The sequence below is a fragment of the Streptomyces sp. NPDC034111 genome, assembly GCF_055575375.1.
Window position 1 is genome coordinate 1 of record NZ_JBVIST010000013.1, and the last position, 57,671, is coordinate 57,671.

Below are 57,671 nucleotides of genomic sequence, written 5' to 3' on the forward strand. Positions count from 1 at the left end.
ACACCACCGGCGGCTACCTCACCCAGGTCTCGTACACCCACCACGCGGTCTTCGACCTCAAGCCCGAGACCGACGTCTACTGGTGCACCGCCGACGTCGGCTGGGTCACGGGCCACTCGTACATCACCTACGGCCCGCTCTCCAACGGCGCCACCCAGGTCCTCTACGAGGGCACGCCCGACACCCCGCACCAGGGCCGCTGGTGGGAGATCGTGCAGAAGTACGGCGTGACGATCCTCTACACCGCGCCGACCGCGATCCGCGCCTGCATGAAGTGGGGCGACGACATCCCCGCGAAGTTCGATCTGTCGTCGCTGCGCGTCCTGGGGTCGGTGGGCGAGCCGATCAACCCCGAGGCGTGGATGTGGTACCGCAAGCACATCGGGGCGGACGCCACACCGATCGTCGACACCTGGTGGCAGACCGAGACCGGCGCGATGATGCTCAGCCCGCTGCCCGGCGTCACGGAGACCAAGCCCGGCTCGGCCCAGCTGCCGCTGCCCGGCATCGCCGCGACCGTCGTGGACGACGACGCCAACGAGGTGCCGAACGGAGCGGGCGGCTACCTGGTCCTGACCGAGCCCTGGCCGGCCATGCTGCGCACCATCTGGGGCGACGACCAGCGCTATCTCGACACGTACTGGTCCCGCTTCGAGGGCAAGTACTTCGCCGGCGACGGCGCCAAGAAGGACGAGGACGGCGACATCTGGCTGCTCGGCCGGGTGGACGACGTCATGCTCGTCTCCGGCCACAACATCTCCACCACCGAGGTCGAGTCGGCCCTCGTCTCGCACCCGAAGGTGGCCGAGGCCGCGGTCGTGGGTGCCACGGATCCGCAGACCACGCAGGCGATCTGTGCCTTCGTCATCCTGCGCGGCGGTGCGGCGGCGGAGAGCTCGTCGGCTGACGCGGAGGGCGGTCTGGTCGAGGAGCTGCGTGCGCATGTCGCCAAGCAGCTCGGCCCGATCGCCAAGCCCAAGCGGATCCTGCCGGTGGCGGAGCTGCCCAAGACCCGCTCCGGCAAGATCATGCGCCGGCTGCTGCGCGATGTCGCCGAGAACCGCGCCCTCGGCGATGTCACCACCCTCACCGACTCCTCCGTCATGGACCTCATCCAGGCGAAGCTGCCGAGCGCGGCCTCCGAGGACTGACCCCTGACGGCCGAGGACTGAGGACCGGGCGGGACTGCCCGCCGAGGGGGCAGCAAGCCACGACGGCCTGCTGCCCCCTTCGTCGCACCATCCGCCCTGCCATGCCTCCGACCTGCTGCCCTTGGGCTTGGCGGTGTCATGTCCGCGACCGCCCTCCCTCTACAGGAGCACCCTGATCGCGGCCCCTCCGACGGCCGGGCGTCCGAATTGCCCGTAAAGTGAGGCCACCGGCTGCTCCGAGGCGCCCGCCCGGTAAAGTGGGGACCGCGTCAATGACGCGCTAAGAAGCTCTGGGTGCGCCGGGAAGTCTGGTCGGCAACTGCAACAGCCGTACACAGCTGCCGAAGGCCGGAGGTCACCGCGTGAGTGCGCCCACCCCACGTCGTTCCATATTCCTCGGGCGGATGCCCCTGCCGGAGCGGAACTTCATCGCGGACGCCCTACGCACCGAAACCCTCGGCGGCATCCTGCTGCTCGTCGCCGCCGTAGCGGCTCTGATCTGGGCAAACACCCTCGGCGGAAGCTACGAGTCGGTCCGCGGATTCCACCTCGGCCCGGCCGCGATCGGCCTGGACCTGTCGATCCAGCACTGGGCCGCCGACGGCCTGCTCGCCGTCTTCTTCTTCGTCGCCGGGATCGAGCTCAAGCGCGAACTGGTCGCGGGCGAGCTGCGCAACCCCAAGGCCGCCGCGCTCCCCGTGATCGCAGCGATCTGCGGAATGGCGATGCCGGCGGCCGTCTACCTGGCCGTCAACAGCGTCGGTGGCGGCTCCCTCCAGGGCTGGGCGGTCCCCACCGCCACCGATATCGCCTTCGCGCTGGCCGTACTCGCCGTCATCGGCACCTCCCTGCCCGCCGCGCTGCGCGCCTTCCTGCTCACCCTCGCGGTCGTCGACGACCTCTTCGCGATCCTGATCATCGCGGTCTTCTTCACCTCGAAGATCAACTTCCTGGCGCTGGGCCTCGCCGTCCTCGGCCTCGCGGTCTTCCATCTGCTACTGCGCAAGGGCGTCCGCGGCTGGTACGTCTATGTGCCGCTCGCCCTGGTCATCTGGGGCCTGATGTACAACAGCGGCGTACACGCCACCATCGCGGGCGTCGCCATGGGCCTGATGCTGCGCTGCACCCGCCGCGACGACGAGCAGCACTCCCCCGGCGAGCGCATCGAGCACCTGGTCCGCCCGCTCTCCGCCGGCTTCGCGGTACCGCTGTTCGCCCTCTTCTCCGCGGGTGTGTCCCTCTCGGGCGGCGCCATCCATGCGGTCTTCACCCGGCCGGAGACGCTCGGTGTCGTGCTCGGCCTGATAGTGGGCAAGGCAGTGGGCATCTTCGGCGGTACGTGGTTCACCGCCCGCTTCACCAAGGCCGAACTCAACCCCGACCTCAAATGGCCGGACGTCTTCGCGGTCGCTTCCCTGGCGGGCATCGGCTTCACCGTCTCTCTGCTGATCGGCGAACTCGCGTTCTCCGGCGACGTTCCGCTGACCGAAGAGATCAAGGCGTCGGTGCTGATCGGCTCGCTGCTCGCGGCCGTCTTCGCCGGCACCCTCCTCAAGGTCCGTAACACCAAGTACCGGAAGCTGTGCGAGGAAGAGGAGCGGGACGAGGACCAGGACGGCATCCCCGACATCTACGAACTCGACAAACCGGAGTACCACCTTCGGATGGCGGCGATCCACGAAGCAAAGGCCGCCGAACACCGGCGGCTTGCCGAAGTGGCCTCCGCCTCGCACGCCGAGGACGATGGTCCGGCATGATCTGAGAGGCTTTGCATCCGGTGATCGAGATGAGGGAGACGGCGATGAGCGCAGCCGACGCGGGCACGGACCGCAGCCTCGGACAGCTGGTGGCCGCGGCCACCGCGGAGATGTCCGCGCTGGTGCACGACGAGATCGCGCTGGCCAAGGCGGAGTTCCGGCAGGACGCCAAGCGGGCGGGCATCGGCAGCGCCGCGTTCATGGTGGCGGGCGCACTGGCGCTGTTCGCGCTGCCGGTGCTCAGCTTTGCGGCGGCGTACGGCATCCACAACCTCGGTCTCGGGCTCGCCTGGTCCTTCCTGATCGTGGGCGGTGCCTTCCTTGTCCTCGCCGGGCTGCTGGCCCTGATGGCGATGGCCAAGATGAAGAAGATCAAGAAGCCGGAGCGGTCCATCAACTCCGCCAAGCTGACCGCGGCCGTGCTGCAGAACGCCAAACCGCACCCCCGTGTGGAGGCCAAGGAGCACCCGGCGCTGGAGTCTGTGACACGCTCGTCGGTATGACAGCCCCTGACAGCACCGCCTCGGTCGTACGGCTCGGCATCCCCGGCGGGTACGAGGTGTCCCACCGCGATGTCGCGGCCAACGGCGCGCGCTTCCACATCGCCGAGATGGGCGACGGCCCGCTGGTGCTGCTGCTGCACGGCTTCCCGCAGTTCTGGTGGACCTGGCGGCACCAGCTGCCGGCGCTCGCCGAGGCGGGCTTCCGCGCGGTGGCGATGGACCTGCGGGGAGTCGGCGGCAGCGACCGCACTCCACGCGGCTACGACCCGGCGAACCTCGCGCTGGACATCACCGGCGTGATCCGGTCGCTGGGCGAGCCGGACGCGGCGCTCGTCGGGCACGACCTGGGCGGCTATCTCGCCTGGACGGCGGCGGTGATGCGGCCCAAGCTGGTGCGCCGGCTGGCGGTGGCCTCGATGCCGCATCCGCGGCGCTGGCGCTCGGCGATGCTCGCCGACGTACGGCAGAGCGCCCAGAGCTCGCACATCTGGAACTTCCAGCGGCCCTGGCTGCCGGAGCGGCGGCTGACGGCCGACGGCGCGGCGCTGGTGGGCCGGATGATCCGGGACTGGTCCGGGCCCCGGCTGCCGGAGGACGAGGCGATCGCGGTCTATCAGCGGGCGATGAGCATCCCGTCGACGGCGCACTGCTCGATCGAGCCGTACCGCTGGATGGTGCGCTCGATGGCCCGCCCCGACGGGATCCAGTTCAACCGCCGGATGAAGCTGCCCGTACGGGTCCCGACCCTGCATCTGCACGGCTCGCTGGACCCCGTGATGCGCACCCGCAGCGCGGCCGGCTCCGGTGAGTACGTCGAAGCGCCGTACCGCTGGCGGCTCTTCGACGGTCTGGGGCACTTCCCGCACGAGGAGGACCCGGCGGCCTTCTCGACCGAGCTGATCAACTGGCTGAAGGACCCGGAACCCGACCGCTGAACGGCCCCTGAACGCCACGGGGCGCACGCCCGCTGCGCCTCTCGGCGGAGCCCGATCACACCGAGGTCGAACGTTCGTATGACGAACGGCCACTTGCCCGGCGCATAGGCCAATTGGCGGTCCCCGCGGCGGTTACGGACCTTGGGCCACGGGCAGAGTCGAGGGTATGGGCTGGACGCACGACTACCGTGACGTGGCACGCAACCGCCGCAGCAGTGCCGCTGTAGTGGGCACTCAGGACAGGGGCACCCCGGATCTCAGGTCCGGCACGTCCCCCGATCCGGCGCACCCGATGGGCATTCCGCGCATCCTGCGCCGCAGAGCGCGCTGGATGAGCGCGCGCCTGCGCCATCCCCGCACCTGACCAAACGGGCGGGCGTGCGCCTGCCGGGCGCCGCCGGGCCGGACTGTGGACGAGCCCAGGTGCCTCCGGGCGCCGTTGGTCCGGGTGGTCCGGGTGGTCCGGGTGGTCCGGATGGTCCGGGTTATGGACGCGTCCAGGCGCCTCGGAGCGACGCTGAGCCGCTCGCGGGCCTGGGGACACGGCCAGGCTGCGCCTCAGAGCGCCGCAGGCCGCCTCAGATCGCGCAGCCCTGGCTGTTGACCCGCTGCTCGGCCGTACGCCCCTTGAGGACGTCCTGACGGACCTCGTCGGCGGTGAGCGCATAGCCGGTGTGCGAGTCGTCCAGCGACTTCGCGAAGACGACGCCGTAGACCTCGCCCTGGGGCGTGAGCAGCGGGCCGCCGGAGTTGCCCTGACGGACCGTGGCGTAGAGCGAGTAGACATCGCGGCCGACCGTGCCGCGGTGGTAGATGTCCGGGCCGTTGGCCTGGATACGGCCGCGGATCCGGGCCGCGCGGACGTCATAGCCGCCGTTCTCGGGGAAGCCGGCGACGATGGCGTTCTTGCCGCTGCTCGCGTCCCCGCCGGCGAAGCGCAGCGCCGGAGCGTTGAGCGACGGCACGTCCAGCACCGCGATGTCGCGCCGCCAGTCGTAGAGCACGACCTTGGCGTCGTACGTCCGGCCCTCGCCGCCGATCTGGACCGTCGGCTCGTTCACCCCGCCGACGACATGGGCGTTGGTCATCACGCGGTGCCGTCCGAAGACGAAACCGCTGCCCTCGAGGACCTTGCCGCAGCTGGGCGCCGTGCCGACGACCTTGACGATGCTGCGCTTGGCCTGCGCCGCCACCGGGCTGGTGGCCAGCTGGGGGTCGGGCGCCGGCACGTTGTTGATCGGTTCGTTGGAGAACGGCGTGAAGACCTGGGGGAAGCCGTTCTGCGCGAGCACCGAGGAGAAGTCCGCGAACCAGGTGCTGGCCTGCGGAGGCATCACCCGGGAGACCCCGAGCAGCACCTTGGAGTTACGGACCTCCTTGCCGAGCGTCGGCAGGGACGTACCGGCCAGCGCGGAGCCGATCAGCCAGGCGACCAGCAGCATCGCCACGACGTTGACCAGCGCGCCGCCGGTCGCATCCAGGGCTCTCGCCGGTGACCAGGTGATGTGGCGGCGGAGTTTGTTGCCCAGATGGGTGGTGAACGCCTGGCCCACGGATGCGCACACGATCACGATGGCGACGGCCGCGATGGCCGCGAAGGTGCCAGGGGTGGCATCGCCGGTGATCTCGTTCCAGATCACCGGCAGCACATACACCGCGATCAGGCCACCGCCGAGGAAGCCGACCACGGACAGGATGCCGACGACAAAGCCTTGCCGATAGCCGATGATCGCGAACCACACGGCCGCGACCAGCAGCAGGATGTCCAGGACGTTCACGCCGGACACCGTCTCACGAGCGCCAGTCGAGCGGGACCTGGTTGTCACGGTCCCACGGAATCTCCCACCCGGCGTAGTGCAGAATCCGGTCGATGACCCCGGCCGTAAAGCCCCAGACCAGGGCGTTCTCGACAAGGAACGCCGGCCCGATGTGACCACTCGGATGGCGCGTTGTCACACGATGGGCGGGATCCGTGAGATCCGCCACGGGAACCGTGAACACCCGGGCGGTCTCCGCCTGGTCGACCGCGCCCACCGGGCTCGGCCTGCGCCACCAGCCCAGGACGGGGGTCACCACGAAGCCGCTGACGGGGATGTAGAGCCGCGGCAGCACGCCGAAGACCTGCACACCGGACGGGTCCAGACCGGTCTCCTCCTGGGCCTCGCGCAGCGCGGCCCGCACCGGACCGGGCCCCTCGGGATCGCCGTCCTCGGGGTCGAGGGCGCCGCCGGGGAAGGAGGGTTGGCCGGCATGGGAGCGCAGGGTGCCGGCGCGCTCCATCAGGAGCAGCTCGGGGCCGCGGGGGCCGTGACCGAAGAGGATCAGCACCGCGGACTGCCGGCCGCCGCTCTCGGGCGGCAGGAAGCGGCTGAGCTGGCGCGGCTCTATCGTGCCGGCCGCGCGGACCACCGGGTCCAGCCATTCGGGCAGCCCCTCGGCCGTGACCGTGGCCTCCTGGCCGGCCGCCGGCGCGCCGAGGCCCGCCTCCTCGCCGTACCGCTGCTCCCGTGCACTCCTCATACGCGCCCCCTCAGGCCTGGCTTCGATGGTGGGCCCCCCGAGGGGGCGTCGCGGCTGCCGTCATGGCGTGGCCACCGGGGGCGCCATCGGGGGCGCGGGCTGTCCCGGATAGTCGGCCGGTGGCTTCAGCCGCTGCCCGGGCTGGCCGCCCAGCTCGTACTTGAGCAGCTTCTTGGCCTTCTCCGGGTCCGTCTCGCCCTCGCCGTACGCGGGGCACAGCGGGGCGATCGCACAGGCCCCGCAGGCGGGCTTACGGGAGTGACAGACGCGGCGGCCGTGGAAGACGACCCGGTGCGACAGCATCGTCCACTCGCTCTTGGGGAAGATCGCGGCGACATCCGCCTCGACCTTGTCCGCGTCCTGATGGGTGGTCCAGCCGAAGCGGCGCGCCAGACGGCCGAAGTGGGTGTCGACGGTGATGCCCGGGACACCGAAGGCGTTCCCCAGCACCACATTGGCGGTCTTGCGGCCCACCCCGGGGAGCGTGACCAGATCCTCCAGGCGGCCCGGCACCTCACCGCCGAAGCGGTCGCGCAGCGCCGCGGACAGGCCCAGCAGCGCCTTCGTCTTGGCACGGAAGAAGCCGGTCGGCCGGATCAGCTCCTCCAGGCGTTCCGGATCCATCGCCGCCATGTCCTCGGGCGTCGGGCAGACGGCGAAGAGGCGCGGGGTGGTCTGGTTGACCCTCAGGTCCGTGGTCTGGGCGGACAGCACCGTGGCGACCAGCAGCTCGAAGGGGTTGGTGAAGTCCAGCTCGGGGTGGGCGTACGGATACAGCTCGGCCAGCTCGCGGTTGATCCGCCGGGCCCGCCGCACCATGGCTTCCCGCGACTCGGGCTTGCGCGCGGGGGTCTTCTTCGCGGCTGCCGTCTTCACGGGGGTCTTCTTCGCGGTGGCGGCCTTGGCCGGGGTCGTCTTGGCCGCGGCCTTGGCCGTCGTCTTCTTGGCGGTCGTCTTCTTGGCCGTGGCCTTCTTGGCGACGGCCTTCTTCGCTGCCGCCTTCTTCGCTGCCGCCTTCTTCGCCACGGCCTTCTTGGCCGCCGTCGGCTGCTTGGAGGTCTCGTTCACGGCGGCCTTCTTCCCTGCCGAGCTCTTGCCTACCGGGTTCTTCGTCGTATCCGTCGCGGTCGTGTCCCTCACGGTCGTACCCCGCCGGCCGGGTACCGCGCCGCGGGTCGCGACGCGCCGGACATCCGGACGGTCAGCTTCCGCTCGACCTTCACCCCGGAGTGCGCTTTGCTGCATTTATTCGGTTTGTCCACTCCGCCGGACGCCTGTTCGCCCACAGCGGAATCACGGCCTGCACTCACCCGTCCGGCCCCCCAGTCCTCTGCTCTCACCGGCGTATTGGACACTCGGCCAGACTAAGGCCACCCACTGACATCCAGCTTGATCACCGTGATTCGTGACCCCAATCGGCCCCCTGCCTTATGGCGAAGGGCACCGGTCCGGCAAACTTGTGATTGATCGCACTGTTTTGCATTCCGGCATGATGGGGACCACAGTCCCCCGGAGCATGTCGACAAGGAGAGATCTCGTGGACGACGTTCTGCGGCGCGCACCGCTCTTCGCGGCGCTCGATGACGAGCAGGCGGCCGAGCTGCGCGCCTCTATGGGAGAGGTCACGCTCGCCCGCGGCGACGCCCTGTTCCACGAAGGGGACCCCGGCGACCGCCTCTATGTGGTCACCGAGGGCAAGGTGAAGCTGCACCGCACCTCCCCCGACGGCCGGGAGAACATGCTCGCCGTGCTCGGCCCCGGAGAGCTGATCGGTGAGCTCTCCCTGTTCGACCCGGGCCCCCGTACGGCCACCGCCTCCGCCCTCACCGAGGTCAAGCTGCTCGGTCTGGGCCACGGCGACCTTCAGCCGTGGCTGAATGCCCGCCCCGAGGTCGCCACCGCGCTGCTGCGGGCGGTCGCCCGCCGGCTGCGCAAGACCAACGACCAGATGTCCGACCTGGTCTTCTCGGATGTGCCGGGCCGTGTGGCGCGTGCCCTGCTGGACCTGTCGCGCCGCTTCGGCGTGCAGTCCGAGGAAGGCATCCACGTCGTCCACGACCTCACGCAGGAAGAGCTGGCCCAGCTGGTCGGCGCCTCCCGCGAGACGGTCAACAAGGCGCTCGCGGACTTCGCGGGCCGCGGCTGGCTGCGCCTGGAGGCGCGCGCCGTGATCCTGCTGGACGTCGAGCGGCTGGCCAAGCGCTCGCGCTGACGCCCACCCCAGACAGCCTTGCGAAGGGCCCTGCTCCGGCGGGGCCCTTCGCAATTGGCTCGCGCCACCGGCCGCCGGCTCGCCATAGTGGCGCCCATGACGCACGGCACGGGGCTGGACCGCGACGGCTACTTCGTACGGGAAGGGTCCCTCGGCCGCGTCGCCGCCCCCTTCGCGCCGGTCGTGGCGGAGCTCGGCGCCCGGCTCGCCGGCCACTTCGGCCCCGGCCGTCTGCACAGCAGCTACCTCTTCGGCAGCATCCCGCGCGGCACCGCGGTCCCCGGCGTCTCCGACCTCGACGCGCTGCTCGCCCTACGGGACGAGCCGACCGACGCCGACCACGCCGCCGCCCGCGCCATCGGGGAGGGGCTGGATGCCGGCTTCCCGCAGATCGACGGGGCGGGGCTGCTCGTGTTCGGCGTGGACCGGCTGATGAGCGAGCTGGAGCGCCACGACCTGGCGTGGTTCGTGGCCTGTCTGTGCACCCCTCTCAGCGGCCCGGACCTCGCCGCGCGGCTGCCCCGCTACCGGCCCACCTCGCTGCTGGCCCGCGAGACCAACGGCGATCTCTTCCGCAGCTTGCCCGGTCTGCGTGAGCGGGCCGCGGCGGCCACTACGGAGGCCGAACGCACCCGGCTGACCCGGGGCGTGGCGCGTCGGCTCGTACGCACCGGGTTCACGCTGGTGATGCCGCGCTGGGGCGGCTGGACCAGCGATCTCGACCGGTCCGCGGAGGTGTTCGGCCGCTACTACCCGGCGCACGCCGAGCAGATGCGCGCCGCGGCGCGCGCCGCCCGGACGCCCGCCGCGTACCCGGAGCTGCTGGACGAGCTGCTGGCCGGCCTCGCCCCCTGGCTGGCCGAGGAGTACCTCGCCGTCCACGGGGCGAAGGTCCTCCGCCCGTAGACCCGCTGACGGAGCCTCGCGGCGCCGGGCGCCGAGCGCCCGGTAAACGATCAGCACCTGGGGGCGTGCCTCACTCAGCCGGAGGGGAGGACCTCCGGCGACCGACCGGGAGCGCCCCGGCCGTTCCGGTGGCGGACCTGGACCGGCCGGGCCAGTGCCCGCCCCACTCGGGGCGGTCCTCGATCAGTCGTCGGTCAGTCGTCGATCAGTCCGTGCTCGCCCAGGTAATCCAGCTGCGCCCGTACCGACAGCTCGGCGGCCGGCCACAAGGACCGGTCGACGTCGGCGTAGACGTTCGCGACGACCTCGGCGGGCGAGCGGTGGCCGGCCTCGACCGCGGTCTCCACCTGGGCGAGCCGGTTGGCGCGGTGCGCCAGATAGAACTCCACCGCCCCCTGGGCGTCGTTCAGCACCGGCCCGTGGCCCGGCAGGACCGTAGACACCCCGTCGTCCACCGTGAGGGAGCGCAGCCGGCGCAGCGAGTCCAGGTAGTCGCCCAGCCGGCCGTCGGGGTGCGCGACCACGGTCGTACCGCGTCCCAGGATCGTGTCGCCGGTCAGCACCGCGCGGTCGGCCGGGAGGTGGAAGGAGAGCGAATCGGCGGTGTGCCCCGGTGTGGGTACCACGCGCAGTTCGAGCCCCCCGGTGGTGATGACGTCGCCCGCCTCCAGACCCTCGTCACCGAGGCGCAGCGCCGGGTCGAGCGCCCGTACGGCCGAACGGGTCAGCTCGGCGAAGCGGGCGGCCCCGTCGGCGTGGTCCGGGTGACCGTGGGTCAGCAGGGTCAGCGCGATGCGCTTGCCGGCCCGCTCGGCGGTGTCGATGACGGCCTGGAGGTGCCTCTCGTCGAGCGGCCCCGGGTCGATGACGACGGCGAGATCGGAGTCCGGCTCGGCGACGATCCAGGTGTTGGTGCCGTCCAGCGTCATCGCCGACGGGTTCGGGGCCAGCACACAGTGGGCCCGCGCGGTGGCCGGTCCGGAGATCGCTCCGCCGCGGGGCTGGCCGGGGAGGGCGGCTGCATCGGTCATGTGGGGGTCCCTCCCGAGGCGCCGGGGGCGTCTGAGGGGCCGTCGGATGTGCGGCTCTCCCCAGGGGCCCCGTCGCCGGCGTCCGTCTGCGCGATGTGCTTGGTGAATTCTTCGTGCCCCGGCCAGCTCAGCTCGATCTCGCCGCCCACCAGACGGGCGCGGGCCAGCACCGGCGTCAGGTCCTGGGCCGGTGCGGCGGCCAGCGCGTCCGCGGCGGTGGCGTACGGCTGGAGCCCGCGCAGCGTCGCGATCGTCGGCGGCATCATCAGCAGCTCGCCGCGGTCGTAGCCGGCGGCCGCCTCCTCGGGCCGGATCCACACCGTACGGTCGGCCTCTGTGGACGCATTGCGGGTGCGCTGGCCCTCGGGCAGTGCGGCGACGAAGAACCAGGTGTCGTAGCGCCGTGGCTCGAACTCCGGGGTGATCCAGCGGGCCCAGGTGCCCAACAGGTCGGAGCGCAGGACCAGACCGCGGCGGCCCAGGAAGTCGGCGAAGGACAGCTCATGGGCCACCAGGGCGGCGCGGTCCGCCTCCCAGTCCTCGCCCGTGGTGTCCGCGACGACGGTGTCGGCCGAGGCGCCCGCGAGCAGCACCCCCGCCTCCTCGAACGTCTCGCGTACCGCCGCGCAGACGATGGCCTGTGCGGTGGCCGGGTCGACTCCCATACGGACCGCCCACTGGGTGCGCGAGGGGCCCGCCCAGGCCACCGGCCGTTCGTCCCGGGGATCGACGGAGCCGCCCGGATAGGCGTACGCACCTCCGGCGAAGGCCATGGAGGCGCGTCTGCGCAGCATGTGGACGGCGGGGCCGCCGGCCGGCGTGTCCCGCAGCAGCAGGACGGTCGCGGCCCGCCGGGGCTCGGCAGGGGTCAGCTCGCCGTTCGCGAGCGCCCGGATGAGGCCCGGCCACTCCGGCGGATACCACTGGCCATTGGTCGTGGACGACATGGCCGGATGCTATGCGTTCGCGCGTGGATGTTCGAGGGCCACTTTCGCGCCGGTTTCCCGTCGGTTTCCCGCCGGGTGACGTACGAGGACGCCCGGCCGGCTCGCCACGCGCGGCACGGGCCTGCGCGGGATGCCGTGCGGCGACGGCCCCGGGTGTCCTTACGCCACGTGTGGGGGCTCGTCCGCTGCCCGCTTCCGGCCGGGCTGCCCACCTGCCCACTTCCGGCCAGGCTGCCCACCTGCCCGTTTCGGGCCAGGCTGCTCCCCCCCACCCCCGAACCCACCCCCCGCCCCCTCCCCCGAAGGGGGAGAGGGGGAGGGGGCGGGGGAAGCGCTCGGGCTCCGGCGGCGTGGACTCGTCGAGGCTCCGGCCGCGCGGGCTCGACGAGGTTCCGGCCGCGTGGGTCGAAGCTCCGGCCCCGCGGCCCGTCGCGACTCCCGCCGCGTGGGCTCAACAAGACTCCCGCCCCGCGGGCTCGACGAGACCCCGGCGGCGCGGCCTCGACGAAGCTCCCGCCGCACAGGCTCGACGGACCCACCGTCAGGCCTTACACGGGCTCTACGGGCACGCCGTCAGGCCTTGTACAGGCTCGACAGGCGCGCCCCCAGGCCCTATTCGGCGACCTCGACCTGGATCTCGACCTCGACCGGCGCGTCGAGCGGCAGCACCGCCACACCGACCGCGGACCGGGCGTGCACGCCCTTGTCGCCCAGGATCTCGCCCAGCAGCTCGCTGGCGCCGTTGAGGACGCCCGGCTGGCCGGTGAAGTCCGGGGCGGAGGCCACGAAGCCGACGACCTTCACGACCCGCTGGATCTTGTCGAGGTCGCCGATGACGGACTTCACGGCGGCCAGTGCGTTGAGCGCACAGGTCGCGGCGAGCTCCTTGGCCTGCTCCGGGCTCACCTCGGCGCCGACCTTGCCGGTCGCCGGCAGCGCGCCGTCCACCATCGGCAGCTGGCCGGAGGTGTACACGTACGAGCCGGAGCGCACCGCGGGCTGGTACGTCGCCAGCGGCGGCACCACCTGCGGCAGCTTCAGGCCGAGCGCTGCGATCTTGTCCTCTGCCGCGCTCACGCCTTCTCCCGCTTCAGGTAGGCCACCAACTGCTCGGGGTTGTTCGGGCCCGGCACGACCTGGACCAGCTCCCAGCCGTCCTCGCCCCAGGTGTCCAGAATCTGCTTCGTCGCGTGCACGAGCAGCGGCACGGTCGCGTATTCCCACTTGGTCATGGGGCGAGCGTAATGCCTGTCCACGGCGGCGGTGGACCCCGTCCGGCGTGACCCGCCCGGACCCACCCGCAGCGGTGCAACGGCAGGCGGCCGCGGGACCCCTACGGCACATCCCTGACCCGTCCCGGACGGAACGGCGGGCGGATCTCAGGGTCCTGTCAGGCGTATCCCGTGCGTAGCCGCGACGCGGACTGGTTAGGCTCCTTGGCGTGAGCAGGCTCCATGTCGTCAGCGGCAAGGGCGGCACCGGCAAGACCACGGTCGCCGCTGCCCTCGCCCTTGCCCTGGCCACCGAGGGGCGCCGCACCCTCCTGGTCGAGGTCGAGGGCCGGCAGGGCATTGCCCAGTTGTTCGAGACCGAAGCGCTTCCGTACGAGGAGCGCAAGATTGCGGTGGGCCCCGGTGGCGGTGAGGTCCATGCGCTGGCCATCGATGCCGAACGCGCCTTGCTGGACTACCTCCAGATGTTCTACAAGCTCGGCAGCGCGGGCCGGGCGCTGAAGAAGCTCGGCGCGATCGACTTCGCCACGACCATCGCGCCGGGCCTGCGGGACGTCCTGCTGACCGGCAAGGCGTGCGAGGCGGTCCGCCGTAAGGACAAATCCGGCAGATTCGTTTACGACGCGGTCGTGATGGACGCCCCGCCGACGGGCCGCATCACCCGCTTTCTGAACGTCAACGACGAGGTCGCCGGCCTCGCGAAGATCGGGCCGATCCACAATCAGGCACAGGCCGTGATGCGGGTCATCAAGTCGCCCGAGACCGCGGTGCATCTGGTGACGCTCCTGGAGGAGATGCCGGTCCAGGAGACCGCGGACGGCGTCGAGGAGCTGCGGGCCGCCGGCATCCCCGTCGGCGGCATCGTCATCAACATGACCCGCCCGGCGCTGCTGGACAACGGCGATCTCGACGTGATCGCCGCCCGCGGGGCCCGCACGGGCGTCGCCAAGGCGCTCTCCCAGGCCGGTCTGGGCGGCGCCCGCCGCGGCGGACTGGCGGACCGGCTGATCGACCCCCTGCTGGAGCAGGCGCGCGAACACGCCGAGCGGGTCGAGCTGGAGCGCGCCGAGCACGCGGAGCTGACCGCAATCGGCCTGCCCACCTACCAGTTGGAGCTGCTCCCCGAAGGAGTGGATCTCGCCGGGCTCTACCAACTGGCGAGAGACCTGCGGAAACAGGGGCCCATATGACCTCGGACGACACGACGCTGGACGCCTCGGCCCCGTGGCTCGAGGTCGATGCGCTGATCGACGACCCGGGCACCCGCATCGTGGTGTGCTGCGGCTCGGGTGGCGTCGGCAAGACCACCACCGCCGCCGCGCTGGGCGTACGGGCCGCCGAGCGCGGCCGCAAGGTCGTGGTGCTGACCATCGACCCGGCCAGACGGCTGGCGCAGTCGATGGGCATCTCCGAGCTCGACAACGTCCCGCGCAGGGTCAAGGGCGTCGACGAGACCGCGGGCGGCGAACTGCACGCGATGATGCTGGACATGAAGCGCACCTTCGACGAGATCGTCGAGGGTCATGCGGACGCGGCCCGGGCCCGCGCCATCCTGGAGAACCCCTTCTACCAGTCCCTGTCGGCCGGTTTCGCTGGCACGCAGGAGTACATGGCCATGGAGAAGCTGGGCCAGCTGCGCGCGAGCGACGAGTGGGATCTGATCGTCGTCGACACACCGCCCAGCCGCTCCGCGCTGGACTTCCTGGATGCGCCCAAGCGCCTCGGCTCCTTCCTGGACGGCAAGTTCATCCGGGTGCTGATGGCGCCGGCGAAGGTCGGCGGCCGGGCCGGCATGAAGTTCCTCAATGTCGGTATGTCGATGATGACCGGCACCCTGAGCAAGCTCATGGGCGGCCAACTGCTGCGCGATGTGCAGACGTTCGTGGCAGCCATGGACACCATGTTCGGCGGCTTCCGTACCCGCGCGGACGCCACCTACCGCCTGTTGCAGGCACCCGGTACGGCGTTCCTCGTGGTGGCCGCGCCGGAGCGGGACGCGCTGCGCGAGGCGGCGTACTTCGTGGAGCGGCTGGCCGCCGAGCAGATGCCACTGGCCGGGCTGGTGCTGAACCGGGTGCACGGCAGCGGCGCGGCCCAACTGAGCGCCGAGCGCGCGCTGGCCGCCGCCGAGGCGCTGACGGACGGGCTGGCCGAGGACGCCGACGCCGAGGCGGACCACGCCGAAAATAATCTTGAAACAACCGGCATTGTGGATCTCGACGGCGGGAAGAATGGATCAGGTACCGCCGGCGGCCTCTCCCCCGCTGCCGCGGCGGAGCAGACGGCACCCACTACGGCCTCTGCGGCGCAACTGGCCGCTGGGCTGCTACGACTGCACGCGGAGCGCATGCAGGTCCTCGCGCGCGAACGGCGCACGCGGGACCGCTTCACCGCGCTGCACCCCGAGGTTCCGGTGACAGAGGTCGGCGCGCTGCCCGGCGATGTCCATGACCTCGCAGGGCTGCGCGCGATCGGCGACCGTCTGGCGCTGAACGGAACGGACTCCGAGGACACCGGCAACAAGGGCAACGCCGGCGATACGGATCCCGCGAACACCGCGGCGAGCAGCGGCAACACCGGCGGCTGACCCGCAACATCGCCGACTGACCCGCGGCATCGGCCGGCCGGCCGATGGGACGGGCCCCGCCGCGGCACGCACCCTGTCCTGCTCCCTACTGCCACGGACGCGCGGCGCCGTACGGGCGGTATGACCGGCCCTTTCCGCCCGCCGGACGCACCGGACCTCCGCCCGCCGTACGCGCCGGGCCCCGGCCGCTGTACGCCCCGACCCGGGGGATATCGGCCTCCAGGTGCCCGTCGGCGGCAACTCCGCAGCAGGACGGCGCAACGCGCAGCGCACAAAGGCCACTTCGCCCCTTCACCGGAGGCACGCCAAGTGCACCTGAGGGCCTGACAGTCGGACCCACCGCACGCGACAGCCACGACGGTCGTGTGACGACCCCGAGGGCACGCTGCCCTTGATGGCGGCGCACCACCCGTGACGTCGGCGCGGCAAGCAAGCGACCGGCCGGCCCTCGTTGCCCTCGGAGCCGTCGTTTCCCAGGTCGTCCGGCCCTCCGGCCGTCGGCCCGGCCCGCTACCCGACCGCGGCGTACTCGTCGAAGGTCTCGTCCTCGCAGTCCATGTCCATCGGCAGGATGCCGGTGCTGCGCTCGTACTCCGTACGTGCGGTCTCCAACAGGCGGCGCCATGACGTCACCGTCGGGCGGCGGCGCAGCAGCGCCCTCCGCTCGCGCTCGGTCATTCCGCCCCACACGCCGAACTCCACCCGGTTGTCCAGGGCATCGGCCAGGCATTCCGTGCGCACCGGGCATCCGGTACACACCGCCTTGGCGCGGTTCTGCGCCGCCCCTTGAACGAACAGTTCATCCGGATCGGTAGTGCGGCAGGCTGCCTGTGCACTCCAGTCGGTTACCCAGCTCATGCTGGCGCCGTCCTCTCCCGAATCGAGGCTCCCCCACGGCGGCAATCGGCATATTCACCGTTGCCAGTTGAGGACGTTACGGAAGGCAGGCAGGGCGCAACACCCCCTTCGGGCCCAATCTTGAATGGCCCGAACGGACTATGCGTACGCGGCAGATCACCCAACGGAGTGACCGCGCGACATACGTCACTTACCTCACAAGGCAGCACATTTTGCGGCCCTGACACGGGGGTTTCTGTCGGCTCACGGACACGTGGGGGCGCGGTCCGCGCGGGAGTAGGGGTTGACGAACCGAGGCGTAACCATTCGGCTGTGCAGCTGAGGACAGGCTAAACGAACAGGTGCGCCCCTGTCCGGCGAATGAGAACGTAGGCTGCCCTCATGCCTAAGAAGCGCGATGGCGGGGGTCTGTCCAAGACCCAGCAGGCCGCCAAGTTCCTCGGTGTCAGCGTCCTGGCCGGAGCGGTGCTGGCCGGTCTCGCGCTCCCCGCGGCCGGGGCGCTCGGCCTGGCCGCCAAGGGGTCGGTCGAGGGCTTCGACGACATTCCGGCGAACCTCAAGACGCCACCGCTCAGCCAGCGGACCACGATTCTGGACGCCGACGGCGGCGAGATCGCCAAGGTCTACTCCCGCGACCGCACGGTCGTCGGACTGAAGGACATGTCGCCGTACATCCAGCAGGCGATCGTCGCGATCGAGGATGCGCGCTTCTATCAGCACGGCGCGATCGACCTGAAGGGCATCCTGCGGGCGGTCAACAAGAACGCCCAGTCGGGCGGGGTCTCCCAGGGCGCCTCGACGCTGACCCAGCAGTATGTGAAGAACGTCTTCGTCGAGGAGGCGGGCGACGATCCGACCAAGGTCGCGCAGGCCACCCAGCAGACGATCGGCCGCAAGGTCAAAGAGCTCAAGTACGCGATCCAGGTCGAGAAGGAGCTCGGCAAGCGCAAGATCTTGCAGAACTACCTCAACATCACGTTCTTCGGGCAGCAGGCCTACGGCATCGAGGCGGCCGCCCAGCGGTACTTCAGCAAGCGCGCCAAGGACCTCAGCCTGGAGGAGTCGGCGCTGCTGGCCGGCATCGTCCAGTCGCCAACCCGTTACGACCCGCTCAACAACCGCCAGGAGGCCACCAAGCGGCGCAACACCGTGCTGCAACGTATGGCCGATCTGAGGGACATCACCCAGGAGCAGGCGGACGCGGCCGCCCAGAAGCCGATCAAGCTGGCGGTCAGCCGTCCCAAGAACGGCTGCATCACCGCCACCCACGGCGCCGGCTTCTTCTGCGACTACATCCGCAAGGTCTTCCTCGGTGACCGGTCTTTCGGAAAGACCCGCAAGGACCGTGTGAAGCGCTGGAACGAGGGCGGCATGACCATCCGCACCACCCTCGATCCGCAGACCCAGAAGTCGATCCAGGCGTCGATAGGCGAGCACGTCTATGAGGACGATCCGGTCGCCACCGCCGCCACCATCGTCGAACCGGGCACCGGCAAGATCCTCGGCATGGGCCAGTCCCGCCCGTACGGCTTCCGCGGGAACCAGACCATGATCAACCTCTCGGTGGACCACAACATGGGCGGCGGCGCCGGCTACCAGCCCGGGTCGACCTTCAAGCCGGTGATCGCGGCGGCCGCGCTGGAGCAGGGGACCAGCCCCGAGCAGGAGTACTCCTCGCCGTACCGGATGCCGTATCCGAGCCCGGTGCAGACCTGCGACGGCGAGTGGCGCGGCTCACCGGCCGACACCACCCAGAACGAGAACCGTAAAGAGGTCGGCCCGTACGCCATGAAGGAGGCGACCGCGAAGTCGGTCAACACCTACTTCGTGCAGCTGATCAGCGATATGGGCATCTGCCCGGCGGTCAAGATGGCGCAGAAGATGGGCATCGAGCGGGCGGACGGCAAGCCCTTGCAGCAGGTGCCGTCGATGACGCTGGGCGTGCAGGAGATGTCGCCGCTGACGATGGCCGCCGGTTACGCCACCTTCGCCAACGGCGGCGAGTACTGCTCGCCGGTCGCCATCGAGTCGATCACCGATGCGCGGGGCCGGGCGATGAAGGTCCCGCGGACCAGCTGCCGCACGGCGATGTCCAAGAAGACCGCGGACACGGTCAACACCCTCCTCAAGGGCGTGGTCGAGGACGGCACCGGCAAGGAGGCCGGCCTCCAGGGCCGCGACAGTGCCGGTAAGACCGGCACCACCGACAGCCGCTACGCCGCCTGGTTCGTCGGCTACACACCGAACGCGGCCGGCGCGGTCTGGGTCGGCGACCCCCAGCACAAGCGCCAGATGTACGACATCACCATCGGCGGCGTCCCGCACGAGAAGGTCTACGGCGCCGACACCCCCGGCCCCATCTGGCGCGATGCGATGACCGGCGCCCTGGCCGGCCGGCCCGCCCCCGCGCTGCCGACCGTCCCGATCGACGACCCCGTCAAGGAGAAGAACCCGGGCGACGACGGCGGCAAGGGCGGCAAGCACAAGCCAGGCCGCGGCCACGGCGGCGACAACAAACCGGGCGGCGGATGGGACATTCCGGACTGGCCCGACCTTCTGGGCGGCGGCAACGGCGGCTGGTAGCGGGGCGGTTGGTACGCCGGCCCTGCGCCACCGGTGGTGCGAAGAGGCCGTAGCGGACCGGTAAGGGAGCAGTTGCCGGGTTCGCTGTCCGGTTCCGGTAAGCGATGAGGGGCGCCCCCACCACGGGGGCGCCCCTCACCTTTCCTTCAGGATGTCGTCCGGCGCCTCAGCCGGCCAGCAGCTTCTTGACCATCGCGGCCACCCGGCCGCCCTCGGCACGCCCCGCCACCTGAGGGTTGACGATCTTCATGACGGCGCCCATCGCCTTCGGGCCCTCGGCGCCGGCGCCCTTGGCCTCCGCCACCGCCGCCGCGACCAGCGACTCCAGCTCGTCGTCGGTCAGCTGCTTGGGCAGATAGTCCGCAAGCAGCTCGCCCTCGGCGCGCTCGCGCTCCGCCTGGTCGCTCCGGCCGCCCTGCTCGAAGGCGTCCGCGGCCTCCCGGCGCTTCTTCGCCTCCCGCGCGATGATCTTCTCGACCTCGCTGTCGGACAGCTCACGCGCCTCCTTGCCCGCGACCTCCTCCTTCTGGATCGCGGTCAGCGTGAGACGGAGGGTGGAGGAGCGCAGCTCGTCGCGCGCCTTGATCGCGACGGTGAGGTCGTCCTGCAACTTGGACTTGAGCGTGGTCATGCCGTTGAGTATGCCCCGCCCCACCGACAACCGCCGCGCGTTTTCCTCCCGCCCCGCCCGAGCCGTCCGGGAGAGCCGCGCGCCGCCCTCCCGCTGCACCCACCCCCGCCACTCTGCGACGATGGGAACCATGCGCGCGCGATACGGAGTACCCCTGACCCTGACCGCAGTCGGCGCGGCCGGCCTGGCCTACGCTGCCGGCTTCGAAGTCCGCTCCTTCCGCCTGCGGCGCGTCACCGTTCCCGTACTGCCCCCGGGCATGCGTCCGTTGCGCGTCCTACAGGTCTCGGACATCCACATGGTCAGCGGACAGCACAAGAAGCAGCGCTGGTTGCAGTCGCTCGCCGGTCTGCGCCCCGACTTCGTCATCAACACGGGCGACAACCTCTCCGACCCCGAGGGTGTCCCCGAGACGCTGGACGCGCTCGGTCCGCTGATGGAGTTCCCCGGCGCGTATGTCTTCGGCTCGAACGACTATTACGGACCGAAGCTGCGCAACCCCGCCCGCTATCTGCTCGAACGGGTCCAGGGCCGGCACGGGCTCAACGGCAACGCACCCGTAGTGGGCGCCGTCCACAACCCGTGGGAAGACCTGCGCGACGCCTTCGACGCGGCCGGCTGGGTCGGCCTGTCCAACTGCCGCGGCCGGCTGAAGCTGGAGGGCATCGAGATCGCCCTGACCGGCCTGGACGACCCGCACATCAAGCGCGACCGCTACGCCGAGGTGGCCGGCGGCCCGGAATCCGGCGCCGACCTCTCCCTCGCCGTCGTCCACGCCCCCTACCTGCGCTCCCTGGACGCCTTCGCCGCCGACGGCTACCCGCTGATCCTGGCCGGGCACACCCATGGCGGCCAGCTGTGCATCCCCTTCTACGGGGCACTCGTCACCAACTGCGACCTCGACACCGACCGCGTCAAGGGCCTCTCCACCCACACCGCCGCCGGCCGCACCTCCTACCTCCACGTCTCCGCCGGCTGCGGCACCAACCGCTACACCCCAGTCCGCTTCGCCTGCCCCCCGGAGGCCACGCTGCTGACCCTGACGGCCCGCCCCTGAGGACGGCCGTACGGCGAGGCCGGGCCCGATCCGCGGTGTGGCCCGGCCAGGGCTCGGTAGCGGCGCGCCTACGGGACCCAGGCGCGGGTGCGCCGTCGCGCCCCGGGGTGCCAGTACGGGAGCCCCGATGCCCCCGGCTCCGCCGCATGGGCACCGGCACGCCGGGATCCCCGCCCGGGCCTCCCTCGCCCCCCGCCCCTCCCCCTAACGTGGAGGAATGTCCGACCCCACCCGGACCTCGCAGTCCACGCGCCATGCCACCGGCCCGGCGGGGGCCGCCGCCCGCACCCCGGCCGCAGCCGTCGCCCCCGCGGTCCGCCGCCCCCTGGCGGCCGCCTTCCGGCTCCTCCTCGCCGCGGCCGCCCTGACCGGCCTCCTCCTCGAAGCCGTCAGCACCGCCTCCCCCGCGCGCCTCGCCGCCTCCTTCACCGCGCAGACCGCCCTCGCCATGGCCCTGGTCGCCGCCTGCTCCGCCCACCGCGCCTGGACCGGCCGCCGCCCCGTAAGCCCCCGCCTCACCGGCGCCCTCCTCTGCTACGTCTCCCTGGCGGCCGTCCTCCACCACCTCCTCCCGGCCGCCGCCCCCACCGCCTTCGCCCTCCCCACCCCCGCCACAGCCGGCCAAGCCCTCCCCGACGTCCTCCTCTTCACCGTCCTCCCGCTCGCCGCCCTCGCCGACTGGCTCCTGCTCACCGCCCCGCGCGGCTTCCGCCTCCACCACGCCTGGCAGTGGCCGGCCTACCCCCTCCTCCACCTCTGCTTCACCCTCGCCCTCCCCACCGCCGCCGGCGCCCCTTCCCCCACCTCGGGCACCACCCTCCTCATCGCCCTCGCCGGCTGCCTCCTCCCCCTGGCCGCCCTCGCGATCGACCAGGTCAGGCCCGCTCCCCGGCTCCACAACAACCGGATTTCGCCTACGGGGATCGGTCCGCTAAAGTAGAGCTCGTTGCTTCGGGGTGTAGCGCAGCTTGGCAGCGCGCTTCGTTCGGGACGAAGAGGTCGTGGGTTCAAATCCCGCCACCCCGACTGAAGAAACAACAGGTCAGGGCCTGATCCGCGAGAGTGGATCAGGCCCTGACTCGTTTCCGGGGCGCTCTTGGGAGCCATTCGGGAGCCGATCTGGAATTCCGGCCCCGGGGTGCCTTCTCCTAACGGGCCATCAGCCGCGCTGGAGGAGCTCGTTCGGTACGCGCACGGGTGATGTGGGACACATGGGGCACGTGCGGCCAGGGGCCTTGGTGTGGGTGAGGCCGTGAGAGGGGGTGCCTCTCACGGTCCCATCGCAGTCCCTCTGGCCGGCGTCAGCGGATGCCGCGGATCCGGCACCCGGCCAGCAGTGCGGTGATGCTCAGGATGGAGACCGCCAGCAGGTAGTAGCTCGGTGAGATCTGCGAGCCGGTTGCCGTGACCAGGGTCGTGGCGATGGCGGGGGTGAAGCCGCCGAAGATGGCGACCGTTGTGTTGTAGCTGAACGCCAGGCCGGTCGCGCGGGCTTCCGTCGGGAAGGCGTCGGACATCACCGACGGCAGTGCGCCGAAGTAGGTGGCTTTCAGCAGGCCGAGGACGGTCATGCACAGCGCGAGGGTCAGGAAGGACGGCGCCTCGGTGAGCCAGATGAACAGCGGGACGGCGCTGAGGCCGATCAGGGCCGCGGCGGGGATCATGATCCTCAACCGTCCGAACCGGTCGGCGAGAAGGCCCACCACCGGGGTTCCGAGGGTCAGGATGGCGCCCGTGATGAGCAGCGCGGTGAAGGACAGCGACTCGTCCAGGCCGAGTTCCTTGATCCCGAAGGTGGGCAGGTACTGGAGGGAGTAGTTGAGCGCGGTGGAGACGATCAGCGCGCCACCGGCGATCAGCAGGCCGCTCCAGTGGTGGCGGAAGACCAGGCGGACCGGGGAGGACTTCTCGCCGTGCCCGTCTGCCGCCGGCTGCTGGGCCATCGCCGGTGACTCCTCGACGTAGCGGCGTATGAGGTACCCGACGGGGCCGACGAGCAGGCCGAAGGCGAAGGGGACCCGCCAGCCCCAGGCTGTCATCTGGGAGTCGGACAGCGTCGCGGTCAAGGCCGTGGCGAACGCGGAGGCCGTCAGGGTGGCGAGTCCCTGGCTGGCGAACTGGAAACTGCCGTAGAAGCCCTTGCGCCGGTTGTTCTGCTCGACCAGGAAGGAGGTCGCGGCGCCGAACTCGCCGCCGGCCGCGAAGCCCTGGATCAGCCGCGCGAGCACGATCCCCACCGGTGCGACGGCGCCGAGCGTCGCGTAGCCGGGCATGGCCGCCATCAGCAGGGTGCCGACCACCATCAGCCGGATCGACAGCATCAGCGCTTTCTTGCGTCCCTTCCGGTCGGCGTACGAGCCGAGCAGAAGCCCGCCGATCGGACGCACCAGATAAGTGATCCCGAACACCGCGAAGGTCTGGATCAGTTGGACGCCCGGGTCGTCGTCGGGAAAGAACGTTTTGCCGATGTACGCCGCCATCAGCGCGTACAGGGCGAGGTCGAAGAATTCGAGGGCGTTGCCGATGGTGGCCGCCGCGATCGCGCGGGTGGCGGAGGCCCGTCCGGGGGGCGTCGTCGGGGAGTCTTCCGGCTGGGTCGGCTGAGCGGAGACGTCGGTCATCGGGGTCCTTCCGGCAGGTGCTGGGCCGACGTGCGTCAGGCCGAGCGGGGGGCGGGGAGCGGGGGGTGGACCGAAGTGCGTGCGGGGAGCGGGTGGTCGGCCGAGGGGTGGCCGAGGGCGTGGAAGAGCGCGGCCGCCAGCACGATGCCCTGGCGGGCGATCGCGCCGAGCAGGTGCTCGTCGGGCGCGTGCTGGAGGCAGCCGGGGTACGAGTGCGGCAGCCACAAGGTGGGCAGGCCGAGGATGTCGGTGAAGACGTGGTTGGGCAGTGAGCCGCCGATGTTGGGCAGGACGGCGACGGGCCCGTCGGTGACCTGTTCCAGCGTCGACGTGGCCCAGCGCACCCACGGGTCGCTGGGCGGCGTGCGGCTGGCGGGGAAACTGCGCAGGGCGGTGACGTCGACCATCGGGTAACCGTGGGCGGCGAGGTGCTCGGCGACGGCCTCCGGTACCCGGTCCACGTCGGTGCCGGCGACGTACCGCAGTTGCAGGACGGCGCGCGCCCGGCCGGGGATCGCGTTGACCGGGTGGTCGATGTCGGCCGACCCGAGCGCCAGGACCTCAAGGGTGTTCCAGCCGTAGAGCCGCTCGGCGGCGGTCAGGTCAGGGTCCCCCCACCCCTCGTCGGGGGCGGGATCGCCGGGGCTGCCGGCGACCGTGACGCCGGCCAGCGCCGCACGCACCGGTTCGGGGAGCTTGGGCGGCAGCAGCGCGGGGACCTGGATGCGACCGTGCCCGTCGACCAGGCTGGCGACGGCGCCGGCCAGGGTGGTGGCGGGATTGCGCAGGACGCCGCCCCAGTTGCCGGAGTGGTACGAGTCCGGGCGCAGATCGACATCGAGCTGGAGCCTGACGCCCCCGCGCGCGCCGAGGAACAGCGTCGGTGTGGCCGCGTCCAGGCGCGGACCGTCCGAGGCGATCAGGACATCGGCCCGCAGCCGGTCACGGTGGGCGGCGGCGAAGGCGGCCAGCCCCGGCGAGCCGATCTCCTCACCGGTCTCGAGCAGAAAGGTCAGGTTGAAGCCGAGCGAGCCCTGCTCGGCCAGCAGCAGCCGCAACGCCGTGAGGTTGACCAGGTGCTGCCCCTTGTTGTCGGCCGCCCCGCGGCCGTACCACCGGTCGCCGTCGGCGGTCAGGGTCCATGGGTCGCGGTCGGCGCTCCACTGCCCGGCGTGGCCGTCGACCACGTCGGCGTGGCCGTAGCAGAGCAACGTGGGGAGTTCCGGGGACTCCACGCGGGTGCCGACCAGGAACGGGTGCCCGGGGGATTCCGGGTTGGCGTACTCGGCGACGGAGCACCCGAGCCGGGTCAGCGCGGGCACCAGAACCTCATCCAGGTATGCCTTGACGGCAACGTGACGTTCAGGGCGGGTGCTCTCGGTGGGGTAGGCGACCATGGTGCTCAGGTCGGCGAAGAAGGCGCCGGAGTCGACGTACTCCTCGGCCCGCCGGACAAGGTTTTCGGGGATCACTAGGGGTACTCCCGGGAATGGCGCTGAGAGGAATTCACGTGCAAGTGCCGTGATGGCTCAGCAGCGTAAGGGGCACTTCCCGGGCCTGACTATTGCCGTTTATGCCGCTCCGCGTTCACTTATCGGCAAGCCCGCGCAGGTGGATGGACAGGCCCGAATCCGGTATCGCGGTCGCCCTGTTCGTCCGGTGTCCGCCGCGGGATGCCCCTGACCGACGTCGTTTTCCGGCTGTTGGCCTCTACAGAATCCGGGCCCGCCGGCCCGCCCTGGGTACCGGCCCGCGCGCTCCCTACGCCGCGCCGTCCGGTGCCGGTCCCTCCCCTCGCGGGGACCGGTGCCGAACGGCGCGGCCAGCGCCGATCCGCGCCCCCCGTACCGGCGCGGATCGTGGAAAGACGGGACCCGTGGTCAATGCGGCAGCGGTCCGGAACGGGACCGGGTCCAAGGTCCCTCGCGCTCCTGAGCCGAGACTGTTACCACCGGCACTTGCCTCCGGCGGAGGCGACCGAGAACATGCGTCAGGAGTTGTCTCTCCGGGCGCTGAGCCGGTCCGGCCGGGGCGACGCCCGGTTGATGCGCTGCTGCGTCGCGATCCTGCCAGCTGCGCCTTCCGCCGAGGAGGTTCCGGCCTCGGGCCGACGGCTTAACCGCAGGTCAGCCAGATAAGGTGAGTTTTCCGGTCCGGATGTCCAGGTGCGGGGGAAGTAAGGGGTGGAGACCTTGAGTTCCGACTCAGGGGCACGCACAGCCTTCGCAGAACGTCTCGCGCTGCTGTACAGGGAGGCCGGCAACCCTCCCCTCAAGAGCGTGGCAGAAGCGGTCGTCCGACTTCAGCGATTCGACGAACGCGGGCGGCCCGTGCGGGTGTCCGTACAGCGGATCAGCGACTGGCGACGGGCCAAGAACGTGCCTGCGCAGTTCGCCGCCCTCGCGGCGGTGCTGCACGTCCTGATCCCCCAGGCGCGGCGCTTGCGGCCCGCGCCGGTGTCCGCGGGCCTGTACGACCTGGCCCAGTGGCAGCGGCTGTGGGAGCGCGCGGTCGCCGACCCGGTCGGCGACCGCGCCGCGCCCTCGCAAGTGGAGGAACGCCCCCCGGTCGAGGCCGTGGCCTTCCCCGGTGTGTGCCCGTACCGAGGGCTGGCTTCGTATCGTCAGCAGGACGCCCGGTGGTTCTTCGGCCGGGAGCGGAGCACCGACGCCCTCGTCGCCCAGCTCCGCGCCGCGGAGAGGACGGGTGGCCTGGTCATGCTGGTGGGCGCCTCGGGGGCGGGAAAGTCCTCGCTGCTGCACGCCGGTCTGGTGCCCGCGGTGCGGAACGGCGCACTGGGCGGGGAGAACAGCCAGGAGCGGGCGGTGCTTCAGCTCGTGCCGGGGAGCGATCCTCTCGCGGAGCTGACCCGACGGATCACTGGGCTTGCCCCCGTCGTCTCCGGCGCACTGGAACCGGCGGCGACGGAGGCCGGTGCCCCGCCCTTCGCGCAGGCGGTGCGGGAGGCCGTGACGGCCTGGGCGCAGCGCGGGACGTCCTCCGCCGCCCGTCCGGTCGTGATCGTGGATCAGTTCGAGGAGGCCTTCACCCTCTGCTCCGACGAGACGGCCCGGCGCACGTTCATCCAGATTCTCCACGCCGCCTGCACGCCGCCCGACCAGGGTGGCCCGGCCCCCGTACTCGTCATCCTCGGCATACGCGCCGACTTCTACGAGCAGTGCCTCGGGCACCCCGAACTGGCCGACGCGCTGCAACACCGGCACATGGTGCTCGGGCCGCTGACCACCGCGGAGCTGCGCGAAGCGGTGACCGGTCCGGCCAAGGCCGTGGGTCTGGAGCTCGAACCGGGGCTCGCGGAACTGATCGTCCGGGAAGTGAGCGCCGACGGACCCGGCGCACATGACGCGGGGGTGCTGCCGCTGCTCTCCCACGCCCTGCTCGCCACCTGGCAGCGGCGGAAGGCCGGAAGGCTGACGCTGTCCGGCTACCGCGCGGCGGGTGGAATCCAGGGAGCGGTGGCGGCGACCGCCGAGCGGGCCTGGTCCGGCCTCGACCCGAGCGCACGCACGGCCGCGAGACTGCTCCTGCTCAGGCTGGTCCGGCTGGGCGAGGACACCCAGGCCACCCGTAGGCGGGGGACGCGGCGCCAACTGGCGGACGAGTCGACGGATCCGAACAAAACGGAGGAATCGCTCGAAGCGCTGGTGCACGCCCGGTTGGTGACGCTCGACGCGGAGGCCGTGGAGATCACCCATGAGGCGCTGCTGCACGCCTGGCCCCGCCTGCGCGAGTGGATCGACGAGGACAGGAACGGCAATCTGCTGCGCCAGCGGCTGGAGGAGGACGGCAGGGCCTGGGAGGGCTCGAACCGCGACGCCGCACTGCTCTACCGGGGTTCCCGTCTGGAGCAGGCCCGCACCTGGGCGCAGTCCGCCGGTGACACCTTTCTGACCCGCAGCGCGGTGGAGTTCCTGGCCGCTTCGGTCAGGCTGCGCAAGCGCACGGTCTGGCTCAGCCGTGGTGCGGTGGCGGCTCTGGTCGTCATGGCGATGCTGGCTGTCGGTTCAGCGGTGATCGCGTGGCAGCAGCGGGACGACACCGTCTTCGAGCAGGTGCTCGCCGAAGCCGATCGCGCCCAGTACACGGACCCCTCCCTGTCGGCCCAACTCGATCTGGTGGCACACGACTTGCGCCCCGGCGACCAGGGCACGAAGAACCGGTTGATCTCGATCGTGAACGCGCCGCTGGCCACACCGCTTCTGGGCCACACCGGCGCCGTCTACCTCACCTCGTTCAGCCCGAACGGGCGGATCCTGGCCACCGCCAGCTACGACCGGACCGTTCGACTGTGGGACGTGGCGGACCCGACGCGCCCCGAGCCCCTGGGCAAGCCCCTCACCGGCCACACGAGCTGGGTGAGCACCGCTGTCTTCAGCCCGGACGGACACACCCTCGCCAGCGCTTCGGACGACGGCACCATCCGACTGTGGGACGTACGGGATCCCCGCCACCCGCACCTGCTCGGGGCGCCCTTGACCGGCCATGACGGCACGATCTTCCTGCTCGCCTTCAGCCCCGACGGACGCACTCTGGCCGCTGCCGACGAAGAGCACACCGTTCGCCTGTGGGACGTCCGCGACCCGCACCGGCCGAAGGCGCGCGGTGCCTTGACCGGCCACACCGCCGCCGTGCGCTCGGTGGCGTTCAGCCCGGACGGACGGACGCTGGCCGCCGGTGGCGACGACAACACGATCAGGCTGTGGGACCTGGCCGGCCGGCGCCGTCCGAAGCCGGTCGACAGGGTGCTGACCGGCCACACGGGCACGGTGCACTCGGTGGCGTTCAGCCCGGACGGCCGCACTCTCGCCAGCGGCAGCTCGGACAACACCATCCGGCTCTGGAAGGTGGCCGACCCACGTCACGCGGCACCGCTCGGCGCGCCGCTCACCGGCCACACCGGTCCCCTGTGGTCGGTGGCCTTCAGCCCCGACGGAAACATGCTCGCCGCCGGCAGCGCGGACAGCACGGCGAGCCTGTGGAACGTCAGCGATCCGGCATACCCGTCGCAGGTCGGCGAACCCCTCGCGGGCAGCAGCGGTGAGATGTACGCCGTGGGCTTCAGCCCCGATGGGCGGACCCTCGCCACGGGAAGCGGCGACAGCAAGGTCCGTCTGTGGTCGATCCCGACGTCGCACATGGTCGGCCGGATGGGAGCGTTCCGCCCGGATGGGCGGGTGCTTGCCACGGCCGCGCGCGACGGACGGATCCGGCTGTGGAATGTGGACAATCCCGGCCGGCCCGTATCGCTGAGCGAGCCGTTCATGCCCGGGGACGGCGGCGATCGTGCGCTGGCGTTCTCCCCCGACGGCCACACCCTCGCGGTGCTGACGGCGAACCGGGCGGTGTACCTGTGGAACGTCACCGACCCGGCCCGGCCGGTCTCCTACGGGCCGCCCGCCACCCTGCGGACACGGTTCATGGGTCCCAATGCGCTGGCCTTCAGCCCTGACGGGCGCACGCTCGCCACCGCTTACAACGACCACACCATTCAGTTGTGGTCCGTCGACAACCCGTCCCACGTCGTTCCGTTCGGCGCTCCGCTCACCGGCCACAAGGGCTACGTCAACGCGCTCGCCTTCAGCCCGGACGGACGCACTCTCGCCAGCGGCAGCGCGGACGCCACCATCCGGCTCTGGAACACGGCCGACCCACGTCGTCCCGCCCCGCTCGGCGCGCCTCTCGCGGGGCACCTGGGACCCGTCAACGCGCTCGCCTTCAGCCCGGACGGACGCACTCTCGCCAGCGGCAGCGACGATGACACCGTCCGGCTCTGGAACACGGCCGCCCCCCGCAAGGCCACCCGGCTGGGCGCCCCGCTCACGGGCCACACCGAAGCGGTCGTGTCGCTGACGTTCAGCAAGGACGGCCATACCCTGGCGAGCGGCGGCACCGACAACACGCTCCGGTTCTGGAACGTCACGCTCCCCTCCAGGGCCGCTCCCCTCGGTCAATCGACCAGCCCCAATGCCAAGACGGGCAATTTCCTGTCGTTCAGCCCCACCAGCCACATGCTCGGGGTGTCGAGCGGCGCCGGTACCGTCCGGCTGTGGAACCTGGACGCCGACAAGGCCATTCGTCACATCTGCTCGACCACTCGGGGCGTGCTGACGCCGGAAAAATGGCACGAGTATCTGCCGCATCTCTCGTACGCGCCACCGTGCGGCGAATGACGGGGCCGGGGCCCAACGAACCGACCACCGGGTCGTATCCGGGCCTCGGCCAGGGCGCCGGCCGTCGGCACCACCGCGCCGTGATGCTCCGTTTCCGCCCCTCGACGGGACCACGCCACGTGACTCCGGACACAACTCCACGTTTCGATTAAGCAGTTGACTCCCGCCAGGCAGTCAGCCTTGCTAGGCTTGGCCATAGCCCGATCGCTGGTGCATCCCCCGTCGCCAGCGATCGGGCGCTTTTGTGCCCTCGGCACCTCCACGGAAACGCTGTTCACCACTCCCCTGGAAAGGTGGTGAGTGCCGTGCGCCGGCGCATCATCATCGTCACCGCCGTCCATGCGCCGTCGGCGCACTTTCTGCCGGAGGCGTACGCGTCGCTGTGCCGGCAGGAACTCCCCGACGGATGGGAATGGCAGTGGGTCGTCCAGGAGGACGGAATGAGCGATGCGGTCGCTCCCCATGTCCCCGATGACGCGCGGGTGACGTTCCGGCAGGGACGGGCCGGAGGCCCCGGCGTCGCCCGCACCATCGCCCTGTCGCAGGCGGACGGCGCATACATCAAGGTCCTGGACGCCGATGACCAGTTGCAGCCCGGCGCGCTGGCCCGCGACCTGGCCGCCCTCGAAGGTGACAGCAGCATCGGCTGGGCGACATCCCGCGTCCTCGATCTCCTGCCCGACGGCTCCACCGCGGGTTTCCCCGGCGACCCCGCGCCGGGACCGATCGAGCGCGGAGCCGTACTCGACTTCTGGAAGGCGAACGATTTCCGCGCCCAGGTCCATCCGGCGACCCTCTTCATGCGCCGCGACCTGGTCCTCGCCCTCGGCGGCTGGATGGCGCTGCCCGCCTCGGAGGACACCGGACTGCTTCTCGCGCTCAACGCCACGAGCCGCGGCTGGTTCTCCTCGGAGGTCGGACTCCACTACCGCAAGTGGCCCGGCCAGGCGACCGGCCAGGCCTCCCACACCGACGCCGCCGAGCGCGCGGCCCGTATGGCGGTCGTGGAGGCCAGGGCGCGCCGGCTCGCGCACTTCAAGTGGTGCTACCCCGCTACCGATTGAGCTGGCGAGCCGGTGGCTTCAGCGTGATGACGGTCGCCGTGCCGAGCGGGCCGTCCGTGGGGAGGGTGCGGCGGGTGTCCACCTGGCAGGCGGGAGCATCCGGATCAGGGCAGAAGGTCGTCGTGGCCCGAGCGGACGAGGATCAAGGTGACCTTCGTCCGCTCGTCGGAATCGGCGGCAGGCACGGTCAGTCCCGGTCGAAGGGAAGATCCAGCATCCGGATGGCATTGCCGCGCAGGATCTTGTACGTCACGTCCTCGGGGAGGCCCGCCACATGCTCGGCCGCCACCTGCTTCGTATGCGGCCAGGTCGAGTCGACGTGCGGATAGTCGGTCTCGAAGGTGGCGTTGTCGACGCCCACGGCCTCGATCGAGTCGATGCCGTGCTTGTCGCGGAAGAAGCAGCAGAAGATCTGCCGGTAGTAGTACGAGGACGGCGGCTCGGGGATCAGGTCCTTGACCCCGCCCCACGCCCGGTGCTCCTCCCAGACGTCGTCGGCGCGCTCCAGGGCGTACGGGATCCACCCCATCTGACCCTCGCTGTAGGCCAGCTTCAGCCGTGGGAACTTCACGAGGACGCCGCTGAACAGGAAGTCCATCATCGAGGCCATCGCGTTGTTGAAGCTCAGGGAGGCCTGGACCGCGGGCGGTGCGTCCGGCGACGCGGCCGGCATCTGCGACGACGACCCGATGTGCATGTTCACGACGGTCCCGGTCTCCTCGCACGCCGCGAAGAACGGGTCCCAGTAGCCGGAGTGGATGGACGGCAGCCCCAGGTATGTAGGGATCTCGCTGAAGGTCACCGCCCGCACCCCGCGAGCGGCGTTACGCCGGATCTCGGCGACCGCCAAGTCGATGTCCCACAGCGGGATCAGGCACAGCGGAATCAGCCGGCCGCCGCTGTCCCCGCACCACTCCTCCACCATCCAGTCGTTGTACGCCCTGACGCAGGCGAGTCCGACCTCCTTGTCCTCGGCCTCGGCGAAGGTCTGCCCGCAGAAGCGCGGGAACGTGGGGAAGCAGAGCGACGCCTCCACGTGGTTGAGGTCCATGTCCTTGAGGCGTTCGGCCGGGTCCCAGCAGCCGGGCCGCATCTGCTCCCGGGTGATCCCGTCCAGCGTCATCTCGTCGCGGGAGAAGCCGACGGCCGCGATGATGCGCTTGTACGGGAAGATCAGCCCCTCGTACTCCCACCAGTCCGTGATCTGGCCCTCCGGGTCCGTGGTGAACCGGTACTTGCCACCGACGTACTCCAGCTCACCGATGCCGGCGGTGAAGGGCTTGGGCCCTTTGTCCTGGTATTTCTTCGGAAGCCAGGTCGCGAAGAGGTGCGCGGGCTCGATCACGTGATCGTCCACGCTGATGACCTTGGGAAGCTCCGCCGTGCCGCGCCCGTTGCTGCTCACGTTGTACCCCCACTGCCCGCCGGTGAGTCCCCACCGGAAACTCGTTTCTGACGACCCATCAGTTTTGAGGTTATGGGCTCCCCCTTGCGACGACAAGGCGGGACCGCGAACTCCGCCCTTGCGGGATCGCCCAACCTCCGCTGAACTGACACATCGTCAGCTCGCATGGATGAGCTGGACGAGTCGGATGAGTGGACGAGTCGAGGAGGCAGCATGCAAACGGTCTGGCTCAGCGGTGCCGAATGGTTCGCCGTCCTCCGCATCGGCCTCGGGCTGTGGTGGCTGGAGAGCTGGCGCCACAAGGACAAGAAGACCTGGTTCGCCGGCGGCGGCATCACCTGGGCGGCCGGCATCGCGGCGGACCATCGCTGGCCCGCGGTCCGCAAGAGCTTCGACCGCTTCGTGAAGCCCCACCCCCGGCCCATGGCGTACCTCGTCGCCTACGCGGAGCTGGCTCTCGGCCTCGGGCTCATCCTGGGCCTCCTGACCCCGATAGCCCTGGTCGCCGGGGCGCTGCTCAACCTGATCTACCTGGTGCTGATGATCCACGACTGGGCCGAGCAGGGGCAGAACCTGATGATGGCGCTGATCTCGGTGACGGCACTGCTTGCCGTGAGCTGGCAGAGCTGGTCGCTGGACGGCGCCATGAAACTCTTTCTCTAGGCGGCGGTTCAGCAGCCGCCAGGCGTCGGTTCTGCCCGGCAGCACCGTCCGGCGGATCGAGGCGTCGCGGGTCCCGCGGATCGCCCCGGAGCGTGGCGTGATTGCTGGCGATGCGTCAGTTGTGGGTGCCGTAGGGCGCCTCCTGTGTCTGGGCCGGGCGGGAGGCGCGGATGAGGGTGGCTCGCATGCGGATGCAGGTGGGCCGGTGGCTTCGTAAGCTCGTAGAGGGGAGCGATGCCTCTCATGGGAGCCGGTCATGACCACACCGCGGGACCTGTTGATCACCGCCATGGGCATGGCGCCCAGCCCGGTGGAGCAGGGCGATCTGTCGCTTGCGCTCGCGGGGGCCGAGGTGATCGACCTCTTGGGGGCCGAGGCCGTCGGGCTGGAGGGCGACCGGCTGGTGCCGGGGTACCGGCCGACGATCGCTGATCGTCTGTTGGACGAGGCCGCTTCGTCGCTCGTACGGGAGGCGCCCTACGAGCCGGTCGGCGACTGGCTGTGGCGCAGGGGCCGGGGGCTGTTCGACGCCTATGTGGGGGCGCTGGAGGCGGAGGGGCAGCTCACTCGGCAGCGCCGGCGTGGGATGCCCTTCGGGACCGGCCGGACGGTACTGGTCGATTCGCCCGACCGGCGCCAGGCGGCGGACCGCTGGACGTCGGAGGAGCCGGTCCTCACCGCCCTGGGGGCGGCCCTCGGGATCCGCGACGAGCCGGCCGGGGACTCCGGTGTCGTGACGGACGACGCGGTGGTGACGGTGCTGGCCGCCGTCAATGACGCACTGATGGAACTGGGGGCGGTACGGCAGCGGCGGGCCGTCGAGAAGGCCGCGTTCGACAACATCTGGCGGGCGGATGACGGCTCTTGAGGCGTGCGGCTCCTCCCTCCGGCGTAGGGGGCATCGGTCGATCGGCGGACCCTGACGGCGGGAGGCCGGGACGATCGTCCGGGGAGGGTCTGACCGTGTGGGCGTCCCGCGGGCGGCGGCCGGGTTCCTACCGTGAGCGGGCATCTGGAAACCGTCTGAGCTGCGCGGGAAGGGGCATGCCCATGGGGGCAGGCACGTTGGAGGCCCAGGGGCTGACCAAGAATTACGGTGGGAGAACGGCCGTGCACGATCTGTCGTTCACGGTCCGTCCCGGCCGGGTGACCGGGTTCCTGGGGCCCAACGGGTCCGGCAAGTCCACGACGATGCGGATGTTCCTCGGGCTGGACCACCCCGCGTCGGGCCGGGCACTGGTCGGCGGCCGGCCCTTCGGCGAGCTGCGGCACCCGCTGCGCGAGGTCGGTGCCGTACTCGATGCCACGGCGGTGCATCCGGGCCGCACCGCGTCCGGCCACCTCCTGGGTCTGGCGTACAGCAACCGGATCGGGCGCGCGAGGGTGGCGGAGGTGCTGGAGTTCGTGGGCCTGACGGCCGTGGCGGACAAGCGGGTCGGCAGCTTCTCCCTGGGGATGACACAGCGGCTGGGCCTGGCCGCCGCGCTGCTGGGTGATCCGCAGGTGCTGCTCCTGGACGAACCGCTCAACGGTCTCGACCCGGAGGGCGTCCGCTGGATGCGTGACGTGATGAAGGGGCTTGCCGCCGAGGGCCGCACGGTGTTCGTGTCCAGCCATCTGCTGAGCGAGATGGAGGTGACGGCGGACCATCTGGTCGTGATCGGGCGCGGCAGGCTGATCGCCGAGACGGGGGTGCGCGAGCTCATCGCGGCGGGTTCGCGCGGTGCGGTCAAGGTCCGCTCCCCACAAGCCGTCCGGCTCGCCGCGCAGCTGCGGAACGCCGGCGCGCAGATCACCGCGGACGACCAGGGGGCGCTGCTCGTCACCGGCCTCGACTCGGCGCGGATCGCCACGATCGCCTCCGATTGCGGGGCGCTGCTGCACGAACTGGCGGTGCAGCAGGCCTCGTTGGAGACCGCGTTCATGGAGCTCACGGCCGGCAGCACCGAGTTCCGGAGCGAGGCGGCCGGACCGGGAGCGGTGGTCTGATCCGCCGGCCGGCGGCCGTTCGACGCTCCGGCCTTCGTAGGCGGCCTCCCGTTCCCGCCCCCTTGCCCACGCCCCGTCCCACCTCACACCCGGCAGGTATCTCCATGTCCCTCACCCTTTACCCCGACGCGCACCGGAGCGCCACGGCCGCCGGCGCGCCACGGTTCGCCGATCTGGTCCGGTCCGAATGGGCCAAGCTGCGCACCGTCCGGACGACGGTGTGGTGCCTGGTGGCCACCGTGTTCCTGTTCGCCGGGACGGCCGTCCTGGTGGCGATGAAGGCCCGCTCACAGGGTCCCGGGACCATCGGGGTGACCGTGAACCTCAGCCACGTCGGGCTGACCGTCGGGCAGCTCGCCGTGATCGTCCTCGCCGTGACGGCCATCGGCGGTGAGTACGGCACCGGGATGATCCGGGTATCGCTGAGCGCGGTGCCGTGGCGTACCCGGTGGCTCGCGGCGAAGGCCGTCACGGTGGGGGCGCTCACGCTCGTCACCGGGACCGTGCTGAGCATCGTGTGCTTCGGGCTGGTGTACCTGTGCACACCGGCCGTCTCCGGGTCCGTCATGGCGCCGGGCGTGGTCCGGGCGGTCCTCGGGGTGGGGCTCTATCTGAGTGTGCTGTCCGTGCTCTCGCTGGCGGTCGGTGCCGTGCTGCGCAGCACCGTCGGCGGCGTCATCGCGATGTTCGTGCTGGTCTACGTCGTGCCGGTCGTGGTGGCCGGCTCGCCGCTGCACGGCCTGGAGCGCTTTCTGCCCGCCGGGATGGTGCCGCCCAACGCCGGGTGGACGGTCATGCAGGTCGATCCGGGGTGGCTGGGCGGTCTTGCGCCCTGGACCGGGTTCGCGGTGCTGTGCGCGTGGGCGGCCGTGGCGCTGGCGGGGGCGGCCTGTCTGCTGCGTACGCGCGACGCATGACGCCTGGTGCCTGGGATGGCGTGGGGAGGGTGGTGACGCGCGCCGTTACGGCGTGAGGAGGCCCGCGTCATGGGCGAGGATCGCCGCCTGGACGCGATTGGCGCACTGGAGCTTGGCGAGCAGCCGGCTCACATGGGTCTTCACGGTCGACTCGCTCATGTGCAGGGCCGTTCCGGTCTCGCTGTTGGACCGGCCCTCGGCGACCAGGATCAGCACCTCCCGTTCCCGTTCGGTCAGCGTCATGAGGCGGCTGCGTGCCTCCTCGGCCCGGGAGGTGTCGCGGGCGGAGAAGGTGGAGATCAGCCGTCGGGTCACGGACGGGGCGAGCATGGCCTCGCCTTCGTGGACGGTGCGGACGGCCCGGGCGAGGTCGCGGGGCGGGGAGTTCTTGAGGAGGAAGCCCATCGCTCCGGCCTGGAGCGCGGCGTGCACATACTCGTCCAGGTCGAAGGTGGTGAGCACGACCACCTTCGGGGGGTCGGGCAGCCGGGTGAGCTCGACCGTGGCGGCCAGTCCGTCCATGACGGGCATACGGATGTCCATCAGCACCAGGTCGGGGCGGTGCGCACGGGTCAGCTCCACGGCCTTGGCGCCGTTGTCCGCCTCGGCCACCACGGTGATGTCGGGGGCGGCCTGGAGGATCATGCTCAGGCCGGAGCGGACCAGGGCTTCGTCGTCGGCGAGGAGGACGCGGATGGTCATGGGGCCTCTTCTTTCATGGGCAGCTCTGCCGCGACCCGGAATCCGCCGTCCGGCCGCGGACCGGCCTCGAAGGCGCCGCCCTGAAGGGTGATGCGCTCCCGGAGCCCGACCAGGCCGTTTCCGCCACTGGGCAGCCCGACGGTCACGGGTCCTGCGGGCTCCTCATTCTCCACGGTGAGGTGCAGGGCCTCGGGCCCGTACCGCAGGACGATACGGGTTGCGGCGTTGCCTGCGTGCTTGTGGACGTTGGTCAGGGCCTCCTGGACCAGCCGGTACACGGTGTGCCCGGTGGCCCTGGCCAGCGGCCGGCGGGGGCCGGAGCAGGCCAGCTCGATCCGCATGCCCGTGGAGCGGGACTGTTCGACGAGCGTCGCCAGGTCGTCCACGGTCGGCTGCGGGGCGCGCGGGGCGGCGTCCTCGTCCTCGTCGTCGTCCAGCCGCAGCACCCCGAGCACCTCACGCAGTTCGTCGAGCGCCTGCCGGCCGATGTCACCGATGAGCCGGCCGGCCTCGGCCGCCCGTTCCCCGTCCGCCGCACCGACCTCCAGGGCCCCGGAGTGGATGACCATGAGGCTGACGCGGTGGGCGACCACATCGTGCATCTCCCGGGCGATCCGCGTCCGTTCTTCCATACGGGTCTGGCGGCGGAGCAGCTTCTGCTCGCGTTCCAGGCGCTCGGCCCGCTCCCGCAGGTTCTCCACCACCGCCCGCCGCGCCCCGGCGTACAGACCGAGCAGCACCGGCCCGGCCACGAAGAAGAGGAACAGGGTGTAGGGCGGCAGCAGCCCCGTGCGGCCGGGGAAGACCGTGAGGGCGGCCAGCGCGAGCACCGCGGCCGTGGACAGGACGGCCAGGCTGCGGCGGCGTCCGTAAACGGCCAGGGCGTACAGGCAGAACGGGAGCGGCGAGGCCATGAGCAGCACGGGAGTGGTCAGGACCGCGGCGGCGCACAGCGCCCCCGGCCACCGTCGGCGGCAGACCAGCGCCAGCCCCAGCAGGGCCGCCACCGCGAAGAAGACCGGCTCCGGCACCCCGAAGGGGTGGTCCTCGACGACGGCGGACAGCCCCACCACCGCCGTGTAGCCGAAGGCGACCAGGACGTCGAACAGCATGCTGCGGCGGCTCTGCCACCACAGGGGGCGCGCCGGGAGCAGCGTCGGCCACGGCCGACGCTTCGAGGACGCGGGTGGTTGGGGCCCCATGCTGACGCGATCCTCCCGAGGCTATTCGCGGAGGCGGATGCCCTTGACCGCGTTGTCGAAGACCGGGCGGTACTGGTTCCATTGTGCGCTCGGCGCGGAGAGGTAGACCACGTACTGGGTGCCGTCGGTGCCGCTGAAGGCCAACTCCACCGCACGGAACTGCCGCACCTGGCCTTGGAAGGTGAACTCCCAGTACGCCGCGGTCCGTCCCCGGAACGTCGTGGGGGCCATCCTGACCCGCTCATAGCCCGGGTTGTCGCGCCGTGTCTGGGCCTCTTCGGTGTCCCGCCAGTGCTGGAGGGGGTCGGACCCCGCGAACGCGACGACCGCGACCCGCAGGCCCACCAGCCCGGTGGGGTCGATGTAGGCGATATCGCCGTTGGGCACGTTCCTGGGGTTCCAGCCGTCCCGTACGGGGACGGAGAAGCCCTGGCCGGCCGTCTTGAGGTGGTATCCGGCGGGCACCGGTGGCGTCGGGTAGGCGCTGGGGCTCGGCGAGCCGCTGGAGGGGGCCTTGGCCCCGGACGGGTGGGCGCTCGTCGACGCGGCACCGCCCTTGGGGCTCGCCTCGGCGGCTTCGTCCTTGGGCCACAGCAGCACACCGCCGGTCGCGGTGGCGGCGACCACCGCCGCGGAGACCAGCACCAGTGCCGTACGGCGGCCACGCCGCCCCCCGCGCGCGGGGGTACCGGTGCCGTCGGCACGCTGTGGACGCGGGGCCGGGGCGACGGGGACGGTGCTGGTGCCGGTGCTGGTGCCGGTGCTGGTGCCGGTGCTGGTGCCGGTGCTGGTGCCGGTCACATGGCTCAGCAGGCGTTCGGCCTCGTGCGCGTCCATGCGCCGGCCGGGCTCCTTGACCAGCAGCCCCTCGATCACCGGCGTGAGGTCCCCGGCGCTGCGCGGGGGTTCATGCGCCTCGGCGGCGATGGCGTACGCCGTCTCGATCGCGGTGTCCCGGCGGAACGGGGGCCGTCCCTCGACCGCCTGGTACAGCGTCGCCCCGAGGGACCACAGATCGCTGGCGGGGCCGGGTTCGGCGATGTTGGTGCGGAGACGTTCCGGGGCGAGGTACTGGATCGAGCCGACCAGCTCACCGGTCTTGGTCAGGGACGGGGTGCCGGACTCCACGGCGATGCCGAAGTCGGTGAGGACGATGCGCCCGTCGTGGCCGAGCAGGACGTTGCCGGGCTTGATGTCCCGGTGCAGCACTCCGGCGGCGTGTGCGGCGCGCAGCGCGGCGGCCATGATGCGGCCGATCCGCGCCACCTCGTCCGGGGGCAGGGTGCCCTGCTGCTTCAGGACATCGCTCAGGGTCACCGAGGGGATGTACTCCATGACGATGCACGGCAGGCCCTCGTCGTCGACGACGTCGTGCACCACGATCACGTTGGGGTGGGTGATCCGGGCGGCGCTGCGGGCCTCGCGGCGGGTGCGCTCGTAGAGGCGCTGGATCTCGTCGTCGTGCAGGTGCGGCTGCACATGCAGTTTCTTCACGGCGACATGCCGGCCGAGCAGTTCGTCCTCGGCCCGCCACACGGTGCCCATGCCGCCGCGGCCCACACGCTCCACCAGCCGGTAACGGTTGGCTATGAGCCGTCCAAGATCGGACACCGTGAGACCTACTTTTCCCCGTACGCATGAGCACTGAACAGATTGCGGAAGCACCATAGCGCGTGTGGATTGCATGGCCATGGCAGGGGATTTTCCGGGCCTGGCCCCGGCGTTCCGGGCCGGCGGGCGAAGGCGCGGGGCGCGCCGGGCAACTTCCGCAGGGGATCGCCCGGTTCACCGAGGGAGGGGCGATTTTCGGCCTCAGCGGCGGGGCAGGACAACAATCTCCTCCCACACCTCGCTCAGCGCCGTCGCCACCTCCTCGACCTCACCCGGGGTGTGTACGGCCGAGGGCGCCAGACGCAGGATCTCCGCACCGTGGGGGACGCTCGGAGCGTTGATGGCCTGGGCGTGGACGCCGTGCCGCGCCAGGAGCCGGGCGGCGACGGCCTTACATGTGGCGTCGTCGCCGACAAGGACGGACACGATATGGGAAGCGTCCGAAATATAGGGAATGCCATGTTTCCTGAGGAGCTGCTGGAGCAGCCGGGCGCGGTCGTGGAGCCGTTCACGTTCGCGGTCGGAGCGGCGCAGATAGCGGACGGCGGCGAGGGCGCCGGCGGCGACGGCCGGCGGCAGTGATGTGGTGAAGATGAAGGGACGCGCAAAACTGCGGACGGCTTCGACGAGCGGTTGTGGGCCCGCGATATAGCCGCCGGCGGTGCCGAATCCCTTGCCGAGGGTTCCCATGACGACGGTGAAATCGTCCGCCAGCCCCTCGCGGGCGGCGATACCGGCCCCTTCCGGCCCGTACAGACCGACCGCATGGACTTCGTCGAGGAACGTCGTGGCCCGGTGACGGCGGGCGAGTTCCGCGATCGCGGCGAGCGGAGCGATATCACCGGACATGGAGTAGACCGACTCCACCACGATCAGCTTGGGGCGGTCCGGGTCGGACCCGGCGAGCAGTTCTTCCAAGTGTCCGATGTCGTTGTGCCGGAAGACATGCTTTTCGGCGCCGCTGTGCCGGATTCCGTCGATGAGGGAGGCGTGGTTGAGCTCGTCGGAGTAGACGATGCAGTCGCCCATGCGTCCGGCGAGTACCGTCAGCGCGCCGTCGTTCGCGGCATATCCGGAGCCGAACAGCAGCGCGGTGTCCTTTCCGTGGAGGCCGGCCAACTCCTTTTCGAGCAGGACGTGGTAGTGATTGGTACCGCTGATGTTCCGCGAGCCACCGGAACCTGCGCCGTATTCGTCGACGGCGCGTTTCATCGCCTCCAGGACAACGGGATTCTCGCCCATCCCGAGATAATCGTTGCTGCACCAGACGCTGATCTCGGACACGGCGCTGCCCGGCTTGCCGCTGCGGACGAGCGCACGGGGGAAGCGGCCGGCGTGCCGCCCCACTTCCATGAAGTCCCTTCTGCCGTCTCCCAGTTCCGCCAGTTCCCGCGAAAAGAAGTCCACGTGCTGTGACATGAGATCGCCTCGCTCCGGTGATGGTGGTGCCCATGGTGGGCTCGCGACCCCCACGCCAGCGAGGCGGTTAACGCACGAGGACAGTTGGTGGACAGCCCCTCGTGGCCCGGTGTAGCCAATGTGGCGGCGGCCGCCTCGGGCACCAACGGCGGGGAGGTTTCGTCGACGCTGACTTCCGGTCGAAAACCCCCAAGGACGGAGACCGTCATGTCTCTTTCGGCAGCAGCCATACTCGCGGAGTCCGCGGCCCGACCATCCGGCGCTCTTATACGGCTCGGAAAGTATTTCCTACCGCGCGGTCTGGTACCGCGCCCGGCAGTACGCGGCGGTGCTGCGCGCCCGCGGAATCGGTGCCGGGGACAGAGTGGCCCTGTTGCTGCCCAACACTCCGGAATTCCCGATGGCGTATTTCGGCGTACTGGCGCTCGGCGCGGTCGTGGTACCGGTCAATACCCTGCTGAAATCCGGCGAGATCACCCACGTCCTGCGGGACTCCGGCGCGAAGCTGCTGATCTGTGCCGGGCCGCTGCTCGGGGACGGCGCCCGGAGCGCCGAGGCAGCCGCGGTGCCGGTCCTCGCGGTGCTGCCGGGGGGCGAGGCGGACATTCCGCGCCTCGACGAACTCGCCGCGCGTGCCGTGCCGGTCGGCCGTCATGTGGCGCGCGACCCCGCCGATCTCGCGCTGATCCTCTATACCTCCGGCACCACCGGCCAGGCCAAGGGTGCCATGCTCACCCAGCTCAACGTCGTGATGAACGTCGACACGACGATGCTCTCCCCCTTCGACTTCCGGCCGGACGACCTTCTGCTCGGGTGTCTGCCGCTGCACCACTCCTTCGGCCAGATGTGCGCGATGAACGCGTGCTTCCGCGCCGGAGCGTCCTTGGTGCTGATGGAGCGCTTCGATGCGGAGGAGGTCCTGGAGACCATGGAGCGGCATCGCTGCACGGTCTTCATGGGCGTCCCCACCATGTATGCCGCTCTCCTCACCGCGTCGGCACTGGACGGACGCCGGCCCCGGCTGGACCGGGCGTTCTCCGGCGGTGCCGCGCTGCCGGTGCCGACACTCCAGGAATTCCAGGAGACCTTCGGCTGCCGGATCTACGAAGGCTACGGGCTCACCGAGACCTCTCCCGTGGTCGCGTACAACCAGAAGGCGTGGCCCTGCCGGCCGGGCACCGTGGGGCGGCCGATCTGGGGCGTGGAGGTGGAGATCGCCCGAGCCGACGTGGAGGGCAGGATCGCCCTGCTGCCCGCCGGCGAACCGGGCGAGGTCGTCGTACGGGGCCACAATGTGATGGCCGGATACCTCAACCGGCCCGAGGCGACGGCCGAGGTGATGGTGGACGGCTGGTTCCGCTCGGGCGACCTCGGCGTCAAGGACTCCGACGGCTATCTGACCCTCCTCGACCGCAAGAAGGACCTGGTGCTGCACGGCGGGTTCAACGTCTACCCGCGCGAAGTGGAAGACGTGCTGACCGCTCACCCGGACGTTGCCCAGGTCGCGGTGATCGGCCTCCCGCACCCGCTCTACGGCGAAGTGGTGTGCGCCGTCGTCCTGCCCGGACCGGACAGCACACCGGGGCCCGCACTCGCCCGGGACCTCATCACCTGGAGCAAGGAACGCCTGGCCGCCTTCAAATGCCCCCGCACGGTGGAATTCGTCGACGCCTTCCCTCTCGGCCCCAGCGGAAAAATCCTCAAGCGCGAACTGACGGCCAGGTACGGCGCGGTGACTCAGCGCTCCTGAAAGGGGCTTGGCGCACCGGGACCTCGCCCGGCCAGGTTGACTTCTCCGTAAAACATGATGAGTTCCGGTTTCTCCTGGGCTCTTGTGGCAGATGTGGTGACAGTTGCTGACCCCCCAGGAGGAGCCATGGCATCCGCGCCGGCTGTGTCGTTGATCGTGCCGACGTTCAACGAGGCAGGAAACATCGATGAGTTGCTGGATGGTGTGTGCGCGGCGATTCCGGTGGGGTGGGAGGTGGAGGTGTTGTTCGTCGACGATTCGACGGATGACACGCCGGAGATGATCGAGAAGGCGGCCGCGCGGTGCCCGATGCCGGTGTCGGTGCTGCACCGGGAGGTTCCCGAAGGGGGGCTGGGCGGGGCGGTGGTGGCGGGGATCGCGCGGACCAGCGGCGCGTGGATCGTGGTGATGGATGCGGATCTCCAGCATCCGCCGCGGCTGCTGCCGGAGTTGGTGGAGACGGGCGAGCGGGCCGGGGCCGAGCTGGTGGTGGCCAGCAGGTATGCGGACGGCGGCAGCCGGGGCGGGCTCGACGGCGGGTACCGGATGGCGGTGTCGGGGGTGTCGACGGCGGTCACCAAGGCGCTGTTCCCGCGGGTGCTGAAGGGGGTCTCCGACCCGATGAGCGGCTTCTTCGCCATCCGGCGGGAGGCGGTGGAGCGCGCGGTGCGGGAGGGCGAGACCCGCGAGGAGGGCGGGCTGCGGCCGCTGGGGTACAAGATCCTGCTGGAACTCGCGGTGCGCTGCCGGCCGCGCTCGGTGGCGGAGGTGCCGTACGAGTTCGGTGAGCGGTTCGCCGGGGAGTCGAAGTCGACGGTGCGGGAGGGGCTGCGGTTCCTCCGGCACCTCGCGGAGCTGCGCAGCAGCGACCAGCGGGCACGGATGGTCATCTTCGGACTGATCGGGGTCTCGGGGTTCGTCCCGAATCTGCTGGCGCTGTGGGCGCTGACCGGGACGACGTCGCTGCATTACGCGGTGGCGGAGGTGCTGGCCAATCAGCTGGGGGTGGCCTGGAACTTCGCGTTGCTGGACTTCCTGGTCTACCGCAGCGGTAAGCGCGGCCACTGGGCCGGCCGGCTGCTGGGGTTCGCGGCGCTGAGCAACGCCGATCTGCTGGCGCGGATCCCGTTGATGATGCTGCTCGTGGAGCAGGCGGGCATGGGGCCGGTGCCGGCGACCGTGGTCAGTCTCGTGGTGGTGTTCCTGGTGCGGTTCCTGCTGGTGGACAGGTTGATCTACCGGCGCAAGGGGGACGCGGCGGCACGCGCCGCACAGGCTGGGCGCGCTGCTTAGCTGACAACGCAAACTCGTGGCGGCCCGCCCCGGGCGGCGCGCACACTCCGAGCGGTGATCCGGAACGGACGGCGACGGGGGGCGGGGAGACACATGGTGGCGGTCCCTGTGGAGGCGCGGGAGGCGGACGCGGGCACTGCCGTGCGGCCGTACTGGCGGGCGGCGGGCGGCGTCGCGGCCGGGGTCGTCGTCCTGCTGCTCGCGCTGTCCGGCAGGTACGGCTACAACGTGGACGAGCTGTACTTCCGGCTGCTGGGGGAGCACGGCTGGGCCTGGGGGTACACCGACCAGCCACCGCTGGTGCCGGCCGTGGTGCACGCCACCGCCCAGGTCCTCGGTGACTCGGTGTGGGCGATCCGGGTGCCGGCGGCGCTGTGCGCCGGGGCCGTGGTGGTGTGCGGCACGCTGATCACCGCCGAACTGGGCGGCACCCGCCGGGCCCAGACGCTGGCCGCACTGGGGCTGGGCAGCTCCTTCCTGGTGCTCAGCGTCGGCCACATCATGGTGACCACCACCCTGGACCTGCTCGCCTGGTCGGCGCTGCTGCTGTTCGTGGTGCGGGCGCTGCTGCGCACCGAGGGAAAGTGGTGGCTGTGGGCCGGGGTGGTGCTGGGCCTGGCGCTGTACGCGAAGTACATCGTGGCGCTGCTGGCGGTGGCGCTGCTGGCGGGGCTGGCGCTGGCCGGGCCGCGGCGGGTGTTCCGTGAACGGTCGCTGTACGGCGGGATGGCGCTCGCCCTGGTCATCGGGGCGCCCAACCTCGTCTACCAGGCCACCCACGGCTTCCCCCAGCTCCAGATGGCCGAGGCACTGGGGGCCACCGACGGCCCCATGAACCGGATCATCTTCCTGCCGAGCCTGGTCATTCTGCTCGGCCCGGTGCTGACGGTGGTGTGGGTGGCCGGACTGGTGAAGCTGCTGCGCGATCCGGCCTGGCGACCGGTGCGGGCGCTGGCACCGGCCTTCGTCGCCGGGGTGGCGCTGACGCTCTACGGCGGGGGGCGGCCCGACTACGTCGGCGGCTTCCTGATCGGGCTGTTCGCGGCGGGGGCGGTGGCCGCCGACCGCTGGACGGGGCGGCGCAGGTTCCGGCGGGTACTGCTGGGGGCCGCACTGGCCGCCAGTGCGGTCCTCCAGGTGCTGATGGCGCTGCCGGTGCTGCCGCAGAACTCCCCGTTCGTGCCGCTGAACAACATCTCCCTGGAGAGCGTCGGCTGGCCCCGGCTGGCCGCGCAGGTGCGTACGGCCTACGAGGCGCTGCCGCCGCAGCAGCGGGCGCGGGCCGTGGTGCTGGCCGGCAACCTCGGGGAGAGCGGTGCGCTGGACCGCTACGGGCACGGGCTGCCCACGGTCTACAGCGGCCACAACGAACTGCATGCATGGGGCCCGCCGCCGGAGCGGGCCGATGTGGTGGTCGCGGTGGGCATCGAACGGGCCCGGCTCGACGCGGGTTTCCGCTCGTGCACCGTCGTCGGACGCATCGACAACGGCGTCGGCGTCGAGAACGCCGAGCAGGGCAAGCCGGTCACGGTGTGCCACGGCCGCAAGGACTCCTGGGCCCGGCTGTGGCCCGCTTACCACTACTTGAGCGGCTGAGGTGCCCCGGCCGGGCCGGGTGCGAATCGACAACTCAGCGGGAAGTGAGGCGTGATGACGACGTCCCTCGACAGGGATACCAGAGCGGCCGGGACCGGAGCGGAGGTGCTCCGCCCGTCGCCGGTGGCCTGGCGCCCGGTGGCCGTGGTGGTGGCCGCACTGGCCGTGCTGCTGTTCGCGTTCGCGGGCGAATACGGCTACCACGCCGACGAGTTGTACTTCCGCCTGCTGGGGAAGCACGGCTTCGCCTGGGGGTATGTGGACCAGCCGCCGCTGCTGCCGATGGCCGTACGGGCCGCGATGGCGGTCTTCGGCGACAGCATGTGGGCGATCCGGGTGCCGGCGGTGCTGTGCGCCATGGCGGTGACGCTGCTCGGCGCGATGATCGCCGCCGAACTGGGCGGTTCCCGGCGGGCGCAGACGCTGACCGCGTTCGGGGTGGCCACCTCGACGATGGTGCTGAGCTTCGGCCACTGGATCCTCACCACCAGCTTCGACACCGTGGCCTGGGCCGCGGTGCTGCTCTTCGCGCTGCGGGTGCTGCTGCGCGGGGAGGGCAAGTGGTGGCTGTGGGCCGGAGTGGTGGTCGGGGTCGCCCTGTACGCCAAGTACATCGTGCTGCTGCTGCCGGTGGCGCTGCTGGTGGGGATCGCGGTGATCGGGCCGCGCAAGGTCTTCGCGGACCGGCGGCTGTACGCGGGGACGGCGCTGGCGCTGGTCATCGGCGCGCCCAACCTCGTCTACCAGATCACCCACGACTTCCCGCAGCTCCAGATGGCGGAGGGGCTGGCGGGCACCGACGGCGAGGCCAACCGGGCCATGTTCGCCACCAACCTCGTCCTGCTGTTCGGCCCGGCGCTGTTCGTGCTGTGCATGATCGGGCTGGTCAAACTGTTCCGGGTGCCCGAGTGGAAGCCCGTACGGGCGCTCGGCATCGGCTATCTCGCGGCCACCGCGGCGTCGTACCTCATCGAGGGCGGCCGCCCGGACTACACCGGCGGTCTGCTGATCGCGCTGCTGGCCGCCGGGTGTGTGAGGGCCGACCGCTGGGCGGGCCCCCGCAAGCTGCGGCTGTCGCTGCTCGCCGTATCGCTGGTGCTCAGCGCGGCGGCACAGATGCTGCTGTCGCTGCCGGTGATCCCCAAGAGCGCCCTGCGCGACTTCCAGGTCGCCAGCATGCCGCTGGAGACCGTCGGCTGGCCCCGTATGGTCCAGCAGACCGAGGCCGCCTACCGGGCGCTGCCGGCCGGTGAGCGCTCCCGCGCGGTGGTGCTCACCGAGAACTTCGGTGAGGCCGGGGCGCTGGACCGCTACGGCCACGGGCTGCCCGGGGTGTACAGCGGCCACAACGAGCTCCACAAGTGGGGCCCGCCGCCGCAGGGCGCCGACGTGGTGATCGCGGTGGGCATCGAACGGGCCCGGCTCGACGCGGACTTCGGCTCGTGCAAGGTCGTCGACCGCCTCGACAACGGGATGGGCATCGACAACCCCGAACAGGGCGTGCCGATCACGGTGTGCCACGGGCCCAAGAAGCCCTGGTCCGCGCTGTGGCCGGCGTACCGGCACTACAACGCCTATCTGTAGCGGAGGCCGGCCCTGCCCTGACCCGGGCCACCCCTGCGCGTCCCGTCGGCCCGGTCCGGAGAATCCTCTCCGGACCGGGCCGTCTGCCGACCTGCTTCGCTGCACGGTAAAAGTCGTGGATCAGCCGGGGAGTTCACCCGAGACTGGAAATCGCTGGACTGCGTACGCCCAATCGATTTGCGGACGACCCCTTCGAGGGGTGGAGGCGTGATATGAGTACCGAGGTTTCCGAGGCGCAGGCGCGACGCGCCGTGGCAGACATCTTCAACTCGACGCTGGCTTCATCGGCCATCGGCGCCGCGTGGGAGCTCGGAGCTCTTGACGAGCTGCGGGAGAACGGCAAGCTGGACGTTTCCGATTTCGCCGAGCGGCATGATCTGCACCGGCCCGCGGTGACCGGAATGTTCACCGCACTGGCCAGTGTGGATATCGTGCGGCGCGAGGGCGAAACCGTCCTCCCCGGGCCGTACTTCGACGAGGCCGAGCACCATCGTTCACTGTTCCACTGGCTCAATCAGGGAAGCGGCGAACTGTTCCGCCGTATGCCCCAGGTACTGCCGAACGAAAACCGTGTCGGCGCGTTCTACCAGCGGGATGCGGCGGCCATCAGCTACGCCTGCCGGGAGATCAGCGAGCGCTACTTCGACCCGGCGTTCTGGGCCGCGGTCGACGGTCTGGGCTACACCCCCACCACCGTCGCCGACCTGGGCTCGGGCAGCGGCGAGCGGCTGATCCAGATCGCCCGGCGGTTCCCCGGGGTGCGCGGTATCGGCGTGGACATCGCGGACGGCGCGATCGGTATGGCCGAGAAGGAGGTGGCCGCCAAGGGATTCGGCGACCAGATCTCCTTCGTACGCGGTGATGCCCGCACCATCGACCAGGTCGTGGCGCCCGAAGAGTTCGCCGAGGTGGATCTGCTCACCTGCTTCATGATGGGGCACGACTTCTGGCCCCGCGAGAATTGCGTGCAGACGCTGCGGAAGCTGCGCGAGGCCTTCCCGAATGTGCGCCGCTTCCTGCTCGGCGACGCGACCCGCACCGTCGGCATCCCCGACCGTGAACTCCCCATATTCACCCTGGGATTCGAGTTCGGGCACGACATGATGGGCGTTTACCTGCCGACCCTCGACGAGTGGGACGGGGTATTCGAAGAGGGCGGCTGGCGCTGTGTGAAGAAGCACGCCATCGACTCGCTGTCGGTCTCGGTGGTCTTCGAACTCGAGTAACCGCACACGCGCATATCGACCACGTCGGCTGAGGGGGTTTTCCATGGGTGAGTGGCGCGATCGCCGCCTGGATGAATTGTTTGCCGAGCAGGCCTTGAGGACACCGGACCGTACCGCGGTGGTCTTCGAGGGCCGGGCGGTGAGTTACCGCGAGCTCGACGCCCGCGCAGACCGCCTCGCCGCCGTGCTGACCGAGCGCGGCGCGGGCCCGGAGCGGTTCATCGCACTGCTGCTGCCCCGCTCCGCCGACCTGGTCGTGGCCATCCTCGCGGTACTGAAGTCCGGTGCGGGGTACGTCCCGATCGACCCGGAGTACCCGGCCGACCGGATCGGCTACATCCTCGGCGACGCGCGCCCGGTGACAACCGTCACCACCGCCGGCATCCGCGACGGCCTGGCCGGGTCGGGCACCGCGCCCGGCACGGACTGGCTGGCCATGGACGACTGGGAGCGGGCGGCGGCCGCGGCGCAGCCGACGTCCGCCCCGTCCGCCGGGCCCGTCCCGCGGTCCCCGGAGAACCCCGCGTACGTCATCTACACCTCCGGCTCGACCGGCCGGCCCAAGGGCGTGGTCGTCCCGCACAGCAATGTGGCGCGGCTGCTGTCCTCCACCGCCCACTGGTACGGCTTCGACGAGCGGGACGTCTGGCCGCTGTTCCACTCCTTCGCCTTCGACGTCTCGGTCTGGGAGATCTGGGGCGCGCTGCTGCACGGCGGAAAGCTGGTGGTCGTCCCGCACGCCACCACCCGCGCCCCCGCCGACTTCCTGCGGCTGCTGGTCGACGAGCGGGTCACCGTCCTCAACCAGACGCCGTCGGCGTTCTACCAGCTGATGGCCGCCGACCGGGAGAACCCCGAGCTCGGCGCCCAACTCGCGCTGCGCTACGTCGTGTTCGCGGGCGAGGCGCTGGACCTCGGCAAGCTCGCCGACTGGTACGAGCGGCATGCGGACGACGCGCCGACGCTGGTCAACATGTACGGCATCACCGAGACGACCGTGCACTCCTCCTTCCTCGCACTGGACCGGGAGGGCGCGGCGAGCGCCGCCGGCAGCGCCATCGGCGTGGCCATCCCCGATCTGACCTTCCACGTCCTCGACGAGGAGCTGCGGCCGGTCCCCGTGGGCGCCGAGGGCGAGCTGTACGTGGCCGGGCCGGGGCTCGCCCGTAACTACGCAGGCCGTCCGGGCCTGACCGCGGAGCGCTTCGTGGCCTGCCCGTTCGGCCCGCCCGGGGCCCGGATGTACCGCTCGGGCGACCTGGTGCGGCCGCTGTCCGACGGCGGCCTGGAGTACCTGCGGCGCAGCGACGACCAGGTCAAGATCCGGGGCTTCCGGATCGAACTGGGCGAGATCTCCCATGCGCTGGCCCAGGACCCGTCGGTCGACCAGGCCGCCGTCGTGGTCCGCGACGAGGAGTCGGGGGAACGCCGGCTGGTGGCGTACGTCGTGCCGTCCGGCACCGGCCGCCCCACCCCGTCCCGGCTGCGCGCCGCGCTGGCCACCCGGCTGCCCGGCTATATGATCCCGACCGCCTTCCACACCATGGCGGCCTTCCCGCTGACCGCCAACGGCAAGCTGGACCGCCGGGCGCTGCCCGCGCCGACCCGCCAGGACAGCGTCGATGCCGCGTACACGGCACCGGAGGGCGCCACCGAGGAGGCGCTGGCCGCCATCTGGCGCGAGGTGCTGGGCGCCGAACAGGTCGGCGCCCAGGACGACTTCTTCGAGCTCGGCGGCGACTCGCTGTCCGTGGTGCGGGTGCTGTCCCGGATGCGGGCCGCGCTGGGGCTGCGGCTGTCGGCCGCGGAGTTCTTCGCCGCCCCCACCGTCCGCGCACTGGCCCGGCACCGCGGGGATACCGCCACCGGCGGGGACGCGCACATACCGGCCGCACCGCGCACCGGCCCGCTGCCGCTGTCCTTCACCCAGCAGCGGTTCTGGCTCTTCCATGAACTCCACCCGGGCGAGGCCGAGTACAACGTGCACGCGGCGCTGCGGCTGCGCGGCCCCCTCGACACCGCGGCGCTGCGCACCGCGCTGGCCGGGCTGATCGCCCGCCATGAGCCGCTGCGCACGACCGTGGTGTCCGAGGACGGCCGCCCCCACGCGGTGATCGCGCCGCCCGAGGGCGGGCCGCTGCCGCTGACCGTCGAGGACCTGTCCGCGCTGGCCGGCGAGGAGCAGGAGGCCGCCCAGCGGCGGCTGCTGGCCGAGGAGACCGCCCGGCCCTTCGACCTGGCCGCCGGGCCGGTGCTGCGGGTGCTGCTGATCCGCCGCAGCGTGCGCGACCACGTCCTGGTGATCGGGGTGCACCACCTCGCCACCGACGGCTGGTCGATGGGCCTGATCGCCGACGAGCTGAGCCTGCGCTACGACGCGGCCCACCGCGGCGTGCCCGTCCAACTGGAGCCACTGCCGGTCCGCTACGGCGACTACGCCGCCTGGCAGCGCACCACCGCGGACGACGGCCGGACGGTGCCGCAGCTCGCCTACTGGCGCGACCGGCTGGCGGGGGTGGCACCGCTGCAACTGCCCACCGACCGGCCCCGGCCCGCGGTGAAGACCTCGGCCGGTGCGGCACACCGCTTCACCCTCGACCGCCGCCTCGTCGCCGGTCTGAAGGAGATCAGCGCCGCGCACGGCGCCACCCTCTTCATGACGCTGACCGCCGCGGTGCAGATCCTGCTGGCGCGCTACTCCGGGCAGCGGGACATCGCCCTGGGCACCGCCGTCTCCGGCCGCGACCACCCCCAGGTCGAGCGGCTGGTCGGCTCGTTCATCAACACCGTGGTGCTGCGCTCCGACGTGCGCGGCGAGCTGCCGTTCGCCGCGTTCCTCGGCGAGGTGCGGGAGACGGTGCTGGGCGCCTTCGCGCACCAGGACGTGCCGTTCGACCATGTCGTGGACGCCCTGGGTGCCGAGCGCGACCCGAGCCGCACCCCGGTGATCCAGGCGATGCTGCTGCTCCAGAACGCCCCCGCGGGCGCCGAGGAGTTCGCCGGGCTGCGCACCGAAACCGTCGCGCTGCCGCGGCCGGCCGCGATCTTCGACCTCACGGTGGAGTTCACCGAGCGGGCCGGTGCGCTGGACGTGATGGTCGAGTACAACACCGACCTGTTCGACGCCACCACCGTCGAACGGCTCTCCGGCCATCTGCGGGTGCTGCTGGACGCCGTCCGTACGGCACCGCAGGCGCAGCTGCACGATCTGCCGCTGCTGCCGGCCGACGAACGCGACACCCTGCTGACGGGCTGGAACGACACCACCACCGCGCTGCCCACGACGCTCGGTGTGCACCGGCAGTTCGCCGAGCAGGCCCGCCGGGCCCCGGACGCACTCGCCGTCACCCACTCCGAAGAGACCCTCACCTACGCCCAGCTCGACACCCGCGCCAATCAGTTGGCGCACTACCTGGCCGCGCTGGGCGTCGGCCGGGGCACGCCCGTCGTGCTGCACCTGGACCGCCGGCCACAGCTGGTGGTGGCGATGCTCGCGGTGCTCAAGGCCGGCGGCGCCTATGTGCCGACCGCGGCGGACACCCCGGCGGCGCGGCTCGGTCAGCTGCTGGAGGAGACCGGCACCCCGGTGGTGCTGAGCTGCGCCCGGCTGGCCGGCCGGCTCCCGGCGACCCGGGCGGCGGTCATCGACCTCGACGCGGCCGCCCCGGACCTCGCCGCCCTGCCCGGGCACGACCCCCAGGTGGCGACCGGTCCCGACGACCTCGCGTACCTCGTCTACACCTCGGGCTCCACCGGCCGGCCCAAGGGCGTTGCGGTGCCGCACAGCGCGCTGACCGACTACTGCGCCTGGCACAACGACGCACTGGACATCGGCCCCGGTGACCGGGCGTCCTCGGTCGTCGGGCTGGCCTTCGATGTGGCGGTCGGCGAGGTGTGGCCGTATCTGTGCGTGGGCGCACGGGTGGACCAGCCCGACCAGGAGACGCTGGACGATCCGACGGCGCTGGTCGAGTGGTTCGCCGCGACCGGCACCACGGTCGCCTATCTGCCGACCCCGCGCATCGAGTCCCTGCTGGACGTACCGGCGATCGCCACCACCCGGCTGCGGACCGTGCTGGTCATCGGCGACTCGCTGCGCCGCCGGCCGCAGCCCGGGCTGCCCTTCACGCTGGTGAACGCCTATGGGCCGGCCGAGGCGACGGTGGCCGCCACCACGGCGGTGGTCGAACCCCTCGGCCCCTCCGCGCCCGCCGGGCTGCCGTCCATCGGCGCTCCGCTGTACAACACCGCCGCCTATGTCCTCGACGACCGGCTGTCCCCGGTCCCCGTCGGGGTGCCCGGTGAGCTGTACCTCGCCGGTGAAGGTCTGGCGCGCGGCTATCACGGCCGCCCCGATCTGACCGCCGAGCGGTTCGTCGGCTGCCCCTTCGGGCCGCCCGGAGCACGGATGTACCGCACCGGTGACATCGTGCGCTGGCTGCCGGACGGCACCCTGGACTTCCTCGGCCGGGCCGACAACCAGGTCAAACTGCGCGGCTACCGCATCGAACTCGGCGAGATCGAGAGTGTGCTGGCCCGCCACCCGGGCATCGCCCAGGTCTTCGTCACGGTCCGCGAGCCCTCCCCGGGACGCCGGTCGCTGGTGGCCTACGTGGTCGCCGACCGGGGTGCCGCGCCGGACCCGCGGGAGCTCGCCGGGCATCTGGCGGCCGCGCTGCCGGAGTACATGGTTCCGTCGGCCTTCGTGCTGCTCGACGCGCTGCCGCTGACCGCGAACGGCAAGATCGACCGGCGGGCGCTGCCCGACCCGGCGCCGGCCGCGGGGGGCGACGCCGCCTATGTCGCGCCCGGCAACGAGGTCGAGGAGGCGCTGGCCGCCATCTGGGCCGAGGTGCTCGACGTCGAACGGGTCGGTATCCACGACAACTTCTTCACCCTGGGCGGCGACTCGATCGCCGGACTCCAGGCCGTCGTACGGGCCCGCCAGGCCGGGCTGCGGATGGCCTCCAGGGACCTCTTCCAGCGGCAGACCATCGCGGCGCTGAGCCCGGTGGTGACGGTGGAGCGGGACGCCGCGGGCGCGGGCCGCGAGGAGGCCGGCCGGGCGTTCGCCCTGAGCGGCCTGGCTGCGGACGGGGTGCAGCGGCTGAACGCGGCCGGCGGCCCGGCCGAGGACGCCTACCCGCTGACGCCGATGCAGAGCGGGCTGCTCTTCCACAACCTGATGGACACCGAACGCGGCCTGTACGTCGAGCACTTCCACTTCGCCCTGGAGGGCATCCGCGAGCCGAAGCTGCTCGCCGAGGCCTGGCAGCGGGTGGCCGACCGCACCCCGGTGCTCCGTACCGACCTGTTCTGGGAGGGGTCGGCCGAACCCCTCCAGGTCGTCCGCTCCGGCGTACGGATCCCGGTGACCTGGCTGGACTGGTCGGAGCTGGACGAGGCCGGGCAGCGCGCGGCGCTGGACCGCTTCGTCGCCGAGGACCGTGCGCGGGGCCTCGATCTGCACACCGCACCGCTGATGCGGCTCGCCCTGGCCCGCCTGGGCGGCGACCGGATCCGGCTGGTGTGGACGTTCCACCATCTGCTGCTGGACGGCTGGAGCGCCATGCAGGTGCTCGCCGAGGTACTGGGTGAGTACGCCGGGCTCGCCGACGGCGTTCCGTACGAGGCGCCGCAGCGGCACGGTTACGCCGAGTTCGTCGCCTGGCTCGCCGCGCAGGACGACGCCGCCGCCGAGACGTACTGGCGCGCGGCGCTCACCGGCCGGGAGTCGCCCACCCCGCTGCCGTACGACCGGCCGCGCAGCGACGCCCACCAGGCCGCCCCGGACGCCGAGCTGGAGGTGCGGCTGCCGGCCGCGGAGACCGCCCGGCTGGGCGACGTGGCCAAGCAGGCCGGCGTCACCCTGAACACCGTGGTGCAGGGCCTGTGGGCGCTGCTGCTCGCCCGGCACAGCGGCGAGCGGGATGTGCTCTTCGGCGCCACGGTCGCCGGCCGGCCCGACGAACTGGCCGGTGCCGCCTGGGTGATCGGACTGTTCATCAACACCCTGCCGGTGCGGGTCGAGGTCGACCCGGACGCCGGTCTGCTGGCCTGGCTGCGCCGCGTCCAGGACGAACAGGCCGAGGCCCGTACCCATGAGCAGGTCTCCCTCGCCCAGGTACAGGGGTGGGCGCCGGAGCGGGCGCACGGCGGACTCTTCGACAGCGTGCTGGCCTTCGAGAACTACCCCGTCGACTTCGGCATCGCCCAGAAGTACGGGCTGCGGCTCGACGCGATCGAGGCCAGCAACACCTCCAACTACCCGCTGAACGCCATCGTCTACGCCCGTGACGAGCTGACCGTGCAGCTGCGCTACGACACCGCGCTCTTCGACACCGGAACGGTGGAGCGGCTGGCCGGGCATCTGCGCACGCTGCTGGCGGAGACCGCCGCGGACCCCGGCCGCCGGGTCGGCGAGCTGCCGATGCTCACCGCGGACGAGCGGCACACCCTCGTGGAGAGCTGGACCGACACCGCCTCGGCGTACCCGGTCGACCGCCGGCTGGACGAAGTCATCGCGGACCGGGCCGCGGCCCGGCCGGACGCCGTGGCCGTGGTCGACGGCGAACGCCGGGTGACATACGGCGAGCTGGACCGGCGGGCCAACCAGCTGGCGCACCATCTGCGGGCCGCGGGGGTGGGCCGGGAGGCGCTGGTGGGCATCGCCGTGGAGCGCGGTGCGGAGGTCGTGGTGGCCATCCTCGGCACGCTCAAGGCGGGCGCCGCGTATGTGCCGCTCGACCCGGAGTTCCCCGCGGAGCGGCTGGCCGCCATGCTGGCCGAGTCCCGGCCCGCGGTCCTGCTCACCCAGGAGCACCTGCTGGCCGCCCTGCCGCCGGCGGACGCCACGGTGGTGTGCCTGGACCGCGATCTGGCGGCCGTCGAGGCGCACCCCGCCACCGCACCGGAGCCCGTCGGCGAGGCGGGTGACCTGGCCTACGTCACCTACACCTCGGGCTCGACAGGGCGTCCCAAGGGCGTGATGGTGGAGCACCGTTCGCTGTTCAACATCGTCACCGAGGCCGTGCGGCTGTACGGTCTCGGCCCGGACAGCCGGATGCTCCAGTTCTACACAATGAGCTTCGACGGCGGCGTCTGGGAGGTCTTCCTGACGCTGGCCTCCGGCGCCACCCTCGTCATCGCCGATCCCGAGGCCCGGCAGAGCCCGGCCCGGCTCACCGAACAGCTGCGCGCCGAGTCGGTCACCGCGCTGACCCTGCCGCCCGCGGTGGCGTCGGTGCTGGATGCGGCGGCGCTGCCCGGCGTACGCAGCCTGGGCCTCGCAGGGGACGTGCTCGCGCCCGAACTCGCCCGTGAATGGGCCCGGGGGCGGCGGCTGTTCAACATCTACGGGCCCAGCGAGGCGACCCTGTCCGTGGCGCTGCACCGCGTCGATCCGCAGGCCACCGAGCGGCGGGTGCCGCTCGGACCGCCGGTGCCCAACACCCGCTTCTATGTGCTCGACGAGCGGCTGGCGGTGGTCCCGGTGGGGGTCACCGGTGAGCTCTACATCGGCGGCGCGGGCCTGGCCCGCGGCTACCTGGACCGCCCCGACCTGACCGCGCAGCGCTTTGTCGCCGACCCGTTCGGCCCGCCCGGAGGCCGGCTCTACCGCACCGGTGACCTGGTGCGCTGGACCCCGCAGGGGCGGCTGGAGTTCGCCGGGCGGGTGGACAACCAGGTCAAGATCCGCGGCTACCGGGTCGAGCCCGCCGAGGTGGAGAGCGCCCTGCTGCAACAGGACGGTGTCGCGGAGGCGGTGGTGATCGCTCGGGACGACGAGACCGGACACAAGCGGCTGGTCGGCTATGTCGTGGCCGAGGAGGGCACCGCCCCGGACACCGCCGCCCTGCTGCGCGCCCTCGCGGACCAACTGCCGGGCTACATGGTGCCCTCGGCGCTGGTCACGCTCCCGGCGCTGCCGCTGGGCCCGACCGGCAAGGTCGACGTACGGGCCCTGCCGGCGCCGGACCCGGCGGGCAGCGGCACCGCAGGACCGGTCGCGCCCCGCACCCCCACCGAGGAGGCCCTGGCCGCCCTCTGGGCGGAACTGCTGGGCCTTGCGCAGGTCGGCGTCGAGGACAACTTCTTCGACCTCGGCGGTGACTCCGTCACCAGCCTGCGTCTGATGTCGCGGATGAGCGGTGCGTTCGGCGTGGAGGTCTCGCCCCGCGACTTCTTCGACGCCCCCACCGTCGCCGCCCTAGCCGAGCGCCTGGAGGACATGATCCTGGCGCAGTTGGAAGAAGCCGTCGGAGGCGGCGCCCTATGACCAGCTCTGAAGCGGACCAGCCCGAGAACCCGACCACCGCCCCGGCGTCGCGCGCCGCGCGCACCGCGGCCCTGCCCGCGCACGTACAGGAGCTGCTGCGCGCCCGGCTCGCCGGCCGGGCCCCGGCGGCGGGCGGCGCGGAGAGCATTCCGCGCCTCGGGCACGAGGGCCCGGTCCCGCTCTCGCCCGCCCAGGAACGCCTCTGGTACCTGTACGAACTCGAACCGGACAGCAACGAGTACAACACCCTGCGCGTGCTGCGGCTGCGCGGCGGCCTCGACCTCGAGGCGCTGGGCGGGGCGCTGGCCGGGGTCGTCGCCCGGCACGGCGCGCTGCGCACCACCTTCGACTCCCGCGACGGGCGGGCGGAGCAGACCGTGCACCCGCCCGTACGGCCCGCGCTGCCGCTCGTCGACCTGTCGGCGGCGGACGAGGACGAGCGGGACGCCGCACTGCGCACCCTGCTGCTGGCGGAGGCCCGGCGCCCCTTCGATCTGCGCCACGGTCCTGTGCTGCGGGCGCAGTTGATCCGGCTGGCCGCCGACGACCACGTCCTGGCGCTGGGCCTGCACCACATCGTCACCGACGGCTGGTCGATGGGTGTACTGCTCGACGAGCTGACCGCCCACTACGCCGCGGCGCTGCGCGGTGAACCGGCCGCGCTGCCCGAACTCCCGGTGCGCTACACCGATGTCGCGGTGTGGCAGCGCGACCGGCTGACCTCGGCACGCCTGGGCGAGGGGCTGGAGTACTGGCGCAGGGAGCTGGCCGGGCTGGCCCCGCTCGACCTGCCGACGACCTGGCAGCGGCCGCCGGTGCGCACCAGCGCCGGCGCACTGCACTCGTTCGAGGTCCCCGCGCAGCTCACCGCCCGCCTCAAGGAGCTGGGCCGGGAGAGCGGCGGCACGCTGTTCATGACGCTGGTCGCCGCGGTCCAGCTGCTGCTGGCGCGCCGGTCGGGGCAGCGGGACCTCGCGGTGGGCACCGCGGCGGCCGGCCGCGGCCGGCCGGAGACCGAGCCGCTGATCGGCTTCTTCGTCAACAATCTGGTGCTGCGGTCCCGGATCGACGAGGACCAGTCCTTCACCGAGCTGCTGCGGGCCGTACGCACCACGGTCCTGGACGCCTTCGCGCACGAGGACGTGCCGTTCCAGCGGGTCGTCGAGGCGCTGCGCCCGGAGCGCGACCCCAGCCGGCCGCCGCTGGCCGAGGTCGCGGTGAATCTGCACAACACCCCGGCCGGGGCGAGC

General features: G+C 71.5%; 39 protein-coding genes, 1 tRNA gene and 2 pseudogenes (1 of these 42 running past the window's edge). 26 read left to right on the forward strand and 16 right to left on the reverse strand.

All coding sequences use genetic code 11. From position 1 onward, the window contains the following. The 5 genes from ACZ55A_RS25295 to ACZ55A_RS25315 all read left to right on the forward strand — a co-directional run. Positions 1–1,151 (forward strand): AMP-binding protein (locus ACZ55A_RS25295; protein ID WP_468844243.1); only part of this gene is annotated, 1,151 nt, incomplete at its 5' end. Positions 1,152–1,513: 362 nt separating this feature from the next. After that, positions 1,514–2,908: a Na+/H+ antiporter NhaA gene (nhaA, locus tag ACZ55A_RS25300; RefSeq protein WP_468844245.1), complete on the forward strand. Its 1,395-nt coding sequence runs from the start codon at positions 1,514–1,516 to the stop codon at positions 2,906–2,908. A 44-nt stretch (positions 2,909–2,952) separates the two neighbouring features. Further along, positions 2,953–3,411, forward strand: a complete 459-nt coding sequence (locus ACZ55A_RS25305) for a phage holin family protein (RefSeq protein ID WP_468844247.1) — start codon at positions 2,953–2,955, stop codon at positions 3,409–3,411. After that, entirely contained in the window at positions 3,408–4,346 is a 939-nt protein-coding gene (locus ACZ55A_RS25310; protein WP_468844249.1) for an alpha/beta fold hydrolase, read from the forward strand. Before ACZ55A_RS25305 ends, ACZ55A_RS25310 begins: the two co-directional genes overlap by 4 nt. 166 nt (positions 4,347–4,512) lie before the next feature. Then, positions 4,513–4,710, forward strand: a complete 198-nt coding sequence (locus ACZ55A_RS25315; RefSeq protein WP_468844251.1) for a hypothetical protein — start codon at positions 4,513–4,515, stop codon at positions 4,708–4,710. 214 nt (positions 4,711–4,924) lie between these two features. On the opposite strand, the gene ACZ55A_RS25320 is transcribed toward ACZ55A_RS25315, so the two are convergent. The 3 genes from ACZ55A_RS25320 to nth are packed head-to-tail and all read right to left on the reverse strand — an operon-like array spanning position 4,925 to position 8,111. Beyond that, positions 4,925–6,124 (reverse strand): MarP family serine protease, encoded by a 1,200-nt coding sequence (locus tag ACZ55A_RS25320; protein WP_468844253.1) that lies wholly within the window; start codon positions 6,122–6,124, stop codon positions 4,925–4,927. A gap of 13 nt (positions 6,125–6,137) precedes the next feature. After that, positions 6,138–6,866: an NUDIX hydrolase gene (locus ACZ55A_RS25325; RefSeq protein ID WP_468844255.1), complete on the reverse strand. Its 729-nt coding sequence runs from the start codon at positions 6,864–6,866 to the stop codon at positions 6,138–6,140. Positions 6,867–6,926: 60 nt separating this feature from the next. After that, complete coding sequence (gene nth, locus ACZ55A_RS25330; RefSeq protein WP_468844257.1) at positions 6,927–8,111, reverse strand: endonuclease III; 1,185 nt, start codon at positions 8,109–8,111, stop codon at positions 6,927–6,929. A 292-nt stretch (positions 8,112–8,403) separates the two neighbouring features. Between nth and ACZ55A_RS25335 the strand changes: the two genes are divergently transcribed. Both ACZ55A_RS25335 and ACZ55A_RS25340 read left to right on the forward strand, forming a co-directional pair. Continuing rightward, entirely contained in the window at positions 8,404–9,078 is a 675-nt protein-coding gene (locus ACZ55A_RS25335; protein ID WP_006604164.1) for a Crp/Fnr family transcriptional regulator, read from the forward strand. Between the two features lie 96 nt (positions 9,079–9,174). Next, positions 9,175–9,984, forward strand: coding sequence for a nucleotidyltransferase family protein (locus ACZ55A_RS25340; protein ID WP_468844259.1), 810 nt, complete (start codon positions 9,175–9,177; stop codon positions 9,982–9,984). A gap of 194 nt (positions 9,985–10,178) precedes the next feature. Here ACZ55A_RS25340 and ACZ55A_RS25345 read toward each other — a convergent pair whose 3' ends face one another. The 4 genes from ACZ55A_RS25345 to ACZ55A_RS25360 all read right to left on the reverse strand — a co-directional run bounded on the left by ACZ55A_RS25345 (position 10,179) and on the right by ACZ55A_RS25360 (position 13,194). Continuing rightward, the gene (locus tag ACZ55A_RS25345; protein WP_468844261.1) at positions 10,179–11,015 is read right to left on the reverse strand and encodes an MBL fold metallo-hydrolase; all 837 of its coding nucleotides are present in this window, start codon (positions 11,013–11,015) and stop codon (positions 10,179–10,181) included. Then, on the reverse strand, positions 11,012–11,962 hold the full coding sequence (locus ACZ55A_RS25350) for an NUDIX hydrolase (protein ID WP_468844263.1): 951 nt from the start codon (positions 11,960–11,962) through the stop codon (positions 11,012–11,014). Before ACZ55A_RS25350 ends, ACZ55A_RS25345 begins: the two co-directional genes overlap by 4 nt. A gap of 612 nt (positions 11,963–12,574) precedes the next feature. Next, positions 12,575–13,039: a RidA family protein gene (locus ACZ55A_RS25355; protein WP_468844265.1), complete on the reverse strand. Its 465-nt coding sequence runs from the start codon at positions 13,037–13,039 to the stop codon at positions 12,575–12,577. Then, on the reverse strand, positions 13,036–13,194 hold the full coding sequence (locus tag ACZ55A_RS25360; protein WP_003967454.1) for a DUF4177 domain-containing protein: 159 nt from the start codon (positions 13,192–13,194) through the stop codon (positions 13,036–13,038). Before ACZ55A_RS25360 ends, ACZ55A_RS25355 begins: the two co-directional genes overlap by 4 nt. A gap of 209 nt (positions 13,195–13,403) precedes the next feature. Here ACZ55A_RS25360 and bagA point away from each other — a divergent pair, with 209 nt between their 5' ends. After that, complete coding sequence (bagA, locus tag ACZ55A_RS25365) at positions 13,404–14,384, forward strand: ATPase BagA (protein ID WP_468844268.1); 981 nt, start codon at positions 13,404–13,406, stop codon at positions 14,382–14,384. Then, positions 14,381–15,781 carry an ATPase BagB gene (gene bagB, locus ACZ55A_RS25370; RefSeq protein ID WP_468844270.1) on the forward strand — a complete coding sequence of 467 codons (1,401 nt, stop codon included), beginning with the start codon at positions 14,381–14,383 and terminating at the stop codon, positions 15,779–15,781. Before bagA ends, bagB begins: the two co-directional genes overlap by 4 nt. Positions 15,782–16,291: 510 nt before the next feature. On the opposite strand, the gene ACZ55A_RS25375 is transcribed toward bagB, so the two are convergent. Beyond that, positions 16,292–16,639: a WhiB family transcriptional regulator gene (locus ACZ55A_RS25375; protein ID WP_468844272.1), complete on the reverse strand. Its 348-nt coding sequence runs from the start codon at positions 16,637–16,639 to the stop codon at positions 16,292–16,294. Positions 16,640–17,020: 381 nt separating this feature from the next. Here ACZ55A_RS25375 and ACZ55A_RS25380 point away from each other — a divergent pair, with 381 nt between their 5' ends. Further along, complete coding sequence (locus ACZ55A_RS25380) at positions 17,021–19,222, forward strand: transglycosylase domain-containing protein (protein ID WP_468844274.1); 2,202 nt, start codon at positions 17,021–17,023, stop codon at positions 19,220–19,222. Positions 19,223–19,388: 166 nt separating this feature from the next. Here ACZ55A_RS25380 and ACZ55A_RS25385 read toward each other — a convergent pair whose 3' ends face one another. Then, entirely contained in the window at positions 19,389–19,853 is a 465-nt protein-coding gene (locus ACZ55A_RS25385; RefSeq protein ID WP_468844276.1) for a GatB/YqeY domain-containing protein, read from the reverse strand. 130 nt (positions 19,854–19,983) lie between these two features. Here ACZ55A_RS25385 and ACZ55A_RS25390 point away from each other — a divergent pair, with 130 nt between their 5' ends. From ACZ55A_RS25390 to ACZ55A_RS25400, 3 genes are all read left to right on the forward strand, one after another. Then, positions 19,984–20,910: a metallophosphoesterase gene (locus ACZ55A_RS25390; protein ID WP_468844278.1), complete on the forward strand. Its 927-nt coding sequence runs from the start codon at positions 19,984–19,986 to the stop codon at positions 20,908–20,910. 217 nt (positions 20,911–21,127) lie between these two features. Further along, complete coding sequence (locus ACZ55A_RS25395; RefSeq protein ID WP_468844280.1) at positions 21,128–21,850, forward strand: Pr6Pr family membrane protein; 723 nt, start codon at positions 21,128–21,130, stop codon at positions 21,848–21,850. Between the two features lie 12 nt (positions 21,851–21,862). Further along, a tRNA-Pro gene (locus tag ACZ55A_RS25400) sits at positions 21,863–21,936 on the forward strand. A gap of 275 nt (positions 21,937–22,211) precedes the next feature. On the opposite strand, the gene ACZ55A_RS25405 is transcribed toward ACZ55A_RS25400, so the two are convergent. Both ACZ55A_RS25405 and ACZ55A_RS25410 read right to left on the reverse strand, forming a co-directional pair. Next, positions 22,212–23,531: an MFS transporter gene (locus tag ACZ55A_RS25405; protein WP_468844282.1), complete on the reverse strand. Its 1,320-nt coding sequence runs from the start codon at positions 23,529–23,531 to the stop codon at positions 22,212–22,214. A 35-nt stretch (positions 23,532–23,566) separates the two neighbouring features. Next, complete coding sequence (locus tag ACZ55A_RS25410; RefSeq protein ID WP_468844285.1) at positions 23,567–25,003, reverse strand: M20 family metallopeptidase; 1,437 nt, start codon at positions 25,001–25,003, stop codon at positions 23,567–23,569. 711 nt (positions 25,004–25,714) lie between these two features. On the opposite strand from ACZ55A_RS25410, the gene ACZ55A_RS25415 reads away from it, so the two are divergent. Both ACZ55A_RS25415 and ACZ55A_RS25420 read left to right on the forward strand, forming a co-directional pair. Continuing rightward, positions 25,715–29,722 carry an nSTAND1 domain-containing NTPase gene (locus ACZ55A_RS25415; protein WP_468844286.1) on the forward strand — a complete coding sequence of 1,336 codons (4,008 nt, stop codon included), beginning with the start codon at positions 25,715–25,717 and terminating at the stop codon, positions 29,720–29,722. A 305-nt stretch (positions 29,723–30,027) separates the two neighbouring features. Further along, positions 30,028–30,786, forward strand: a complete 759-nt coding sequence (locus ACZ55A_RS25420; RefSeq protein ID WP_468844288.1) for a glycosyltransferase family 2 protein — start codon at positions 30,028–30,030, stop codon at positions 30,784–30,786. 187 nt (positions 30,787–30,973) lie between these two features. On the opposite strand, the gene ACZ55A_RS25425 is transcribed toward ACZ55A_RS25420, so the two are convergent. After that, entirely contained in the window at positions 30,974–32,191 is a 1,218-nt protein-coding gene (locus tag ACZ55A_RS25425; protein ID WP_468844290.1) for an amidohydrolase family protein, read from the reverse strand. Between the two features lie 213 nt (positions 32,192–32,404). Between ACZ55A_RS25425 and ACZ55A_RS25430 the strand changes: the two genes are divergently transcribed. The 4 genes from ACZ55A_RS25430 to ACZ55A_RS25445 all read left to right on the forward strand — a co-directional run bounded on the left by ACZ55A_RS25430 (position 32,405) and on the right by ACZ55A_RS25445 (position 35,760). Beyond that, on the forward strand, positions 32,405–32,854 hold the full coding sequence (locus ACZ55A_RS25430) for a DoxX family membrane protein (protein ID WP_468844292.1): 450 nt from the start codon (positions 32,405–32,407) through the stop codon (positions 32,852–32,854). Between the two features lie 256 nt (positions 32,855–33,110). Continuing rightward, positions 33,111–33,722, forward strand: coding sequence for a GOLPH3/VPS74 family protein (locus ACZ55A_RS25435; protein WP_468844294.1), 612 nt, complete (start codon positions 33,111–33,113; stop codon positions 33,720–33,722). A gap of 182 nt (positions 33,723–33,904) precedes the next feature. After that, positions 33,905–34,843 (forward strand): ABC transporter ATP-binding protein, encoded by a 939-nt coding sequence (locus ACZ55A_RS25440; protein WP_468844296.1) that lies wholly within the window; start codon positions 33,905–33,907, stop codon positions 34,841–34,843. Positions 34,844–34,947: 104 nt separating this feature from the next. Further along, on the forward strand, positions 34,948–35,760 hold the full coding sequence (locus ACZ55A_RS25445; protein ID WP_468844298.1) for a hypothetical protein: 813 nt from the start codon (positions 34,948–34,950) through the stop codon (positions 35,758–35,760). Between the two features lie 45 nt (positions 35,761–35,805). Here ACZ55A_RS25445 and ACZ55A_RS25450 read toward each other — a convergent pair whose 3' ends face one another. The 4 genes from ACZ55A_RS25450 to hemA form a co-directional block, all read right to left on the reverse strand. Further along, positions 35,806–36,462 carry a response regulator transcription factor gene (locus ACZ55A_RS25450; RefSeq protein ID WP_468844300.1) on the reverse strand — a complete coding sequence of 219 codons (657 nt, stop codon included), beginning with the start codon at positions 36,460–36,462 and terminating at the stop codon, positions 35,806–35,808. Next, entirely contained in the window at positions 36,459–37,664 is a 1,206-nt protein-coding gene (locus ACZ55A_RS25455) for a sensor histidine kinase (RefSeq protein WP_468844302.1), read from the reverse strand. Before ACZ55A_RS25455 ends, ACZ55A_RS25450 begins: the two co-directional genes overlap by 4 nt. 21 nt (positions 37,665–37,685) lie before the next feature. Further along, a complete protein-coding gene (locus tag ACZ55A_RS25460) occupies positions 37,686–39,275 on the reverse strand; it encodes a serine/threonine-protein kinase (protein WP_468844304.1) in 1,590 nt (529 codons plus the stop codon). A gap of 201 nt (positions 39,276–39,476) precedes the next feature. Beyond that, positions 39,477–40,694: a 5-aminolevulinate synthase gene (hemA, locus tag ACZ55A_RS25465; protein ID WP_468844306.1), complete on the reverse strand. Its 1,218-nt coding sequence runs from the start codon at positions 40,692–40,694 to the stop codon at positions 39,477–39,479. Between the two features lie 207 nt (positions 40,695–40,901). On the opposite strand from hemA, the pseudogene ACZ55A_RS25470 reads away from it, so the two are divergent. The 7 genes and pseudogenes from ACZ55A_RS25470 to ACZ55A_RS25500 all read left to right on the forward strand — a co-directional run. Continuing rightward, positions 40,902–42,444: pseudogene (locus tag ACZ55A_RS25470) on the forward strand (long-chain-fatty-acid--CoA ligase). Between the two features lie 126 nt (positions 42,445–42,570). Further along, positions 42,571–43,737: a glycosyltransferase gene (locus ACZ55A_RS25475; protein WP_468844308.1), complete on the forward strand. Its 1,167-nt coding sequence runs from the start codon at positions 42,571–42,573 to the stop codon at positions 43,735–43,737. 93 nt (positions 43,738–43,830) lie between these two features. Further along, entirely contained in the window at positions 43,831–45,333 is a 1,503-nt protein-coding gene (locus ACZ55A_RS25480) for a glycosyltransferase family 39 protein (RefSeq protein ID WP_468844311.1), read from the forward strand. A 54-nt stretch (positions 45,334–45,387) separates the two neighbouring features. Next, the gene (locus ACZ55A_RS25485) at positions 45,388–46,917 is read left to right on the forward strand and encodes an ArnT family glycosyltransferase (RefSeq protein ID WP_468844313.1); all 1,530 of its coding nucleotides are present in this window, start codon (positions 45,388–45,390) and stop codon (positions 46,915–46,917) included. A 212-nt stretch (positions 46,918–47,129) separates the two neighbouring features. Beyond that, positions 47,130–48,143 (forward strand): phenylpyruvate C(3)-methyltransferase, encoded by a 1,014-nt coding sequence (gene mppJ, locus ACZ55A_RS25490; RefSeq protein ID WP_468844315.1) that lies wholly within the window; start codon positions 47,130–47,132, stop codon positions 48,141–48,143. Between the two features lie 58 nt (positions 48,144–48,201). Continuing rightward, positions 48,202–56,421 (forward strand): annotated as a pseudogene (locus ACZ55A_RS25495) (amino acid adenylation domain-containing protein); the annotation flags it as partial. Beyond that, positions 56,418–57,671: the beginning of an amino acid adenylation domain-containing protein gene (locus ACZ55A_RS25500; RefSeq protein WP_468844318.1), read on the forward strand. Its footprint extends 9,702 nt past the window's final position; 1,254 of the gene's 10,956 nt are visible here — the first part of the coding sequence; it begins with the start codon at positions 56,418–56,420; its stop codon lies beyond the right edge, outside the window. The pseudogene ACZ55A_RS25495 and the gene ACZ55A_RS25500, both read left to right, overlap by 4 nt.

Excerpts from the sequence above, each read along its gene's own strand:
- ACZ55A_RS25450 (WP_468844300.1), bottom strand. The coding sequence starts at position 36,462 with ATGACCATCCGCGTCCTCCTCGCCGACGACGAAGCCCTGGTCCGCTCC.
- ACZ55A_RS25350 (WP_468844263.1), bottom strand. The coding sequence starts at position 11,962 with ATGTCGTCCACGACCAATGGCCAGTGGTATCCGCCGGAGTGGCCGGGC.
- ACZ55A_RS25390 (WP_468844278.1), top strand. The coding sequence starts at position 19,984 with ATGCGCGCGCGATACGGAGTACCCCTGACCCTGACCGCAGTCGGCGCG.
- ACZ55A_RS25475 (WP_468844308.1), top strand. The coding sequence starts at position 42,571 with ATGGCATCCGCGCCGGCTGTGTCGTTGATCGTGCCGACGTTCAACGAG.
- ACZ55A_RS25315 (WP_468844251.1), top strand. The coding sequence starts at position 4,513 with ATGGGCTGGACGCACGACTACCGTGACGTGGCACGCAACCGCCGCAGC.
- ACZ55A_RS25340 (WP_468844259.1), top strand. The coding sequence starts at position 9,175 with ATGACGCACGGCACGGGGCTGGACCGCGACGGCTACTTCGTACGGGAA.
- ACZ55A_RS25360 (WP_003967454.1), bottom strand. The coding sequence starts at position 13,194 with ATGACCAAGTGGGAATACGCGACCGTGCCGCTGCTCGTGCACGCGACG.
- ACZ55A_RS25375 (WP_468844272.1), bottom strand. The coding sequence starts at position 16,639 with ATGAGCTGGGTAACCGACTGGAGTGCACAGGCAGCCTGCCGCACTACC.
- ACZ55A_RS25455 (WP_468844302.1), bottom strand. The coding sequence starts at position 37,664 with ATGGGGCCCCAACCACCCGCGTCCTCGAAGCGTCGGCCGTGGCCGACG.
- ACZ55A_RS25395 (WP_468844280.1), top strand. The coding sequence starts at position 21,128 with ATGTCCGACCCCACCCGGACCTCGCAGTCCACGCGCCATGCCACCGGC.
- ACZ55A_RS25435 (WP_468844294.1), top strand. The coding sequence starts at position 33,111 with ATGACCACACCGCGGGACCTGTTGATCACCGCCATGGGCATGGCGCCC.
- ACZ55A_RS25445 (WP_468844298.1), top strand. The coding sequence starts at position 34,948 with ATGTCCCTCACCCTTTACCCCGACGCGCACCGGAGCGCCACGGCCGCC.
- bagB (WP_468844270.1), top strand. The coding sequence starts at position 14,381 with ATGACCTCGGACGACACGACGCTGGACGCCTCGGCCCCGTGGCTCGAG.
- ACZ55A_RS25430 (WP_468844292.1), top strand. The coding sequence starts at position 32,405 with ATGCAAACGGTCTGGCTCAGCGGTGCCGAATGGTTCGCCGTCCTCCGC.
- ACZ55A_RS25385 (WP_468844276.1), bottom strand. The coding sequence starts at position 19,853 with ATGACCACGCTCAAGTCCAAGTTGCAGGACGACCTCACCGTCGCGATC.
- ACZ55A_RS25325 (WP_468844255.1), bottom strand. The coding sequence starts at position 6,866 with ATGAGGAGTGCACGGGAGCAGCGGTACGGCGAGGAGGCGGGCCTCGGC.
- ACZ55A_RS25405 (WP_468844282.1), bottom strand. The coding sequence starts at position 23,531 with ATGACCGACGTCTCCGCTCAGCCGACCCAGCCGGAAGACTCCCCGACG.
- ACZ55A_RS25440 (WP_468844296.1), top strand. The coding sequence starts at position 33,905 with ATGGGGGCAGGCACGTTGGAGGCCCAGGGGCTGACCAAGAATTACGGT.
- ACZ55A_RS25485 (WP_468844313.1), top strand. The coding sequence starts at position 45,388 with ATGACGACGTCCCTCGACAGGGATACCAGAGCGGCCGGGACCGGAGCG.
- ACZ55A_RS25310 (WP_468844249.1), top strand. The coding sequence starts at position 3,408 with ATGACAGCCCCTGACAGCACCGCCTCGGTCGTACGGCTCGGCATCCCC.
- mppJ (WP_468844315.1), top strand. The coding sequence starts at position 47,130 with ATGAGTACCGAGGTTTCCGAGGCGCAGGCGCGACGCGCCGTGGCAGAC.
- ACZ55A_RS25480 (WP_468844311.1), top strand. The coding sequence starts at position 43,831 with ATGGTGGCGGTCCCTGTGGAGGCGCGGGAGGCGGACGCGGGCACTGCC.
- ACZ55A_RS25345 (WP_468844261.1), bottom strand. The coding sequence starts at position 11,015 with ATGACCGATGCAGCCGCCCTCCCCGGCCAGCCCCGCGGCGGAGCGATC.
- ACZ55A_RS25305 (WP_468844247.1), top strand. The coding sequence starts at position 2,953 with ATGAGCGCAGCCGACGCGGGCACGGACCGCAGCCTCGGACAGCTGGTG.
- hemA (WP_468844306.1), bottom strand. The coding sequence starts at position 40,694 with ATGTCACAGCACGTGGACTTCTTTTCGCGGGAACTGGCGGAACTGGGA.
- nth (WP_468844257.1), bottom strand. The coding sequence starts at position 8,111 with ATGCAGCAAAGCGCACTCCGGGGTGAAGGTCGAGCGGAAGCTGACCGT.
- ACZ55A_RS25380 (WP_468844274.1), top strand. The coding sequence starts at position 17,021 with ATGCCTAAGAAGCGCGATGGCGGGGGTCTGTCCAAGACCCAGCAGGCC.